Origin of the sequence: Streptomyces oceani (assembly GCF_001751245.1) — a bacterium.
In the GTDB taxonomy this organism is placed as follows: domain Bacteria; phylum Actinomycetota; class Actinomycetes; order Streptomycetales; family Streptomycetaceae; genus Streptomyces; species Streptomyces oceani.
The window spans coordinates 77,498-122,018 of the sequence record NZ_LJGU01000135.1; the positions used below are offsets into that span (position 1 = coordinate 77,498).

Annotated in this window: 42 protein-coding genes and 2 pseudogenes; 10 read left to right on the forward strand and 34 right to left on the reverse strand. The window is 71.2% G+C overall.

The features are described 5' to 3' along the window. Both AN216_RS29755 and AN216_RS18940 read left to right on the forward strand, forming a co-directional pair. Positions 1 to 240 (forward strand): annotated as a pseudogene (locus AN216_RS29755) (serine/threonine protein kinase); the annotation flags it as partial. A gap of 437 nt (positions 241 to 677) precedes the next feature. After that, positions 678 to 2,012, forward strand: a complete 1,335-nt coding sequence (locus AN216_RS18940; protein WP_244502530.1) for a hypothetical protein — start codon at positions 678 to 680, stop codon at positions 2,010 to 2,012. A 248-nt stretch (positions 2,013 to 2,260) separates the two neighbouring features. On the opposite strand, the gene AN216_RS18945 is transcribed toward AN216_RS18940, so the two are convergent. The 9 genes from AN216_RS18945 to AN216_RS18985 form a co-directional block, all read right to left on the reverse strand. Further along, positions 2,261 to 2,953, reverse strand: coding sequence for a maleylpyruvate isomerase family mycothiol-dependent enzyme (locus AN216_RS18945; protein WP_070197891.1), 693 nt, complete (start codon positions 2,951 to 2,953; stop codon positions 2,261 to 2,263). A gap of 73 nt (positions 2,954 to 3,026) precedes the next feature. Beyond that, complete coding sequence (locus tag AN216_RS18950) at positions 3,027 to 3,920, reverse strand: TrmH family RNA methyltransferase (protein WP_070197892.1); 894 nt, start codon at positions 3,918 to 3,920, stop codon at positions 3,027 to 3,029. Positions 3,921 to 4,016: 96 nt separating this feature from the next. Then, on the reverse strand, positions 4,017 to 5,246 hold the full coding sequence (gene cobA / locus AN216_RS18955; RefSeq protein WP_070197893.1) for a uroporphyrinogen-III C-methyltransferase: 1,230 nt from the start codon (positions 5,244 to 5,246) through the stop codon (positions 4,017 to 4,019). A 239-nt stretch (positions 5,247 to 5,485) separates the two neighbouring features. Beyond that, positions 5,486 to 9,229 (reverse strand): nicotinate-nucleotide--dimethylbenzimidazole phosphoribosyltransferase, encoded by a 3,744-nt coding sequence (gene cobT / locus AN216_RS18960; protein WP_070197894.1) that lies wholly within the window; start codon positions 9,227 to 9,229, stop codon positions 5,486 to 5,488. 250 nt (positions 9,230 to 9,479) lie between these two features. Continuing rightward, a complete protein-coding gene (gene cbiE / locus AN216_RS18965; protein WP_070197895.1) occupies positions 9,480 to 10,709 on the reverse strand; it encodes a precorrin-6y C5,15-methyltransferase (decarboxylating) subunit CbiE in 1,230 nt (409 codons plus the stop codon). Between the two features lie 177 nt (positions 10,710 to 10,886). Next, positions 10,887 to 11,525: a GNAT family N-acetyltransferase gene (locus AN216_RS18970; protein WP_070197896.1), complete on the reverse strand. Its 639-nt coding sequence runs from the start codon at positions 11,523 to 11,525 to the stop codon at positions 10,887 to 10,889. Between the two features lie 157 nt (positions 11,526 to 11,682). Then, positions 11,683 to 12,534 carry a MetQ/NlpA family ABC transporter substrate-binding protein gene (locus AN216_RS18975; protein ID WP_070197897.1) on the reverse strand — a complete coding sequence of 284 codons (852 nt, stop codon included), beginning with the start codon at positions 12,532 to 12,534 and terminating at the stop codon, positions 11,683 to 11,685. Positions 12,535 to 12,555: 21 nt separating this feature from the next. Next, positions 12,556 to 13,227 (reverse strand): methionine ABC transporter permease, encoded by a 672-nt coding sequence (locus AN216_RS18980; RefSeq protein WP_070197898.1) that lies wholly within the window; start codon positions 13,225 to 13,227, stop codon positions 12,556 to 12,558. Continuing rightward, positions 13,224 to 14,342 carry a methionine ABC transporter ATP-binding protein gene (locus AN216_RS18985; protein WP_070197899.1) on the reverse strand — a complete coding sequence of 373 codons (1,119 nt, stop codon included), beginning with the start codon at positions 14,340 to 14,342 and terminating at the stop codon, positions 13,224 to 13,226. Before AN216_RS18985 ends, AN216_RS18980 begins: the two co-directional genes overlap by 4 nt. A gap of 663 nt (positions 14,343 to 15,005) precedes the next feature. Here AN216_RS18985 and AN216_RS18990 point away from each other — a divergent pair. After that, positions 15,006 to 15,374 carry a hypothetical protein gene (locus tag AN216_RS18990; RefSeq protein WP_070197900.1) on the forward strand — a complete coding sequence of 123 codons (369 nt, stop codon included), beginning with the start codon at positions 15,006 to 15,008 and terminating at the stop codon, positions 15,372 to 15,374. Between the two features lie 22 nt (positions 15,375 to 15,396). Beyond that, positions 15,397 to 15,831: a hypothetical protein gene (locus AN216_RS18995; protein WP_070197936.1), complete on the forward strand. Its 435-nt coding sequence runs from the start codon at positions 15,397 to 15,399 to the stop codon at positions 15,829 to 15,831. Positions 15,832 to 16,059: 228 nt separating this feature from the next. Here AN216_RS18995 and AN216_RS19000 read toward each other — a convergent pair whose 3' ends face one another. Both AN216_RS19000 and AN216_RS19005 read right to left on the reverse strand, forming a co-directional pair. After that, on the reverse strand, positions 16,060 to 16,566 hold the full coding sequence (locus AN216_RS19000) for a GNAT family N-acetyltransferase (RefSeq protein WP_070197901.1): 507 nt from the start codon (positions 16,564 to 16,566) through the stop codon (positions 16,060 to 16,062). Between the two features lie 360 nt (positions 16,567 to 16,926). After that, complete coding sequence (locus AN216_RS19005) at positions 16,927 to 18,075, reverse strand: glycerophosphodiester phosphodiesterase (RefSeq protein WP_070197902.1); 1,149 nt, start codon at positions 18,073 to 18,075, stop codon at positions 16,927 to 16,929. A 233-nt stretch (positions 18,076 to 18,308) separates the two neighbouring features. On the opposite strand from AN216_RS19005, the gene AN216_RS19010 reads away from it, so the two are divergent. Then, positions 18,309 to 18,989, forward strand: coding sequence for a lysophospholipid acyltransferase family protein (locus tag AN216_RS19010; RefSeq protein WP_070197903.1), 681 nt, complete (start codon positions 18,309 to 18,311; stop codon positions 18,987 to 18,989). A 26-nt stretch (positions 18,990 to 19,015) separates the two neighbouring features. Here AN216_RS19010 and AN216_RS19015 read toward each other — a convergent pair whose 3' ends face one another. From AN216_RS19015 to AN216_RS19075, 13 genes are all read right to left on the reverse strand, one after another. After that, entirely contained in the window at positions 19,016 to 19,279 is a 264-nt protein-coding gene (locus tag AN216_RS19015; RefSeq protein WP_079166749.1) for a DUF4235 domain-containing protein, read from the reverse strand. 2 nt (positions 19,280 to 19,281) lie between these two features. Further along, the gene (locus tag AN216_RS19020) at positions 19,282 to 19,740 is read right to left on the reverse strand and encodes a DUF3618 domain-containing protein (protein ID WP_070197905.1); all 459 of its coding nucleotides are present in this window, start codon (positions 19,738 to 19,740) and stop codon (positions 19,282 to 19,284) included. Further along, positions 19,737 to 20,156 carry a phage holin family protein gene (locus AN216_RS19025; protein WP_070197906.1) on the reverse strand — a complete coding sequence of 140 codons (420 nt, stop codon included), beginning with the start codon at positions 20,154 to 20,156 and terminating at the stop codon, positions 19,737 to 19,739. Before AN216_RS19025 ends, AN216_RS19020 begins: the two co-directional genes overlap by 4 nt. 97 nt (positions 20,157 to 20,253) lie before the next feature. Next, the gene (locus tag AN216_RS19030; protein WP_079166750.1) at positions 20,254 to 21,894 is read right to left on the reverse strand and encodes an MFS transporter; all 1,641 of its coding nucleotides are present in this window, start codon (positions 21,892 to 21,894) and stop codon (positions 20,254 to 20,256) included. Continuing rightward, positions 21,891 to 22,442, reverse strand: coding sequence for a TetR/AcrR family transcriptional regulator (locus AN216_RS19035; protein WP_070197907.1), 552 nt, complete (start codon positions 22,440 to 22,442; stop codon positions 21,891 to 21,893). Before AN216_RS19035 ends, AN216_RS19030 begins: the two co-directional genes overlap by 4 nt. A gap of 69 nt (positions 22,443 to 22,511) precedes the next feature. Beyond that, complete coding sequence (gene argH, locus AN216_RS19040; RefSeq protein ID WP_070197908.1) at positions 22,512 to 23,975, reverse strand: argininosuccinate lyase; 1,464 nt, start codon at positions 23,973 to 23,975, stop codon at positions 22,512 to 22,514. 178 nt (positions 23,976 to 24,153) lie between these two features. Next, positions 24,154 to 25,350, reverse strand: a complete 1,197-nt coding sequence (locus tag AN216_RS19045) for an argininosuccinate synthase (protein ID WP_070197909.1) — start codon at positions 25,348 to 25,350, stop codon at positions 24,154 to 24,156. Between the two features lie 176 nt (positions 25,351 to 25,526). Beyond that, positions 25,527 to 26,054, reverse strand: coding sequence for an arginine repressor (locus tag AN216_RS19050; RefSeq protein WP_070197910.1), 528 nt, complete (start codon positions 26,052 to 26,054; stop codon positions 25,527 to 25,529). Next, entirely contained in the window at positions 26,051 to 27,265 is a 1,215-nt protein-coding gene (locus AN216_RS19055) for an acetylornithine transaminase (RefSeq protein WP_070197911.1), read from the reverse strand. Before AN216_RS19055 ends, AN216_RS19050 begins: the two co-directional genes overlap by 4 nt. Then, on the reverse strand, positions 27,262 to 28,254 hold the full coding sequence (gene argB, locus AN216_RS19060; protein WP_070197912.1) for an acetylglutamate kinase: 993 nt from the start codon (positions 28,252 to 28,254) through the stop codon (positions 27,262 to 27,264). Before argB ends, AN216_RS19055 begins: the two co-directional genes overlap by 4 nt. Further along, entirely contained in the window at positions 28,251 to 29,402 is a 1,152-nt protein-coding gene (gene argJ / locus AN216_RS19065) for a bifunctional glutamate N-acetyltransferase/amino-acid acetyltransferase ArgJ (protein WP_070197913.1), read from the reverse strand. The genes argB and argJ overlap by 4 nt, the downstream gene beginning before the upstream one ends. Next, positions 29,399 to 30,427: an N-acetyl-gamma-glutamyl-phosphate reductase gene (argC, locus tag AN216_RS19070; protein WP_070197914.1), complete on the reverse strand. Its 1,029-nt coding sequence runs from the start codon at positions 30,425 to 30,427 to the stop codon at positions 29,399 to 29,401. Before argC ends, argJ begins: the two co-directional genes overlap by 4 nt. 116 nt (positions 30,428 to 30,543) lie before the next feature. After that, positions 30,544 to 31,623, reverse strand: a complete 1,080-nt coding sequence (locus AN216_RS19075; RefSeq protein ID WP_070197915.1) for a cation diffusion facilitator family transporter — start codon at positions 31,621 to 31,623, stop codon at positions 30,544 to 30,546. Positions 31,624 to 31,704: 81 nt separating this feature from the next. Between AN216_RS19075 and AN216_RS27335 the strand changes: the two genes are divergently transcribed. Both AN216_RS27335 and AN216_RS19085 read left to right on the forward strand, forming a co-directional pair. After that, the gene (locus AN216_RS27335) at positions 31,705 to 32,064 is read left to right on the forward strand and encodes an ArsR/SmtB family transcription factor (protein WP_079166754.1); all 360 of its coding nucleotides are present in this window, start codon (positions 31,705 to 31,707) and stop codon (positions 32,062 to 32,064) included. 65 nt (positions 32,065 to 32,129) lie between these two features. Further along, positions 32,130 to 32,654 (forward strand): AAA family ATPase, encoded by a 525-nt coding sequence (locus AN216_RS19085; RefSeq protein ID WP_070197917.1) that lies wholly within the window; start codon positions 32,130 to 32,132, stop codon positions 32,652 to 32,654. Positions 32,655 to 32,765: 111 nt separating this feature from the next. Here the strand turns inward: AN216_RS19085 and AN216_RS19090 are convergent, their stop codons facing one another. Then, positions 32,766 to 33,332, reverse strand: coding sequence for a histidine phosphatase family protein (locus tag AN216_RS19090; protein ID WP_070197918.1), 567 nt, complete (start codon positions 33,330 to 33,332; stop codon positions 32,766 to 32,768). A 245-nt stretch (positions 33,333 to 33,577) separates the two neighbouring features. Between AN216_RS19090 and AN216_RS19095 the strand changes: the two genes are divergently transcribed. Together AN216_RS19095 and AN216_RS19100 are read left to right on the forward strand one after the other, a co-directional pair. Then, a complete protein-coding gene (locus AN216_RS19095; RefSeq protein WP_070197919.1) occupies positions 33,578 to 33,781 on the forward strand; it encodes a DUF1918 domain-containing protein in 204 nt (67 codons plus the stop codon). A gap of 308 nt (positions 33,782 to 34,089) precedes the next feature. Further along, the gene (locus AN216_RS19100; protein ID WP_070197920.1) at positions 34,090 to 34,950 is read left to right on the forward strand and encodes a 3-hydroxybutyryl-CoA dehydrogenase; all 861 of its coding nucleotides are present in this window, start codon (positions 34,090 to 34,092) and stop codon (positions 34,948 to 34,950) included. A 94-nt stretch (positions 34,951 to 35,044) separates the two neighbouring features. On the opposite strand, the gene pheT is transcribed toward AN216_RS19100, so the two are convergent. From pheT to infC, 7 genes are all read right to left on the reverse strand, one after another. Then, the gene (gene pheT / locus AN216_RS19105) at positions 35,045 to 37,567 is read right to left on the reverse strand and encodes a phenylalanine--tRNA ligase subunit beta (RefSeq protein WP_070197921.1); all 2,523 of its coding nucleotides are present in this window, start codon (positions 37,565 to 37,567) and stop codon (positions 35,045 to 35,047) included. Beyond that, positions 37,567 to 38,775, reverse strand: coding sequence for a phenylalanine--tRNA ligase subunit alpha (pheS, locus tag AN216_RS19110; RefSeq protein ID WP_070197922.1), 1,209 nt, complete (start codon positions 38,773 to 38,775; stop codon positions 37,567 to 37,569). The genes pheT and pheS overlap by 1 nt, the downstream gene beginning before the upstream one ends. Positions 38,776 to 38,982: 207 nt before the next feature. Next, positions 38,983 to 40,086 carry a PAS domain-containing sensor histidine kinase gene (locus AN216_RS19115; RefSeq protein WP_070197923.1) on the reverse strand — a complete coding sequence of 368 codons (1,104 nt, stop codon included), beginning with the start codon at positions 40,084 to 40,086 and terminating at the stop codon, positions 38,983 to 38,985. 51 nt (positions 40,087 to 40,137) lie between these two features. Beyond that, positions 40,138 to 40,983, reverse strand: coding sequence for a TrmH family RNA methyltransferase (locus AN216_RS19120; protein ID WP_070197924.1), 846 nt, complete (start codon positions 40,981 to 40,983; stop codon positions 40,138 to 40,140). 102 nt (positions 40,984 to 41,085) lie between these two features. Then, a complete protein-coding gene (gene rplT / locus AN216_RS19125; RefSeq protein ID WP_070197925.1) occupies positions 41,086 to 41,469 on the reverse strand; it encodes a 50S ribosomal protein L20 in 384 nt (127 codons plus the stop codon). A 68-nt stretch (positions 41,470 to 41,537) separates the two neighbouring features. After that, positions 41,538 to 41,732, reverse strand: coding sequence for a 50S ribosomal protein L35 (rpmI, locus tag AN216_RS19130; RefSeq protein ID WP_070197926.1), 195 nt, complete (start codon positions 41,730 to 41,732; stop codon positions 41,538 to 41,540). A 113-nt stretch (positions 41,733 to 41,845) separates the two neighbouring features. Next, on the reverse strand, positions 41,846 to 42,490 hold the full coding sequence (gene infC, locus AN216_RS19135) for a translation initiation factor IF-3 (RefSeq protein ID WP_212732725.1): 645 nt from the start codon (positions 42,488 to 42,490) through the stop codon (positions 41,846 to 41,848). Between the two features lie 395 nt (positions 42,491 to 42,885). Here infC and AN216_RS19140 point away from each other — a divergent pair, with 395 nt between their 5' ends. Next, complete coding sequence (locus AN216_RS19140; RefSeq protein WP_070197928.1) at positions 42,886 to 43,251, forward strand: DUF1844 domain-containing protein; 366 nt, start codon at positions 42,886 to 42,888, stop codon at positions 43,249 to 43,251. A 91-nt stretch (positions 43,252 to 43,342) separates the two neighbouring features. On the opposite strand, the gene AN216_RS19145 is transcribed toward AN216_RS19140, so the two are convergent. Then, the gene (locus AN216_RS19145; RefSeq protein ID WP_079166751.1) at positions 43,343 to 44,137 is read right to left on the reverse strand and encodes an MIP family channel protein; all 795 of its coding nucleotides are present in this window, start codon (positions 44,135 to 44,137) and stop codon (positions 43,343 to 43,345) included. A gap of 141 nt (positions 44,138 to 44,278) precedes the next feature. Beyond that, positions 44,279 to 44,521 (reverse strand): annotated as a pseudogene (locus tag AN216_RS29350) (SseB family protein); the annotation flags it as partial.

The following is a 44,521-nucleotide window of genomic DNA, read 5'->3' on the forward strand; positions in this document are numbered from 1 at the left end:
GGCTCCCGGCCCGCGGGCGCCGCCCGGCCCAACGGCCGCCGGCCCGGTCCGAACCGGCGGTTGCTGCGGCAACGGGTCGTGGTGTTCGTGGTCGTGACACTGCTCGTCGCGCTCGGCATCGCGGCTGCCCAGGGGTGCGAAAGCAAGGTCCGCGGGGCCGACCGGCCCGACCGGCAGTCTGTGAGCCAGCAAGCGGACGTCCCCGTCAGGGACGGGACGGCGGCCGCCCCCGGCCGGTGACCCGACCCGACCCGAGCCGTCGGCCGGACGGGGCACGTCCTGCGGCGGGCACCTCCCCTCCGTCGATCTCGGGTTCGCCATCGCCCACGGGTTCGGGTGCGAGCGTTGCTGGGTGGGCCTGGGCACCTCGCATGGCACTGGGGGGTGGAGGCCACGATCCAGTGCTGGTCGAACCAGGAGTCACCGTTCCCGGCCAGCTCCCGGGGGTTACCCGCTTGACCAGTGGCGATGCCGCACGCGATCGCTTGTGGTAGCTCGGTCTCCGGGCAGGCACGGAACATGAGCCAGCGGTTCTCGCCGTGGTACCAGGACATGCCCAACCAACGCCCCGAACAGAGGACTTACTCGTCTAGGCTTGCTGCCCCGCACGAGTGCCAGCCGAAGGGGACGTTGTGCCACGGTCCGACGCAGCCGTCAGAGCCAGTACACGCCTGCTGTTGACGTATCACCTCACGCCACAGGTGCGGGTGGCCGACGACATGCTTCGCCCGTTGAGCGAGGCTCTCGACCTCGGCCGGTTCGCCGCCCACGTCGAGGCGTCCGGGCGGCTACTGCCCCGGCTGGTACTGCACGAGCGCGTCCCCGAGATCACGCTCCCGCCGAGCGCGGCCCGGGTCGACGGTGCGGCAGTCATTCTGGCCGTCACGCCTCGCTGGGACCCACTGCTCTTCGTGGACGTCGAAATCCCGGACGGCTCAGACGCGATCGCCGACACCCTCTATGCCACCTGGCAGGACCGCTCCGCCATGCGCGTCGGCGGGGCACCGCTGACCGAGTGGCTCGACGAGCGGCTCCACGCGTACCGCGTCACGGCAGGGCCCGCGGACCAACCGCCGCTCGAGTTCGGCCGGAACGTCCATCAGAGTGTCTTCCCCGGAGCGGCGCACGCACAGCGCCTGCTGGCCGAGCACACGTCTGGCGACGCGGTCAGCCAGGAGGTGGTGGCGATCGTGCTGCGCGGCACGCTGAACGACGGCACCGGGGCAACGCTGGGCATTCGCCGGCCTGAGACGCTGAACAACCCCGGCCAGACCATGGTCGCGCACGGCAGAGGCGTGTCGTTGATAGTCGGCTACGCGCCGCCGGTGGAGAACGCGTTCGCGCTGGCCGCGGCCGGCATCGTCAACGCGGTCGCGGCTGTGCACCGCATCCGGCGGCAGGCGTTCGAGGCGTTGGAGCTCGACCGGACCGCCGTGGTCGAAACGACGGAGGGTGCCCGTGCCCTGGTCACGCAGCTCTCGCGCCGACTTAGCGATCTTCAGCTCGACCTGAGCTTCAGCGTCGAGGCGTACGCCGACACGATCCTCATCCCGGAGCTGTTGATCGAGAGCTTCCACTCGTCGCTGCGCGACGTCTCGGCCTTGGCGGACGCCGTGACCAACACGTCTCGCATCGTCGATCGCGTGAACGCCGTGCTCGCAACGCGGTGCGTCGACCTGGAGACGGCATCCCAGGAGTACGCCGAAGGCCGCGACCGGGTGCTGGCTACCGTGATCGCCGCCGGTTCGGTTATCGCGCTCCCGCCAGCGCTACTGCTCGCGTTCTTCGGCGTCAACAGCAGCGACGTGGACCCGCGCCGGTCGATCCTGGACGTCCAGCACTACGGTGTCGCCTACGCGATCGCCTGGTTACCGTTCGTGCTGCTGATCGCGGTCGGCCTGGTCGCACGCCGCCGCGTATCACTGAGTCTGTCCGCCTCCGAGGCCGTCATTCCCGATCAGCGCCGAACCCGACGTTCCTGGCTCGGACGATCACGGCGAGACGGTCGGTGACGCCGTGTGGGAACCGGGACGCAACTGGGGGGTGCGCCGTACGTGGACCCGGCGGCACACGTGACCAGGATCCTCTCCCGCCTCTCGAATCTCAGGCCTGCAGGCCGATGCCGGCATGGAGAGCCACATCGACCGGGGCCTCGTGAGCGTGAACTCGACTTCCTGTCGCGCTCATCAACGGGCCTACGTGTTCCATGGGTGCGGCCACCCGCGCGGCAATCCGCCGATGGATAGGCGCCTGAACGGCGTCAGGGTGTCAACGTGCCAGCCAGAACGAGGAGTCCGCACTCCTGATCGCCGGTCCAGCTAAAGGCGGCGTCTGAGCTGCACATCCGCCCCCACAGGAGCAGCACGAGTTCTTCCGCTGTCGCGGCGAGTGTGGCCACGGCGGTACCAGGGCCGTACACCCAGGATGTCCCGGTGTCCGTCGCCTGCAGACGCAGGGCGTGCTGCGGATGCTGCGCTCGTCCCCGTGCTATCTGCCGTGGTGCCATCGTGTCGAAGACCTCGGCCACGCCCTCGCCGGCCAGGACCGGGGCGAGTGACCGCGTGACGCCCAGTGCGTTCTCGGCGTCCCAGCGGTGAATGAGCGCCTCCAGTGCACGGCGCCGCTGCCAGAAGCGCACCGTGTGCGGCGGATGGAAAGTCCAGGCGCTCGCACTCGGGTCAGTGTCGAGCGCGTTGAGCAGAATGGTTGAACTTTCCTCAAACCACCGCACCAGCCCTCCAGGATCACGCGGGGACGGCGCGGGCTCGTACTTGCCGTGATGCTCGGTAACTGCGGCTGCCACCCATAGATTTGAGCTGCCCAAGTGCTCAGCCACATCACGGAGCGTCCACTCGCCGCAGTGCTCGATGGATACAGCCAGGTCACCGTCGAGGCACGCGCGAAACGCGTCGAGTTCGTCTCTCAGGTGCTGCAGCAGCGATTCCGAATCCATGACCAGTGAACCTAACTGAACCCACTGACATCGCCCCGGGACCCCACCCATCCATGATCCTCGTCTTCCGGGATCAGCCAGACCTCGGCCGGGTGGCGTAGAAGGCGACAGCTGAGGATGCGGCCACGTTCAACGAGTCGAGACCAGCGTCCATAGGGATGCGTACATGGTTGTCGGCAACCCGTAGCGCTTCAGCCGACAACCCTTCCCCCTCCGTGCCCAGCATCAGGGCGAGTTTCTCGTAGTGGCGATCAGCGAACTCGTCGAGCGTGACGGACCTTGCCGAGGGGCTGAGGGCCGCGAGGACGAAGCCGTGCTTCCGGACGACATCGGCATCGCGCGGCCATGACTCAAACCTGGCGTACGGGACGGCGAACACAGCCCCCATGGACACCTTCACGGCCCGCCTGTAGAGGGGATCGACACAGCGTGGGGTAAGCAGTACGGCGTCCACCCCCAGAGCCGCCGCGTTGCGGAAGGCCGCACCCAGATTGGCGTGATCAACAATATCCTCGAAGATCGCGATCCGACGCTCGCGCGTGTGTGGACCCGAAGTCGACGTCGCGCCGGGGTGGGTGTGGTCGTCCACCGACCCCGTCACCACGCCTCCGCGAGCGTGCGTCAGGAGCGTGTCCGGGCTGGGCAGTGGCGCCCGCCGCATGGAGGCGAGGGCGCCACGGTGCACGTGATAGCCCGTGACGCGTTCGGCCACCTCCGGGCTGACGAGGTACACCGGGGCGGGTGTCTGCGCTATGACGTCCCCCATCACCTCCAGCCACTTGGCGGACAGCAGCATGGACCGCATGCCGTAACCGGCCCGCACGGCCCGGCGGATGACCTTCTCCCCCTCGGCCATGAAGAGCCCCTCGGCGGGCTCCCGGCAACGCCGCAGCGCCACGTCGGTCAGCCCCGAGTAGTCGCCCAACCGTGGGTCGTCCGGGTCCTCCACGGTGATGAGTTCCGCCACCAGACCTTCCTGTCCTGTCCGTGTCTCCCGCCGGCTGCGCGGGGAGGCTCGCGGTTCGACGCTGTCCGCCCGTACGGGCTGTCCGCTCCCTTCGGGCTATCCCCTTCCCAGCGTCACGACCTCGCCCACCACGATCACGGCGGGGGGTCGTAGCGCCTCGGTTCGTACGACCTCCGCGACGCTGTCGAGCGTGGTGTCCACCCGCCGTTCCCCGGCAGTCGTGCCCTCCTGTACGACGGACACCGGGGTGCCCGGGGCTCGGCCGTACCCGATCAGGGTGTGCGCGATCGCCTCGACGTGCTCGACCGCCATCAGCAGCACCAGCGTGCCGCCGAGCCGGGCCACTGCCTCCCAGTCCACGAGCGAGCCGTCCGCGCCCGGCGCGAGGTGCCCGCTGACCACCGTGAACTCGTGCGCGACCCCCCGATGTGTCACTGGAATCCCAGCCGCGCCGGGCACGCTCACCGCGCTCGTGATCCCCGGCACCACCGTCACCGGCACGCCGGCGTCGGCCAGTTGCCGGGCCTCCTCCATGCCGCGTCCGAAGACGAACGGGTCGCCGCCCTTCAGCCGTACGACGGCACGTCCCGCTCTGGCGTGCTCGACGAGTGCCGCGTTGATTCGCTCCTGCGCCATGGCGCGGCCGTACGGGATCTTGGCCGCGTCGATCACCTCGACGTGCGGTGCGAGTTCGTCCAGCAGTTCCCGCGGCCCGAGCCGGTCCGCGACCACGACGTCCGCCTCGGCCAGCAACCGGCGCCCGCGCACGGTGATCAGGTCCGGATCCCCGGGACCGCCGCCGACGAGGGCGACCGTGCCCGTACGCGAGCCGGCGGCGGGCCGGTGACCGCTCGGGCTGCCGCCCAGGGTGCCGTCCCGCAGCCCGGCGACCACCGCGTCCCGTACGCCGGCGGACCGTCGGGGGTCGTGGCCGGTGAGCACCGCGACCGTGACCCCGGCACTGCGCCCGGTCGCCGGGGTCCAGGCCGTGGCCGCCGCGGCGTCGTCGCTGCGTACGGCCCATACACGGCGGGCCTCGGCCTCGTTGGAGGCGGCGGCGTTGGCGGCGGGGTCGTCGGTGGCGATCAGCACGTACCACGCCTCGGCCAGGTCACCCGCGCGGTATCCGCGCCGCTCCCAGGCGAGCTCGCCGGCCGTGGCCATGGCCTCGACGGAGGGCGTCGCCGCCGGGGCCACCAGCGTGACCTCGGCCCCGGCGGCGAGCAGTGCCGGCAGCCGTCGCTGGGCGACCGTACCGCCGCCGAGGACCACGACCCGACGCCCGGTCAGCCGGAGCCCTACGGGGTAGGCGGGGTCTCGGGACATGCGGCGGCTCCTTGTCACGCGGGACCGCTGCGGCGTCGGAGCGGCTGGAGACGGGGCGGTGGCTCCCAGGACACCTTAGGTCGTGTCACGGCGGCCCCGCCCGCGGGGCGGGACCGACCGGCCCGCGGCGTACGGGCGTACGGGCGTACGGCGCGCACCCGGTGGCGTACACACCGCGGAGCGCGCGGAGGGTCCGAGGCGGGCAGACGCCGAACGCCGGTCCTCCTCGAACCCCCGTGTCAGTTCTTCTCGGTGACCCCCGCTGCGTCGAAGGTCGCGACATCGTGCATGGCCCGGGCCGCGCTCTGCACCATCGGCAGAGCCAGCAGCGCCCCGGTGCCCTCCCCCAGACGCAGGTCCAAGTCGATCAACGGACGCAGTCCGAGCTTGGCGAGTGCGGCGAGATGACCCGGTTCGGCGCTGCGGTGCCCGGCGACGCAGGCGGCCAGCGCCTCCGGGGCGATCTGCCGGGCGACCAGCGCCGCGGCGCCCGCGCTGACTCCGTCCAGGATGACCGGTGTACGCAGCGAGGCGGCCCCCAGGATCAGACCGGTCAGCGCGGCGTGCTCCAGGCCGCCGACCGTGGCCAGCAGGGTGACCGGGTCGGCCGGGTCGGGCTGGTGCAGTCGCAACGCACGGCGCACCACGTCGACCTTCCGGTCGTGCGTGTCGTCGCTGATCCCGGCCCCGCGACCGGTGACCTCGGCGGGGTCGCTCTGGGTGCAGACGGCGATCAGGGCGGCCGACGCCGTGGTGTTGGCGATGCCCATCTCCCCGGTGAGCAACGCCTTGTTGCCGGCTGCGACGAGATCACGAGCCGTCTCGATGCCCACTTCGAGCGCGCGCAGCACATCCTCGCGGGAGAGCGCGGGCCCCTCGGTCATGTCGGCCGTACCAGGGCGGATCTTGCGGGGCAGCAGGCCGGGCGTCGCGGGCAGTTCGGCGACCACCCCCACGTCCACGACACACACCTCCGCGCCCACCTGCTGTGCGAAGGCATTGCAGACCGCCCCGCCGGCCAGGAAGTTGGCGACCATCTGGCTGGTCACCTCCTGCGGCCACGGGGTGACGCCCTGCGCGTGCACCCCGTGGTCACCGGCGAACACGGCCACGGCGGCAGGCTCCGGCACCGGCGGCGGGCACTGCCGGGAGAGGCCGCACAGTTGCGCGGAGATGATCTCCAGCATGCCGAGCGCGCCGGCCGGCTTCGTCATCCGCTTCTGCCGCTCCCACGCCTCGCCGAGCGCCTTCGCGTCCAGCGGACGGATGCGTTCCAGCGTCTCGGCCAGCAGGTCGTGCGGCTCGGACCCGGGCAACGCACGCCGGCCGTACGACTCGTCATGCACCACCCAGGACAGCGGACGCCGCTTGGACCAGCCGGCCTGCATCAGCTCGGGATCGGCCGGGAACTCGTCGACGTAGCCGACACAGAGGTAGGCGACGACCTCCAGGTGCTCCGGCAGGTCGAGCGTACGCACCATCTCGCGCTCGTCGAAGAAGCTGACCCAACCGACGCCGAGCCCCTCGGCCCGCGCCGCGAGCCAGAGGTTCTCCACGGCCAACGCCGAGGAGTACGGCGCCATCTGGGGCTGAGTGTGGCGGCCCAGCGTGTGTCGGCCGCCGCGGGTGGGATCGGCGGTGACGACGATGTTCACGGGCGTGTCGAGGATCGCCTCGGTCTTGAGTTCCTTGAACTGCCTCGCCCGAGCCTTCGGCAGGGACTTGGCGTACGCCTCGCGCTGACGCTGGGCCAGTTCCTGCATGCTACGGCGGGTTTCCTCGGAGCGGATGACGACGAAGTCCCACGGCTGCGAGTGGCCCACGCTCGGCGCGGTGTGTGCCGCCTCCAGCACCCGGAGGAGCACCTCGTGCGGCACCGGGTCCGGGCGGAAGCCGTTGCGGATGTCTCGGCGCTCCCGCATGAGCCGGTGTACGGCCGCCCGCTCGGTCTCGTCGAAGCCCGCTGCCGCGGGGCCGTCGGCCGCGGTCCCCGCCTCGGTCCCGGTCCCGTCAGCCACGGTGGCATCGCCGGACTCACCGAACGCACCGGCCTGTTGATCGGCCGGCGTCGCCCCAGCGGGCGTCGGGTCCTGGTCACCCTCCGGTGCGCCCACCATCTCCTCGACCGGCAGCGGCGCCATCGACGGCATGCCCTCGCCGGCCGCCTCGACCGGTTGGTCTGCTCGCTGTCCGGCCGGCTGCGTGCTCCGCTGATCCTCCGGGTCGGCGGTCGACGCTGGGCCGGCCGCTCCCGTGATCTCCTGCGCCACAGCGGGCTCCTCGCGTACGGCATCGGTCCCGACATCCTTCGCTCCCTCGGGAGTCGGGTCCACGGGCTGCGGGCCGGGGCCGGCGCTCGGCTCGGCGCCTGGACCGGCGGCGGCTCCGCCCGGGCCACTCGGTTGCGGCACCGGCTCCGGCACGGCAGACCCGGGATCGTCCGGGCCAGTGCTGGTTCCGGTGTCGGTCGCCACGGCGGACGCCGACCCCGGGCCGTGATCCGGGACGGGCGCGGGCGCGGGTGTCACAGGCGCGGGTGTCACAGGGGCGACAGAGGGGTCTGCGGCCTCGGAGGACTCCGCCGCCACGGCGGTGGGAACCTCTGTGGACGCTGGCACCGCTACCGCCTCACCGGCGGGCACCGCGGACTCGGTCACTGCGGGCACGGGGGTCGGGGAGGTCACCGAGGGTTCCGGCGCGGTCGCCATCTCCCGCTCCGCGACCGGCGCTTCAGCGGCCGGCCCCGCGTCCGGGGCTGCCATGGCGGTGTCGGCGGGGGAACCGTCCGGGCCGCCGGCGCCGTGGTCCGTACCGCTCCGAACGGCGCTGGCCGCCGCGCCTTTCTCGGCGGGCAACGTCGCCGGGCTCGACGCCGCGGCCGATGACGGGCTCTCGGCGGAGTCCGGGACGGGCTGCGCGCCACGGTCCCGCACCTGGGCGTTCGGGTCCTCCGCCGACGCGGGGACGCTGGCCAGATCGGGCCCGGGAAGTGCGGCTTCCGGGAGCTGCTGCCCGGCTGACGGAGCGGTGTGCGGTTGCTCCGCCCGCGAGATCCACCCGTCCTGTTGTGCGGGGATCCCACCGAGTCGCGGGCCACCGAGGGTGTCCGGTCCCTGGTGGGTCACGTCGAGGTACTCCGGATTCGCGGTCGGCGAATCCGCCTGCTGCTGCGGCAGGGTGACGGATGCTTCTGGTACGGGCTGTCCAGCCGGCGGGCCCTGCCCTCCGGCCTCGTTCGAGCGCTGCTCCGGTGCCGGCTGCTGCATGGGGGCCTGCTGCGCCGTCGGCTCCGGCCGCTGCTGCTCTCCGGTCCACGGCTGCTCGGGCTGCTCCGTGAGTTGCTCGGCCGTCCCGGTGCCGGCGGGCGTGCTCGGGCCGCGCTCGGCGAGGGAGCGCACCGTGCCGGACTGTTCGGGTACGGGCGGACCGGGATGCACCGGCCGCCGTACGGCCGGTTTCCCCTGGATCGGCTCGGCAGTGGCGCTGGGGCCACCGCCGGAGCCGGCGGAGTCACCGGGGCCGCCCCCGTCCGCGGCCGGCAAGGCACCGGGGCCCGCGGTCGGTTCGGCCGCCGGCCCGGCATGCCCCCCGCCCGCATGGCGCCCGCCACCCTGGTTCCCGCTCGGCCCGCTGGCGACGGCGGTCTCCGCCACCCGGCTTCGCTGGTCGGTCGAACTCCAGTCGGCGACACCGGCGTCCGACCCGCGCACCGCGCCGTAGTCGATCGAACCGGAGTCGCGTCCGTCCGTCTCGTGCGTGCCCGGCAGCGGGCCCGGCGGCTGCCCGCTCTGCTGCGGTGCCACGGCTGCCTGCGCCTCGCTCCACGCCCCTTGTGTCCCGGGCATCAGCAGGTCCTCTTCCGCTACGGACGTGCCGTGCGCCGCGCCCGGGAAGGTGTACGCGCCGGGTGCGGCCGGAGCCGCCGGCTGTGCGCCTGCGTGAGCCGGCTGTCCCTCACCCGGGATCTGGCCGGTGTCAGTCATGCGTACCCCTCGCCCATCGGTAACTCTCCTTCCAGCCCCGGCGGGTAACCACCGCGTCCCCGGATGGAGAACGAGCGCGCCCGCGTTGCGGCACGTGCCCCCGTCGAACCATCCGGATATTGACCGACGAAGCGACATCCGTCGGGGCGGAACAACAGTCGCTCAGCCTACCGGCAGGAGTACGTCCGACCTGCCACGGCGGAGTGAGAAGTGGCACTTCGTCGGGGTTCGCGCACAGCGGATCGGAAGATCAGTGCCGAACACCCGAAAGGAGGAAAACGACCGCACGTTCGCTTTCCTCCCAGCGATCGGTGTCCAACTCGACCGACTGCAACAGTGAACAACCGACGGAGTAACCGCTCTCCGCCAGCACTCGCCCCGCCGCCTCCGCGCCGTCCCTGGTCGCGGCGTGCGTGACGATCCGTTCGGGCCGCCGGTCGGCCACCGCCTGGAGCGTACGCAGCCCGCTGTAACCGACGCGGACCACGTCCGGCTCCGGGAGGTCCTCGAGGACGTGCGGGGCCGTGCCGGTGAGGGTCTGCAGCTGTGCCCCGAAACGTTGGGCGGCCCGCCCCGCACGGGCGCAGGCGTCCGCGTCCCGGTCCACCGCGATCACCGCCGCGCCGAGTTCGGCGGCCTCCACCGCCAACGCGCCGGAACCGGTGCCGATGTCCCACAGCAGGTCGCCCACGCGGGGACCGAGGCGGGCCAGTTGGGCCGCCCGGAGTTGCTCCGACTCCCCGGCGCGGGGCGGCCCGGCAGGTGCCGCGCCGGCGATGTGGTATTCCGGCAACGGCCGCCCCCAGCCCCGCGGAACGCTCGGCTGGCCCGGTTCCCGGCCGGCGATCCAGGCGCGGTCGTGCGGCGCGCCGCCGCCGGGGCCGCCGATCACCAGCACGACGTTCGGATCGCGCCAGCCGTGGTCGACGACCTTGTCGGGGGTGAGGACCGTGACCTCCTCCCGGTCGGTGCCCAGGGCCTCGCACACGACGAAGGTCCGGGGCAGCCCGGCGAGTAGCAGGGCCAGTTCGGCCGGTCCGGCGCCGGGTGAGGTGAGGACGGCGACCTTGGTGTGCGCGCGGCAGACGTTCACCACCCGGCGCAGCGTACGGCTGTGGGCGACGACGACCTGCGCGTCGTCCCAGGGCATGCCCGCCCTGGCGAAGGCCGCCGAGACGGCGGAGACGGCGGGTGCGACCTCGACCTCCAGCCCGAACTCCGGGGCCCGCAGCGTCCGTACGACCCCGAAGAAACCTGGATCACCGTCCGCCAGGACCACCGCGGTACCACGGTGCGCGGCGATCCGTCGGGCCGCGAGCGCGAGGCTGCCGAGTCGCACGCGCTCCGCGCGCTCCGGCACCTCGGGACGCGACAGGTGGTGGGCGGCACCGGCCACCAGGGTGGCGGCCTCCAGAGCGGCACGGGCGGCGTCGGTCAGGGGTGTGCCATCCCACCCGATCACGGTGACGCGGTCGGCCATCGCAGACTCTCTCCTGGTGGGTCGTCGCAGGTCGGGGCTGTGGAGTACAAGGAGAGTACCGTGACCACGGTGCCGGCCGCCGAACCGAGTGCCCACGCGCCGCGCGCGGCCCGTCCGGGCGCGTCACTCTGGCGTCCGCCCACGGGGTGGGTCCGCTCAGAGCGGAGCGGTTGTGGGTCAGTGCCAGTCGGTGTGCGAGACGAAGTCCCCGGCGTCCGCCATCCGTTCGTGCAGCCCGTCCAGGTCCTCGGGCAGCAGGCTCCAGATGAGCAGGTCGGTGCGGATCTGCGCCCACCCGCCTCCCTCCACCCGGGTGCGGGCGATCCAGGCGTTCCGCAGCACGCCCTCGCTGATGCAGCCCAGCCTCTGGGCGACCTGTTGGGCGGCGGTGTTGTCGGCGGCCGTGCGCAGCTCCGCGCGTTCGAACTTCTGGTCCTGGAAGAGCCACTGCACCGTCGCCAGCACCGCCTCCGAGGCGTAACCCTCGCCGCGGGCCCAGGGGGCGGTGACGTACGACACCTCGGTGGTCAGCAGCTGCCAGTCGGTGTGCTTCAACCGCACGGCGCCCACCAGCCGCTGGGTGAGGAACTCGGTGACCGCGAACACGATTCCCCGGCCCGTCGTCCGCTCGCCCGGGGCACGACGGAGGACCCAGTCGCGTGCGTCGGCCCGGGTGTACGGGACGGGAACCGCCGACCAGACGGTGACCAGGTCGTCGTTCATCATCTCCGTGAGGGAGGGAACGTCCGCCTCCTCGAACGGGCGCAGCACGAGCCGGTCCGTACTGATCGAAACGTCCGGAAAGGTCGATGTCATGCGCCGCTCCATGCAGAAGGCTTGGTGGCCGGGGAGCTTCGAGAACGCTTCCCCGGGAAGGTTGCAGCTGTGCACAGCATGCAGCATGCGCCAGGGGATGTGCAGCGCCGGGCCCGCCGCGAACGCGGGCCCGGCGCGATGAATCAACTTGTCGATATCAGGAGTTGCCAGCGCCGAAGGCGGGCACGATCGCCCCCTCGTACTCCTTCTCGATGTGCTTGCGCACCTTGTCCGAGTGCAGCATGCCGGCGAGCTTCTGCACCCGCGGATCGTCCTGGTTTCCGTCCTTCACGGCGAGGAAGTTGGCGTACGGGTTGTCCTCCGGCTCCTCCAGGGCCAGGGCGTCCTCACGCGGCTCGAGGTCCCCCTCGATCGCGTAGTTGCCGTTGATCACGGCGGCGTCGACGTCGCCGAGGGAGCGGGGCAGGGCCGCGGCCTCCACCTCCTTGAACTTCAGTCCCTTACGGTCCTTGATGTCCGAGAGGGTGGCGTCCTGTCCTGCTCCGGCCTTGAGGTCGATCACCCCGTGGTCCGCGAGCAGTTGCAGTGCCCGACCCTCGTTCGTGGTGTCGTTGGGGACCGCGATGGTCTGGCCGGGCTTCAGCTCGCCCAGCTGGTCGGTGCCCTGGGCGTAGATGCCGAGGGGCTCCAGGTGCACGTTGGCGACCGGCACGATGTGCGTCTGCTGCTTCTCGTTGAAGTCCTCGAGATAGGGCCGGTGCTGGAAGAAGTTCGCGTCGACCTCTCCGCTCTCGGTGGCCCGGTTGGGCGTGACGTAGTCGGTGACCTCGCGGATCTCCAGCTCGAGCCCTTCCTTGGACGCCAGGTGCTTCTCGACGTACTGCAGGATCTCGGCGTGTGGGGTGGGGCTGGCGGCGACGACCAGCGGGCCGTCCGAGTCGGCGGCCTCACCGCCGGAGTCGGGGTCGGAGGCGGTGCCGCAGGCCGACAGGCCCAGGATGAGGGCGGTGCCGGCCGCGGCTGCGGTGATCTTGGTGTGTCTGCGCACGAAAAGTGCCTCCTTCTCTTCTCAGGTGACGGCGCGGTCCCGGCGCGCCAACAGCCGCACGACTCCGTCGCCGAGCAGCTGCACGACTGTGACGAACACGATCAGCACGGCCACGGTGAGCAGCATGAACGTGGTCTCGAAGCGCTGGTATCCGTAGGTCACGGCGATGGAGCCGAGTCCGCCACCGCCTACCGCGCCAGCCATCGCGGAGTAGCCGGTGAGCACGATCACCGTGGTGGTGAGCCCGCCGACGAGGGAGGGCAGCGCCTGCGGCAGCAGCGCCTTGAGCACCACCGTCGGCACCCCGCCGCCCATCGCCTGCACGGCCTCGACCAGTCCGTGGTCGACCTCGCGTACGGCCATCTCCACCAGCCGGGCGAAGAACGGCACGGCGCCGACGACCAGCGGCACGATCATCGCGGTCGGGCCGATGGAGGTGCCGACCAGCAGCCGGGTGAAGGGGATCAGCGCGACCAGGAGCACGATGAACGGCAGTGAGCGTCCGATGTTGACGACTGCCGCCAGGACCCGGTTGATCGGCGCGTTCCGCAGCAGGCCGCCCTGGTCGGTGAGCACCAGCAGCACGCCCAGCGGCAGTCCGCCGACCACCGACCACAGCGAGGACCAGAGCACCATGTAGAGGGTGTCGACGCATCCCTGGGTCAGTAGTGGTTGCATCTCGTTCCAGGTCACTTCGCCACCTCCGGGGCGGGCTCGGATGCACCGGCGGCCGGGGCGAGGCCAGTGGCGGGCGCGGCGGCGGATACGGCTGGTGCGGCGGCGGGTTCGGTCGCGGGCAGCACCTCGATCTGCAGACCCTGTTCGCGCAGGTAGCCGATGGGGACGACGTTGTCCTCGTAGCGTCCCGGCAACTCGATCCGCATCCGGCCGACCTGCTTCCCGGCGGCGGTGTCCATCGCGGCACCGAGGATGGAGACATCGAGGTCGTACGCGCGCGACAGCCTGGAGACCACCGGCTCGGCGGCGGTGTCACCGTGGAAGGTGATGTCCACGGCAGTGCGCTCCGGTCCGCCCACCTCCCCGCCGAGCGGGAAGAGTTCCCGGGCCAGTTCGGAGCCGGGTGTCGCGAGCAGTTCGGGCACGGTACCGGACTCCACGACGCGGCCGTCCCGCATCAGCGCGGCCGAGTCGCACACCGACTTGACCACGTCCATCTCGTGGGTGATCAACAGTACGGTCAGGTCGAGTTGCTGGTTCAGATCGCGCAGCAGGCGCAGTACGGAACGGGTGGTCTCCGGGTCGAGCGCGGACGTCGCCTCGTCCGAGAGCAGCACCTTGGGTTCGCCGGCGAGCGCGCGGGCGATGCCCACACGTTGCTTCTGTCCGCCGGAGAGCCGGGCGGGGTGCACTCCGGCCTTGTCGGCCAGCCCGACCAGGTCGAGCAGTTCGAGCGCCTTGCGGGAGCGCTCGCGCCGGGTCAGACCCAGGATCTCCAGCGGCAGCTCGACGTTGCCCCGGACGGTGCGCGAGGACAGCAGGTTGAAGTGCTGGAAGACCATGCCGATACTGCTGCGCGCCGCCCGCAGTTGAGGTGTGGGGCGCTTGGGACGCCCCCGCGACCCGCGCCGGGCGAGCGCGGTCAACTCCCGGCCGTCCACGGTCACGGAGCCGGAGGTGGGCGTCTCGAGCAGGTTGACGCAGCGGATGAGGGAGGACTTGCCGGCTCCACTCTGGCCGATGACGCCGTACATCTCGCCCTGCGCGACATGCAGGTTCACGCCGTCCAGCGCGGTGATGTCGCGGTCCTTGGTGCGATAGACCTTGCTCAGGTCCGTGGTGGTGATCACTGGCTTTCCATCACTGTCGAGTACCGGGCGCAGGCGTACGGCACCCGGCACGGGAGGTTTCCCATCCGGTGGGGCATGCGGGCAGCGCGGGGCCGCGGTCAGCGGTGCGGCGCTGGGGCGAGCGCGGGGCTCGTCTCAATCAGAGAGACGAAACCGTTCACTTGAGGGCGCTCAGCGGACGCACATTCGGCGACCGCGCAGACAACGAGCGCCGGGCATCACGTCTGCCTCGGTCGACTGGCTGCGGTCGCTCGTTGTGCTCATGGACTCAGTAAAACAGATCTCCCTGCCATTTGTTCGGCATACGAGACAGACGTCCGGATTCTGGAACGCACCACACCGCCACCCGGCTAGCCGGACCCGCCCGGGACGCCACCCGGATACCCCCGAACGACGGCGCTGACCTGCACGGACAACCATCCCGGCACGGTCGGCCGGACCTCCCGGCAGGCGACCGTCCTGTGGCCAACGCCACGACCGACGCCCCGTCGACCAGCCCTGGTCACCCACCATGTCGCCAGGTGCCGTTTCACCGCGTTGAGTCCCGCGACCGGAGTCGCCGTCTCGCCCGGCCCGCGGGCGCCGTCCCCGCCTCGTACACGACCGGGCACGGCATACGGGGTGCCGCGAGCCGACCGTGAGCCCGGTCCTAGAATCGTGGCCATGCTCACCCCGCTGACGGTCACGCTCGCCGTGGCCGCACTCGCGCTGGCCGCCTGGTGCGGCCACGCCGCCTACCGTGACCAGCCGACGAAGGACTGGCACTTCCTCGGGATGGCCGTGGTGACGCTGCTCGCGCTGGTGCAGCTGGTCATCGGGATCGTGCAGTTGGCGCGGGGACAGGAGCCCGCGGACGGCACGCTGCTGTTCGTCTCGTACCAGATCGGCATCGTGTGCTGTGTACCCGTGGTGGCCCTGATGTCCCTGACGGAGCGGACCCGCTGGGGATCGCTGACGGTGGCCGCCGGTGCGCTGGTGCTGGCCGTGCTTCAGGTGCGGTTGTACGACATCTGGGAGGGCGTGGGTGCCTGAGTCGAGCGAGCGCGGGCAGCGACTGGCCGCGCGGTACCAGCAGGGTGGCGACGGTTCGGGGCGTCACAGCGAGATCGCCAGCGGGCCGGGTCGACTGCTGGTGACGCTCTACGGGATCTTCACCGTGGGCGCGTCCTCCCGCTCCCTCTACCAGCTCTCCACCCGGCTCCACGAGGCACCGCTGGCGTACACGCTCTCCGCGGTGGCCGCGGTGGTGTACGCCTTCATCACGCTGGCCCTGGTGCGCGGCGGCGAGGGAGCTCGTAAGGCCGCCGTGGTGTGCTGCTGTCTGGAACTGCTGGGAGTGCTGGGGGTCGGCACCTGGACCCTGCTGGACGCGTCCGCCTTCCCGGACGCGACCGTGTGGTCGCGGTACGGCATGGGCTATCTGTTCCTCCCCCTGGCGCTGCCGGTGACCGGGCTGTGGTGGCTGCGCCGCTCCCGGCGCACCGGCTGACCGGCGCGACCGTACCGCGTGTCCCACAGGTCAGGGCAGCGCGCCGCCGGTACGGGCCGAACGAACCGAAGAGCGCGCCGGTGTCGGTGCTCAAGGTGACGTCATCGATGGGACCTCCCCCAGGTCCCAGGCCGCGGGCCTCAGACCGAGGGGAAGAGCGAGTGCGGTGTCGAGGAGGTCGGCACCGGGCGCGAGCGCCCGGAGGTGAACCGAGCAAAACTCGCGCCCCTACGCGCTGGTGGTGAACGCCGTGGCGCTCGCCTCCTTCTCGAGGGTGACCAACGTGGCCCGCCCGCCGGCCGAGGCGACGGTGTCCACCGGCGTGTAGCCGTTACGGCGGTAGAGGCGCAGCCCGACCTCGTCAGCGTGCCCGGTGGAGAGGCGGTAGCGGGTGGCCGCACGCTCGGTGCGGACGTGCTCCTCGATCCGGGTGAGCAACCGGCTCCCGAGACCGTGCCGGTGCATCCTCGGATGCACGCACAGCATGCTGATTCGAGCGGTGGTGTCCGGCTCCACCGTCGCGCGCACGGAGCCGATGACCTCCGCCCCGAGCCGTGCCACCACGACATATCCCGCGTCGAGTTCCGCGCGCAACTGGTCGAGGGTCTGGACGAGCGGTTCGATGCCGTAGTCGCCGTGTCGCTCGGCCTCCGGTTGGAAACACAGATACTGCAGTTTCAGGATCTGTTCGACGTCATCGTCAGTCGCCGCCGAGATGGTCACGCTCATGGCCATGGGCGTACGCCTCCCCAATTCCCTCGTGTCCGCGCGAGCCGTGCGTGAGGGTGCCGCGCGCGAACTGTCTGCCCTGATGACGCCGGTTGCTTACGGCACCCTTCCCCTCCGCCTGGGCACGGCAACCCCACGTCCCGAGAATTCTGCGTGGCGCGCGCGCCCGTTGGACACGCGACGCGGGTCCGGGGGGTGTGACATTCCCGACCCGGGTCGAACAGGCCGGGACGACCCTCTCGGTACGCACGGCTGGTGACGGACGACGCCGCGCCACCAGCCGCACGTCCCGCGACCCCCCGGGTTGCTTGCCCGCCACCCACCCGGCGGCCGGGAACAACAGCGGGAAGCGACGCCGGAGAGCGCTCAGCGCTCCCGGAAGTCCGCCGCGGCGAGCACCGCCGTGTCCGGGTTGTCGGAGAAGAGACCGTCGATCCCGGTGGCGAAATACGTACGGAAGGCGCCGAACGCGTCCCCGTAGGCGTCCGGTTCGTCCCCCGTCCGGAAGTCGAGCGGCAGGAAGGTGTTCTCGTTGCGCATCGTGTAGGGATGCACGACGAGTCGCTGTGCGTGCGCGTCCCGGACGAGTGTGGTGGGCTCGCCGAGCGCGCCGTCCTCGTCCTTCGGGATGACGATGTCCAGCGTGGGGCCGATCCCCTTCGCGAAGCCGGCGATCCACTTCAGCCCGTCCGGACTGACCAGGTCCGCGACCGTACGGGGATCGCCGGACTCCACGAAGTCCCAGGGGCGGGAGTCGAGTCCGCCGAGGAGCACCACCCCGGGGCAGTCCACCAGGTGCTCCAGCCGCTGGATGCTGCTCGGCTCGAAGGACTGCACGAAGTTCGGCGCGTGCTTGTGGTCGCGCCCGTACTCGCGCAGCAGTCGGGCGAGCGGCTTCTCCAGGGCCAGGCCGATCTCGCGGAAGTAGCTGGGGTGCTTGGTCTCGATGTGCAGCCACACGGGCCGGCCGTCAACCCGGCCCCGTCGGTCGGCCCAGCGCAGGACCTCCTCGAGGGTCGGCACCTGCCAGCGGCCGTCGTAGAGCGTGTTGTGTTGCCGCTCGTCGGGAAGCCGCTCCACCGCGCGCAGGGTCTTGAGTTCGGCGAGCGTGAAGTCCTCGCTGAACCAGCCGGTGAGTTCCTTTCCGTCGATGGACTTGGTGGTCTCGCGGTCGGCGAACTCGGCGTGCTCGGCGACGTCGGTGGTGCCGGTGATGTCGTTCTCGTGCCGGCAGACCAGGTGGCCGTCCTTGGTGGACACCACGTCCTGCTCGATGATGTCCGCGCCCGTGGCGTGCGCCAGTTCGTACGCGCCCATGGTGTGTTCCGGCCGGTAGCCGCTGGCGCCCCGGTGCGCGATCACCGCGGGGACGGGCAGCCTGTGTCGGCCCGAACGGCCGCCTGACTTCCCGTCATCGGCCTGTGCCGCGCCCGCCGGCCCCCAGGCCGCCGCGCCCGCTCCCAGTGCCGCGGCGCCCAGTACGACTCTCCGACCCGGCCCCTGCTGCTGCGCCATGCGCACTCCTCACCTCGTGCTCCGCTGTCCCGTACCTGACACCCGCATCGGACGAATGACGCGCCGATAGTAGGCGTGTGAACCTTTCCTACGGGAGAGACGGGGCGGAACCCGGCACGAACACGCCCGGCCGCGCCGCGCGGCGAGAGCCCCGGTCACGGCGTCACGGCCGCCGCCGGGTAACGTCTTCCAACGCGTAGCCGTGCGCTCGACCACCACCGACGGAGGGCCAGTTGTCCCGTTTCCTGCTGATCAAGGCATCGCTCGGCACGCTGCTGCGCGTGCTGTTCCGGCCCAGGGTCGAGGGTGCGGAGAACATCCCGGGCAGCGGCCCGGTGATCCTGGCCGGCAACCACCTCACGTTCATCGACTCGGTGATCCTGCCGCTGGTCAGCAAGCGCCAGGTGTTCTTCATCGGTAAGGACGAGTACGTCACTGGGAAGGGCCCGAAGGGACGCCTGATGGCCTGGTTCTTCACCGGAGTCGGGATGATCCCGGTGGACCGGGACGGCGGCCGGGGCGGTGTAGCCGCGCTGATGACCGGCCGTCGGGTGCTGGAGGAGGGCCATATCTTCGGCATCTACCCGGAGGGCACCCGCTCCCCCGACGGCCGCCTCTACCGGGGACGTACGGGCATCGCCCGGCTGGCGCTGATGACCGGCGCTCCGGTGGTGCCGTTCGCGATGATCGGCACCGACGAAGTCCAGCCCGACGGCAAGGGCCTGCCGCGCTTCGGCCGCGGGCGCCGCATCACCGTCCGGTTCGGGGAGTCGCTGGACTTCTCCCGCTACGAGGGCATGGACCGGGACCGTTACGTGCTGCGGGCGGTCACGGACGAGGTGATGAGCGAGGTCATGTCGCTGTCCGGGCAGGAGTACGTGGACATGTACGCCACCAAGGCGAAGGCCGCCTGATCCTCACCACCAACAGCGCCCGCCGCTCAGGCGGGCCAACTGCCGGTCGCGCGCCGTACTCCCACGGCCCCGCCCCGGCTCGTCGCCGCCCGCACCAGGCCCGTCACGGCACCCTGGACCGCCGCGGCGAGCAGGATCTCGCGCAGACGGCGCTCCTCGTCGGTAGGAGCCGGAGCGGTGTCGCCACCGACGGGGGCCGCTTTCCAGAGCTTCTTGAACAGCGCCCCGGCCAGCATCCCGCTACCCAGGCTGAGTCCGGTCTGGAACAGCTTGTACATGCGCCCGCTCATGGTCATTCCCCTGCCTGACCGCACCGCTGGGTACGGGAAGCGTGCGGCCTATGGGCGTGCCGGTGCGCCGCGTGCCGGTGCCGGCCCGCGGAGGACCTCGCGGTGTCACCCGAGCGGCGTCGCCGGAGCAGCATGACGACCACACCACCCGCCGCCAGGGCGCCGGCCACCGCCGCGCCCACCTTGGCGAGTTGCGCGGCGCGCTGGTCTCGGGCGGACTTCTCGGACGCGAAGGTCTCCGGGGCGGTTCCGTCACCGGGCGCGCCCTCGGCCGACCGATGGTGGCCGTTGGTGGCCCGGCTTTTGAGCTCGCTGGCCTTGCTGCGGGCCAGCGTCTTCATATCCGCCTTGTGAGCCAGTTCCGAGACGGTGTCCGCGAGTTGCCCACGGGCCTGCTTCACCTCGGCCCGCAACTGCTGTGGCGTGGGGCTCTGACCGTTTCCGCGCTGCGCCTGGGTCATCGCTGCGCCCCTTCCCGGATCGCGTCCATGTCAGCACGTACGCTCCCGATGGTCTCCTGTGGCGTGGCGGGCGTGGCCTGCTTGATCTCCTTCTTGCCCACCAGGGCCAGCACGCCCGCGATCAGCAGCAGGGCCCCGAAGACCACCAGCGCCGCGGCCCAGACGGGGAGTACCAGCGTCACCGCGGCGATCGCGGCGGCCACCAGGGCCTGCAGGGCGAGCAGTCCGGCCAGCGCGGCGCCACCGAACATGCCACCGCCGAGCCCGGCGCGCTTGCCCTTCTCCTTCATCTCCGCCTGTGCCAGCTGTAGCTCACTGCGCACCACCGTGGTGAGCTGTTCGGATGCCTGGGCGACCAGTTCTCCGACGGTGTGTTGGTCCGCTCGCGCCGACTGACGGCTCTCTGTGTCGAGCACGGGATCACCTCACTCCCTGTCACCGACGCCGAGTTCCCCACTCCAGGGGGAGTAACCACCTGGTTCGGCGGACGGCCGGGCTCAGCGGCCGTACGCGTCATGCGCCCGACTGTCCGACACCCCGTTTCCCGCCGTCCAGCGCTCCGCCGCACGGCTCCGCGCCGTCCGGTTCCGCTCCGCCTGGTTCCCCGTCGGCCGACTCCGCGAGTCGCTGACCACGCAACAGCCGCCAGGACAGCGCCGCGGCGGCCAACAGGACGAACGCTCCGCACAACGCCCCGATCCGCAGCCCCTCGGTGAACGTCTGTTGGGCCACGGACAGCAGTTCCGTCCCGAGCGGGTCGGGCAGGCCGCGGGCCGCCTCCACCGCGCCACCCAGCGACTCGCGTGCCTGCTCCACCGCCCGCGGCGGTACGTCCACAGGCGTCACGAAATCCCGGTACGCGCCGGTGACCACCGAGCCCAGCAGGGCGATGCCAAGAGCCGCGCCGAGTTCGTACGCGGTCTCGGAGACCGCCGAGGCGGCGCCGGCCTGCTCCTTCGGGACGCTGGAGAGGATCACGTCAGCGGTCACCGTGAACGCGAGGCCCGCGCCCACGCCCAGCAACAGAAGCATCGGGCCGAGCAACCAGTAGCCGGTGGAGGCTGTCAGCAGCGTGCTCGAGGCCAGCGCGAGGCCGACCGCGGCCAGGCCACCGGAGACCGCCGCGCGTACGGAGGTGCGACGCGCCAGCGTGCCGGCGGCGAGACCGGCGGCCACGGCGCCGAGTGCGGCGGGCAGTTCGGCCAGTCCAGCCTCCAGCGGCGATCTCGTCTGCACGAGCTGGAGGAACTGCGAGAGGAAGAAGATCATCCCCGAGAGACCGAGGATGGTGAGCAGGTCCGCGAGCACGGCCCCGGAGAAGCCCTTGTTCCGGAACAGTCGCATGTCCAGCAACGGCGACGAGATGCGGAGTTGCCGGCGTACGAAGGCGACCAGGGCCAGTGAGCCGATGAGTCCGGCCGCCGAGACGTCCGGGGTCAGACCGTGCACGGTCAGTTGCTTGACGGCGTAGACCACGGCGATCAGCCCCACCATGGAGAACCCGACGCTCGGCAGGTCCCACGGACCGGGCGCGGGATCGCGGGACTCCGGCAGCAGCTTGCCGCCCACGATCACCAGGAGCACCATCACCGGCAGGTTGATGAGGAAGACCGAGCCCCACCAGAAGTGCTCCAGGAGCACTCCACCGATGACCGGCCCCACCGCCGCGCCGGCCGAGGTCATCGCGCCCCAGACCCCCACGGCGAGACTGCGTTCCCGCGGGTCCGGGAAGATGTTGCGGATCAGCGCGAGGGTGGAGGGCATGAGCGTGGCGCCGGCCACCCCGAGCAGCGCGCGCCAGAGGATCATCGCCTCGGCGCTGTGCGCGTACGCCGTCAGCACGGACCCGGCACCGAACGCCACTGATCCGATGAGCAACAGCTTCTTCCGGCCGATTCGGTCGCCGAGCGAGCCCATCGACACCAGCAGCCCGGCGATGACGAAGGAGTAGATGTCGCCGATCCACAGCAGTTCGGTGCTGGAGGGTTCCAGGTCCTCACTGAGGAACGGCGTCGCGAGGCCGAGCACCGTCGCGTCCACCCCGACCAGCAGTACGGCCAGCACCAGCACGGACAGGGCGAGCCAGCGCTGTCGCGCGGTGGTCGGGGCGGATGAGTTGCCGACCTTCCCGCGGACGGGCGTACGGCGGGTCACGGTCGATCCGCCCGTCGGACACCGCCGAGCAGCAGCTCCACCGTCATCCGACCGGCGTCCCGCGCGGCCACCTTGCCGTCCTGCGCGGCCCAGGCGGACGCCGACACGAGGGCGTAGAGCGCCTCCGCCAGCCAGGCCGTGGTCAGGTCCAGGCGAAAGACGCCCTCCTCCTGGCCACGCCGGAACAAAGCCTCGATCCGGGTGTCGAGGCGCCGCCAGCCGTCGTGCATCGCGTCCGGCTCGAAGAGCTGGTTCTCGGTGACGAGGAAGGCCAGGAACCCGGCGAGCGGTCGGGTCTCCTCCACCAGCCGACGCAGTGCCTCGTCCGCCGAGCCCTCCTCCGGGCGGGCCGCGTCCAGGGCCTCGGTGAGCTGCTGGAGGCCGAGCTCCTCCAGCGAGCGTACGAGCGCCGAGCGGCCGGAGAAGTGCCGGTGCAGCGTGGCTCGGCTGACCCCGGCGGCGCGCGCGACATCGTCCATGGCGGACGTGGGTTTCCTGGTCAGCAGATCAGCGGCGGCGTGCAGGAGCTGCTCTCGACGGACTGTCATGAGACGAGCGTAGCGCGTGTGAAACACTCATGTCTCACACGCGTCAGGTGACGCTCATCTCTTGTCGACCTATCGCACCTCCACCGCGGCCCGCTCGGCGGCCCATTCCCGCTGCCGCTCCAGGTCCGTACGGAATTCCGCCAACTGCCGGGCCACCGCGACCGGAGCGGTGCCACCGCGACCGTCCCGGGCGGCCAGCGCGCCGGAGACGGTCAGCACCTCCCGCACCTGAGGAGTCAGCAGCGGGGAGATCGCGGCGAACTGCTCGTCGGAGAGTTCGTCCAGTTCGACCCCGGTGCTCTCACAGACGCGTACGCACTCCCCAGCCAACTCGTGGGCCACCCGGAACGGCACTCCTCGCTTCACCAGCCACTCGGCCACGTCGGTGGCGAGCGAGAAACCGGCGGGGGCCAGCTCCGCCATCCGCTGCCGGTTGACCGTCAGCGTGGCCATCATCCCGGCGAACGCGGACAGAAGCATCTCCAGTTGGTCACAGGAGTCGAAGACCGGCTCCTTGTCCTCCTGGAGGTCCCGGTTGTAGGCGAGCGGGAGGGCCTTGAGGGTGGCGAGCAGTCCGGTGAGGTTGCCGATGAGCCGGCCGGACTTGCCGCGTGCCAGCTCGGCGATGTCCGGGTTCTTCTTCTGCGGCATGATCGAGGAACCGGTGGAGAAGGCGTCGTGCAGCGTGACGAACGAGAACTCCTTGGTGTTCCACAGGATCACCTCCTCGGCGAGCCGGGAGAGGTCGACGCCGATCATGGCGGTGACGAAGGCGAACTCCGCGGCGAAGTCCCGCGCCGCCGTGCCGTCGATGGAGTTCGCCGCGGAACGCCCCTCGAATCCGAGGTCCCGGGCGACCGCCTCCGGGTCCAGCCCCAGCGACGACCCCGCGAGCGCCCCGGAGCCGTACGGCGACACCGCGGTGCGCTCGTCCCACTGCCGCAGCCGCTCGACGTCCCTGGCCAGGGCTTGGGCGTGGGCGAGCACGTGGTGCCCGAAGAGCACGGGTTGCGCGTGCTGGAGGTGTGTACGGCCGGGCATGGCGACGTCCGGATGCGCCTCGGCGAGGTCGGCCAGCGTCGCCTGGAGGTCGGCCAGTAGCCCGCCGATGACGCGGGCGTGTTCCCGCAGGTACATCCGGAAGAGCGTGGCCACCTGGTCGTTACGGGACCGCCCCGCCCGCAGCTTCCCCCCGAGGTCCGGACCGAGCCGCTCCAGTAGTCCGCGCTCCAGTGCGGTGTGCACGTCCTCGTCCGCCACCGTGCCGACGAACGCCCCGGACCGCACGTCCGCCGCCAGCTGGTCCAGGCCCGCCAGCATCCGCTCCAGTTCGTCCCCGGTCAGCAGCCCCGCCGTGTGCAGCACCCGCGCGTGCGCGCGCGATCCGGCGATGTCGTACGGTGCCAGCCGCCAGTCGAAGTGCACGGACGCGGACAGCTGCTCCAGCGCCTCGGACGGTCCGTCCGCGAACCGGCCACCCCAGAGTCGTACGTCACCCCGCGGCTCGTCCTGGTCCTGCGGTCCGTTGCTCATCGCTGCTTTGCTCCTCGGCTCGGTGTCGGTGTCGGGGACGCGGCGCGTACGGCGTCGGCGAGCGGGGCGGACCCGGCCGCGAGCGGCCTCCCGCGCGGGGCTCATCCGGCCGGCGGTACCGCCGCGAACCGCCCCGCACCCCGCCTGGTCACGGGACGCGGGGCGGCGGGACGCAAGGTTACTGCGCCTGATCACGCTTCGCGGCGATCTTCGACGACATGCCGAAGATCTCGATGAACCCCTTGGACATCGACTGGTCGAAGGTGTCGCCGGTGTCGTAGGTCGCCAGGTTGAAGTCGTAGAGCGAGCGGTCCGAGCGCCGGCCGGTGACGACCGCGCGACCGCCGTGCAGGGTCATCCGGACGTCGCCGCTCACCTGCTCGTTCGCCTCGTTGATGAAACCGTCCAGGGCCCGCTTGAGCGGGGAGAACCACAGCCCGTCGTAGACGAGTTCGGTCCACCGCTGCTCCACCTGACGCTTGTAGCGGGCGAGTTCCCGCTCCACGGTGACGCTCTCCAGTTCCTGGTGCGCGGCGATCAGCGCGATGCCGCCGGGCGACTCGTAGACCTCGCGGGACTTGATGCCCACCAGCCGGTCCTCGACCATGTCGATCCGTCCGACGCCCTGGGCCCCCGCCCGCTCGTTGAGCTGCTGGATCGCCTGCAGCACGGTCACCGGCTTGCCGTCGACGGCGACGGGCACGCCCGCCTCGAAGGTGAGGACGACCTCGTCGGCCTCCCGCGGTGTGGCCGGGTTCTCGGTGTAGTCGTAGACGTCCTCGATGGGCGGGTTCCAGATGTCCTCCAGGAAGCCGGTCTCCACGGCCCGCCCGAAGACGTTCTGGTCGATGGAGTAGGGCGACTTCTTGGAGGTGGTGATCGGCAGCCCCTTCTCCTCGCAGTACGCGATGGCCTTGTCCCGGGTCATCGCGTAGTCCCGCACCGGGGCGATGCACTTGAGGTCGGGAGCGAGCGAGGAGATGCCGGCCTCGAACCGCACCTGGTCGTTCCCCTTGCCGGTGCAGCCGTGCGCCACCGTGGAGGCGCCGTGCTTGCGGGCCGCGGCCACCAGGTGCTTGACGATCGCCGGCCGGGAGAGCGCGGAGACCAGCGGGTACCGGTCCATGTAGAGGGCGTTGGCCTTGACGGCCGGGAGGCAGTACTCGTCGGCGAACTCGTCCTTGGCGTCGGCTACCTCGGCCTCCACCGCCCCGCAGGCGAGCGCGCGCTTGCGGATCACGTCCAGGTCCTCGCCGCCCTGACCGACGTCCACGGCGACGGCGACGACCTCGGCCCCGGTCTCCTCGGCGATCCAGCCGATGCAGACGGATGTGTCCAGGCCGCCGGAATAGGCGAGTACGACGCGCTCGGTCACGGGGATCTCCTTACGAAGCATACGCTGATAGGTATAAGTATGCAGCTACTCGCATGCTCCGTCAACCAGCCCCCGGCGCGGCGGTTCGACGTGTCGTTTCAGCAGGTCAGCGAGGCATGGGGCCACCTCATACGCAAGGCGCGGCCATCCCGTCGCCGCTGGCGCGGTGTCCTGGTTCAGCGTGCCTTCTGGGCCAGCTGCAGCAGATGCTCGGCCAGCGCCTGGCCACCCTCCGGTTCCCGGCTGATCAGCAACAGCGTGTCGTCCCCGGCGATGGTGCCGATGATGTCGTGCACGCCCGTCTGGTCGATGGCCGAGGCGAGGAACTGCGCCGCGCCCGGTGGCGTACGCAGCACGACCAGGTTCGCCGACGCCTCGGCGGAGATCAGCAGCTCGCCGGCCAGCCGCGCCATCCGGGCCTCGCTCGCGGACTCGCCGAGCGGCGCCCGGGGCGTGCGGTCGCCGCCCTCGGCCGGTACGGCGTAGATCAGCTCTCCGACCGTGTTGCGGATCTTGACGGCGCCCAGCTCATCCAGGTCCCGGGACAACGTGGCCTGGGTGACGGAGAGTTCGTCGTCGGCGAGCAGCTTGGCGAGTTGGCTCTGCGAACGGATCGGCTGCCGGTTCAGGATGTCGACAATCCTCCGGTGCCGTGCCGTACGTGTCTGCGGTACGGCCTGCCCGCCCTGCTGCTCGTCGGTCATCGTCCCCGTGTCCCCTGTGCTCGTTTACGTACGTCGGCTGTGTCGAGGACGCCCGGGAAGGCACTGGTGAAGGCGTCGGCCTCAGCCGCCGTGAGGATCAGCGGCGGAGCCAGCCGAATGACGTCCGGCGCGACCGCGTTCACCAGGAATCCCGCGTCCTGAGCCGCCTGTTGCACGGTGTGCGCGACGGGCTCGGTGAGCACGATACCGAGCAACAGCCCCGCGCCGCGGACGTGGTCGACCAACGGGTGCCGCGGATCACCGAGTCCACTCCGCAGTCGGTCACCGACCGCCTTCACCCGGGCGAGCAGCCCCTCCGCCTCGATGGTCTCCAGTACGGCCGCACCCGCCGCGCAGGACACCGGGTTGCCGCCGAAGGTGGAACCGTGCTGCCCCGGCGTCAGCAGCTCGGCCGCCGTGCCGAAGGCCAGGGTCGCGCCGATCGGCAGACCCGCGCCCAAGCCCTTGGCCAGCAGGACGACATCGGGCTCGATCCCCTGGTCCGCCTGGTGGGCGAACCAGTGGCCGGTACGCCCGATACCGGTCTGCACCTCGTCCAGCACCAGCAGCGTCCCGGTGGCCCGGGTGATCTCCCGAGCGGCCCGGAGATATCCCTCCGGCGCGGGCACGACGCCCTTCTCCCCCTGTACGGGCTCCAGGATCACCAGCGCGGTGTCCGTGCTGACCGCGGCCCGCAGCGCCTCCGGGTCGCCGTACGGCACATGGCTGACCTCGCCCGGGAGCGGACGGAAGGGCTCCTGCTTCGCCGGTTGGCCGGTCAGTGCCAGGGCTCCCATCGTCCGACCGTGGAAACCACCCTGGGCCGCCACCATGTGCGTACGGCCCGTGAGCCGACCCAACTTGAACGCGGCCTCGGTGGCCTCCGCACCCGAGTTGCAGAAGAAGACCCGGCCGGGGCGGCCGGCCAGCTCCAGCAACCGTTCGGCGAGCTGGACCGGGGGCTCCGTGGCGAACAGGTTGGACGTGTGCCCGAGCGTCGCCACCTGGTCGGAGACCGCCCGTACGACCGCGGGGTGCGCCACACCGAGCGAGTTGACGGCGATTCCCCCGAGCAGGTCGAGGTACTCCTTCCCGTCGGCGTCCCAGAGTCGGGCGCCCTCGCCGTGGGTGATCGGGACACGGGGCGTGCCGTAGGCGTCCATCAGCGCGTGCTGCCAGCGTGCGGTGAGCTGTGCGTTGCCGTGGCTCATGTCGCGGCTTCCCCTTGCTTCCGTAGGTCCGTGGCCGGCCCGGGACGGCCGACCGGCTCGGAGTTGGTGTGTGTGCCGCCGGGCCCGGGCGGTAGGTCCGCGGGGGCGTCCGGCACGACCATGGTGCCGATCCCCTCGTCGGTGAAGATCTCCAGCAGGATGGCGTGCGGGACACGTCCGTCCAGCACCCGCGCGGTGTGCACGCCGCCGCGCACCGCGTGCAGGCAGCCCTCCATCTTGGGCACCATGCCGCTGGCGAGACCGGGCAGCAGCTTCTCCAGTTCGCCGGCGGTGAGTTCGCTGATGACCTCGTCGCTCTCCGGCCAGTTGGCGTACAGGCCCTCGACGTCGGTGAGTACCATCAGCGTCTCCGCCCCCAGGGCGGCGGCGAGCGCGGCGGCGGCCGTGTCGGCGTTGACGTTGTAGACGTGCTCGTCGTCCACGCTGCGCGCGACGGACGAGACGACCGGAATCCGTCCGTCGTCCAACAGTGCCTGGACGGCGCCTGGTTGGACATCGGTGATGTCGCCGACCCGTCCCAGGTCGACACGCTCGCCGTCGATGTCGGCGAAGCGCTTGGTCGCCGTCAGGGTGTGCGCGTCCTCCCCGGTCATGCCGACCGCGAGCGGGCCGTGTCGGTTGAGGAGCCCGACCAGGTCACGCTGGACCTGCCCGGCGAGCACCATCCGTACGACGTCCATCGCCTCCGGCGTGGTCACCCGCAGCCCGGCCCGGAACTCGGACACCATGCCGAGCCGGTCCAGCTGCGCGCTGATCTGCGGGCCACCACCGTGCACGACCACGGGGCGGAGCCCGGCGTGCCGCAGGAAGACGACGTCCTGGGCGAACGCTTTGGTGAGGTGCTCGTCCACCATGGCGTTGCCGCCGAACTTGATGACCACCGTCTTGCCGTGGTGGCGGGTGAGCCAGGGCAGCGCCTCGATGAGCGTCTGTGCCTTGGGCAGCGCGGTGTGCTTGCGGGCGCTCATGAGGAGTAGGCGCTGTTCTCGTGTACGTACTCGGCGGTCAGGTCGTTGGTCCAGACGACGGCGGAGGCCGGGCCCGCCGCCAGGTCGGCGGTGATGTCGATCTGGCGATACCGCATGTCCACCAGCTCCCGGTCCTCGCCGATCGAGCCGTCCCGGCAGACCCATACGCCGTTGATGGCGACGCTCAACCGGTCCGGCTCGAAGGCCGCGTCGGTGGTGCCGATGGCCGCCAACACCCGGCCCCAGTTCGGGTCCTCGCCGTGCAGCGCGCACTTGAGCAGGTTGTTGCGGGCGATCGAGCGGCCCGCCGTCACCGCGTCGTCCTCCGTCGCGGCGCCCACGACCTCGATCCGGATGTCCTTGGAGGCGCCCTCCGCGTCGCCGATCAGCTGCCGGGCGAGACTCTCGCAGACCTCGTGGACGGCCGCGGCGAACTCGGCGTAGCCGGGCGTGCGCTCGGCGGCGCCGGAGGCCAGCAGCAGCACGGTGTCGTTCGTGGACATGCAGCCGTCGGAGTCGACCCGGTCGAAGGTGCTGCGGGTGGCCTCCCGTAGCGCCTTGTCCAGCTCCGGGGCGGCGAGGTCGGCGTCCGTGGTGAGCACGACCAGCATCGTGGCCAGGCCCGGCGCCAGCATGCCCGCGCCCTTGGCCATGCCCCCGACGGTCCAGCCGTCCCGCTCCGCGACCGCCGTCTTGTGCACGCTGTCGGTGGTCTTGATGGCCAGCGCGGCCTTCTCACCGCCATGCCGGGACAACTGCCGGGCGGCCGTGCCGATGCCGCCCAGCAGGGCGTCCATCGGCAGCCGCGTCCCGATCAGGCCGGTGGAGGCGACCGCCACCTCGCCGGCGCTCTGGTTCAGGAGTTGGGCGACCCGCTCGGCGGTGGCGTGCGTGTCCTGGAAGCCCTCCGGGCCGGTACAGGCGTTGGCCCCTCCGGAGTTGAGCACCACGCTGCCGACCCGGCCGCCCTTGACGACCCGCTCGGACCACAGCACGGGCGCCGCCTTGACCCGGTTCGCGGTGAACACGCCGGCAGCCGCGTCGCGCGGCCCCTCGTTCACCACCAGCGCGAGGTCCGGGGTTCCGCTCTGCTTGATACCGGCGGCGATGCCCGTGGCGGTGAAGCCCCGCGCTGCGGTCACGCTCATGGTGCGACTCCGATCGTGGAAAGTCCCAGCTCCTCGGGAAGACCGAGGGCGATGTTCATGCTCTGCACCGCGCCACCGGCGGTGCCCTTGGTGAGGTTGTCGATCGCCGAGACCACCACGATCCGGCCCGCGGCCTCGTCCAGGGTGACCTGGAGCAGCGCGGTGTTGGAGCCGTACACGGTGGCGGTGGACGGCCACCGGCCCTCTGGGAGGAGGCGCACGAAGGGTTCGTCGCACAGGGTCTTCTCGTACGCCGCGCGCAACGCCTCCGGGGTCACGCCGGGGCGGGCACGCGCCGTGCAGGTCGCCAGGATGCCGCGCGGCATGGGGGCGAGCGTCGGTGTGAAGGACACGGTCACCCGCTCACCGGCGGCCGCGGAGAGGTTCTGGATGATCTCCGGGGTGTGCCGGTGGGCGCCCCCCACGCCGTACGGGCTCATGGCGCCCATCACCTCACTGCCCAGCAGGTGCGGCTTCGGCGACTTGCCGGCCCCGGAGGAGCCGGAAGCCGCCACCACCACCGCGTCCGACTCGGCCAGTCCGGCCGCGTACGCCGGGAAGAGCGCGAGCGAGACGGCTGTCGGGTAGCAGCCCGGGACGGCGATCCTGCGGGTGCCGGCCAGTGACGAGCGGGCACCCGGCAGTTCGGGGAGGCCGTACGGCCAGTGGCCGGCGTACGGGGTGTCGTAGAACCGCTCCCAGTCCGCGGCGTCCGTGAGCCGGAAATCCGCTCCGCAGTCGACCAGCAGCACCTCCGTACCCAGCTCCTCGGCGACGGCGGCCGACTGTCCGTGCGGCAGGGCGAGGAAGACCACGTCGTGGCCGCGCAGCCGGTCGGCGCTGGTGGGCTCGAGCACCCGCTCGGCGAGCGGGGTGAGGTGCGGCTGGAGCGCGCCCAGCTGTTGGCCGGCGTTGGAGTTGCCGGTCAGGACGCCGATCTCGACCTCGGGATGGCTGGCGAGCAGGCGCAGGATCTCGCCTCCGGCGTAGCCGCTGGCCCCTGCCACGGCTGCCCGTACAGTCATGCTGACCTCTTCCTCTCGACAGCATGACTATACGTTTGCAAGAAGAGTTATGCAAGATACCCGTGCCTGAGGGCCCTCCCGTGAGAAGCGGGCGGGCGAGGTGTAGTCCACACGGGTCAGGCGGCGGCGTGGTGGGCCAGAAGTTGGTGCGGGTCCGGCTGTTCGTCCGAGGGGACGGTGTCGGTGTGGATGTGGGCGGCGGACAGCTTCGGGAGCGCGTGCAGCAGGGCGTGCTCGGTCTCGACCGCGACGCGGTGCCCCTCGCTCACGGTCATGCGGCCGTCGACGACGATGGCGACCTCGGCCCGCAGACGGTGACCGATCCAGCGCAACCGCACCTCGCCCACGCTCCACACCCCCGGCACCGTACGCGCGGCGGCTCGCACGGTCTCGACCAGGGCGGGATCGACGGCGTCCAGCACCCGACGGAAGACCTCCCGGGCGGCGGCACGCAGGACCAGCAGGATGGCGGCCGTGATCGCCAGGCCCACGATCGGGTCAGCCAGCCGCCAGCCCGCCGCGGCGCCTGCCGCGCTGAGGAGAACCGCGAGGGAGGTGAAGCCGTCCGTGCGGGCATGCAGCCCGTCGGCCACCAGCGCGGCCGAGCCGATCTCCCGTCCGATCCGAATGCGGTAGCGGGCCACCCATTCGTTGCCGGCGAACCCCACGAGCGCCGCGAGGGCCACCACCCACACATGCTCCATGGCGCGCGGATCGAGCAGACGGTCGATGGCCGCCCAGGCGGCGAAGAGCGCGGACACGCCGATGGTGGCCACGATGGCCAGACCCGCCAGGTCCTCCGCACGTCCGTAGCCGTAGGTGAAGCGGCGGGTCGCGGCTCGCCGGCCCAGCACGAAGGCGATACCCAGCGGGATCGCGGTCAGCGCGTCGGCCACGTTGTGGACGGTGTCGCCTAGCAGGGCCACCGAGCCGGATACGAGAACGATCGCTGCCTGCGCCATGGCCGTGGCCCCGAGGACCGCCAGCGAGACCCACAGCGCCCGCATTCCCCTCGCCGAGGACTCCAACGCCGCGTCGACCTTCTCCGCCGTCTCGTGCGAATGCGGCGTGAGAGCGTGTCCGACCCGGTGTCGGAGGCGGGCCAGGAAACCCGGGCGGCCGGAGCGCTCGTGCTGATGCTCGTGGCCGTGACGTCCCGGATCGGTGCCGTGCCGACCGTGTGAATGAGGGGCCATCGTTCCTCCCGGTGAAGGCGTACGGACATGCGGCGGCACGCCGTGCTGGACACGACGGGACACGAGAACCATTATGTGCGTATGAGCGCACACATGCACCTATCAGATGCACAGGATGCGCACCCGCATGACCGCGGCGAGGAACAGTTCGCCCTCGCCGCGGAACTCCTCGCTCTCCTCGGCGACCGCACGCGCCTGCGCATCCTCGACGCCCTCGCCCGATCGGAAGCGGACGTCACCACGCTGACCGAGAGCTGCGGGGCCCAACGACCGGCCGTCAGCCAGCACCTCGCCCGGCTTCGCCTGAGTGGTCTCATCGTTAGCCGCAAAGAGGGGCGGCGGGTCATCTACGCACTCACCGACGGACACCTTCGACGCGTCGTCGACGAAGCCCTCAACCTCGCCGACCACCGCCTCAGCAACCAGCCCGCCCACGACTGAGTCCGTGGACCGCCGGCCGGCCGTACGGGGGACACGGGGAGCCCGGACCGGGCTAGCCTGGGCCCGTGATCGTATGGCTCAACGGCACCCACGGGGTGGGCAAGACCACGACCAGCGCACTCGTGCGGGAACTGATTCCGGACTCGCGAGTGTTCGATCCGGAGAAGGTCGGCGAGACGCTCACGGACATCACACCGGGGCTGCCCGGGACGGACAACTTCCAGCACTGGCCCCCGTGGCGGCAGCTCGTCGTGGAGACCGCACGCCGCGTACTCGACTACACGGGCGGGACCCTGGTGATGCCCATGACCATCCTGGTCGAGCGGTACTGGCGGGAGATCAGCGCGGGCCTCGCCCAACATGCCATCCCGGTGAGACACTTCGTCCTACACGCCGACGAGCACACGCTCCGCGGTCGCATCGCGAATGACACCGTCCTCGGCCCCGACTCTCCGTTCCGCCTCGCCTACGTCGACCCGTACGCCGAGGCGGCCCGTACGTGGCTGCACGGCGAGGCCGAGGTCGTCGACACCACGAGCCGCACGCCCAGCCAGGTCGCCCATCAGATCGCGGAGGCCGCCAGGCGTTGAGGCCCGCGCGCCACGCGAGGACCCGGACGGAAACACCCATGAGGGAACGCCGCCCCCGCGGCGCGCGCCCCACAGCGAGCGCCCCACGGCGACACCCGCGCCGGACGACGGTCACTCGAAGCTCAGGCACCACTGCCCGGGCCGCCCGGTGAACGTGACCGGGCTCAGCGGATGCGCGTCGATACGCCAGTACGAGTGCGGCGGCGACCGCAGCACGTAGCACAGCGCCGCCCGTACGACGGACGGCTCGGTCACCGCGACCACCCAGTCGTCACCGTCCACCGGCCGGGTGTCCAGCCAGCCCCCGACCCGGGAGATGAACGCCAGCAGCGGTTCCCCGCCGTGCGGGGCGGACCACGGATCGGCGAGCCACGCGTCGACGGTGCGCGGTTCGCGTGCGGCGACCTCCTGGAAGGTACGACCCCGCCAGCGGCCCATGTCGCAGTCCCGCAGCGCGGGTTGCGCGATCGGCGACAGGCCCAGCAGGTCACCGGTCTGCCGGCAGCGCGCGGAGGGCGAGCAGTAGCGAAGCTGCGCCGCGGCGAGCGAGGACAGCACCGGCACCACGCGCTGGACCTCCTGCCACCCGGCCGAGTCCAACGGCCGTTCGTCATCGAAGCGAACGTCCAGCACCGAGGAGCTGCGAGCGGCGGGGAGCAGCGTCACACGGAGGTGCATTGGGTGATCGTAAGGGCGCGGAGAGCTTTTGTTCGATGGTGCGACAACAATCTCTCGACGGCACGGTCGCGCCGCCTCCGCCTCATGTTCACATCCGAGCGCGGCCCCGCGCGGCCCCGCCGCCGCCGAGGACCCGGTCAGGGCGGCGGCGCCGTACGAGCCGCCGCCTGCGGAGCAGGGCCGGTAGAATGTGAGCCACGGCACAACCGTCCCGACGAAACGCCCCGGGAACAGGAGGGCTCCGGATGCATGCGAACACGGGCGACCAGTTGCTGGTGCACGGCCGGACCGTCGGTCAGCACGATCGCGTCGCGCAGATCGTCGAGGTGATGGGCTCCGAGGGAGAGCCGCCCTACCGGGTGCGCTTCGAGGACGGCCACGAAGCGGTGATGTCCCCCGGACCCGACTCGGTCGTGCGGGGACACGACGAAGCGCGCCTGGAGCGGTAACCCCCGCCGCGAAACAAGCGACCCGACTGCCCGAGCGGTTCCCGGTAGTGCCGATCGGGCAGTCGTGCGTGCGGCCGCAACGGACTGGGGCCCCGGAATTCGGCACCGCGGACTTTCGGCGCCAGGGGCTATGGCGGTCACGTCCCCGTACGGCTCCCGCTACCCCTCTCCGCAGCCGGTGCCGCTCGGGTTCCGCCCCCGTGGACCCGCGGTGCCCCCGCCGGGGTAACGTCGGGCGGCGGGGCAGCGCGACCCGGGGAACAGCACGGCCGCGATGCCGGGACACGTAGTTCTGCGAAAGGCACGAAGTGACCGACATCCAACGCGTCGGAGTAGTGGGCTGTGGCCAGATGGGCGCCGGTATCGCCGAGGTGTGCGCGCGATCCGGCCTGGAGGTCAAGGTCGCCGAGACCACCGGCGAGGCTCTGGAGCTGGGCCGCTCCCGCCTGGTGAACTCGCTGGACAAGGCGGCGGAGCGGGGCAAGCTCACTGAGGCGGAGAAGGACGCGACCCTGGGGCGGCTCACCTTCACCACCGATCTCGGCGCCTTCGCCGACCGTGACCTGGTGATAGAAGCGGTCGTGGAGAACGAGCAGGTCAAGACGGAGATCTTCCAGGTCCTCGACCAGGTCGTCACCCGTCCGGACGCCATCCTGGCCTCCAACACCTCGTCCATCCCGCTGGTGCGACTGGCCGTCGCCACGAAGCGTCCCGACCAGGTGATCGGCATCCACTTCTTCAACCCGGCGCCCGTACAGCGTCTGGTGGAACTCATCCCCGCGTTGACCACCAGCGAGAGCACCGTGGAGCGGGCCGAGGCGCTGGTCGGCGGGACGCTGGGCAAGCACGCCATCCGCGCGCAGGACCGGTCCGGCTTCGTGGTCAACGCGCTGCTGATTCCCTATCTGCTGTCCGCCGTGCGGATGTTCGAGTCCGGGATCGCGAGCCGTGAGGACATCGACAACGGCATGGAGATGGGCTGTGCCCACCCGATGGGCCCGCTCAAGCTGACGGACCTCATCGGACTCGACACCGTGGCCTCGGTGGCCGATTCGATGTACGCGGAGTTCAAGGAGCCGTTGTACGCCGCTCCCCCGCTGCTTCAGCGGATGGTGGACGCCGGTCGACTCGGCCGTAAGGCGGGCGCCGGCTTCTACTCGTACGCCTAGCGGGACCGAGCCCGGACCGCCGCCGGACCGGCAAGGCCGGGCCGGAGCTCACTGCTCCGGCCCCACCGTCGGTGTCCGCTCTGGCCTCGACGGCCTACGCCCCGCGCAACTCCGCGCCCGTACGTCCCACCGCTGCGGCCACCGCCTGATCCCTGGCGGCTGACGCCTCCTCGGCGGTGAGCGTGCGGTCCGGCGCCCGGAAACGCAGGGCGTACGCCAGCGACTTGCGGCCCGCGCCGACCTGTTCGCCCGTGAAGACGTCGAAAAGGCGGACCGACTCGAGCAGTTCGCCCGCTCCGGCGCGCAGCGCCTCGGCCACGCCGGCCGCGGGCACCGACTCCTCGACGACCAAGGCGACATCCTGGGTCGCCACCGGATAGCCGGAGACCCGCGGGGCGCGCACCGGTCCCGCCGCGGCTTCCGTCAGCGCGTCCAGGTCGAGTTCCATCGCGCTCGTACGCGCGGGCAACCCGAGTGTCTTGAGGACCCCGGGATGCAGCTCGCCGGCGAAGCCGACCAGCTCCTCCCCGACCGTGAGCCGGGCGCAGCGGCCCGGGTGCCAGGGGCCGTACCGTCCCTGGGAGACGGTCAGCGCCACGCCCACCTCGGCGGCGACCGTACGTGCCGCCTCGACGGCGTCCGCCCAGTCCGCCGGCCGCCCCCGGCCCCACCAACCGGCTGGCTCCCGGTCGCCGGACAGCACCACGGCCACGTGCCGAGGCTGCTCGGGCAGCGCCGCGTCCAGCGCGGCGATCGCCTGCTCGGTGGGACGGGCGTTGACCGACAGCGGCTCGATGCCGGGCTCGGTGCCCGTACGACGGAAGACCAGACCGGTCTCGAACAGGGCGAGTCCGCCCTGGCTTTGACTGCCGCGGTTCTCGTTCCGCCTCAGGGCCGCCAGCAGTCCGGGCAACAGCAGGGGGCGGAGGGCTGGTTCCTCGTCGGAGAGGGGGTTGACCAGGGTGACCGTACGTCGACAGGGGTCGTCGCCCGGCAAGCGCAGCTGGTCCAGAACGCTCTCCGCGAGGAACGGGTAGTTGAGCGCCTCGACATATCCCGCACCGGCAAGTGCTCTGCCGACCCTGCGGTGCGTCCGCTGCCGCTCGGTGAGGCCACGCCCCTCCGGGACACGCGGCAGGGTGGCGGGGAGGTTGCCGTACCCTTCCAGCCGGATGACCTCCTCCGCGAGGTCGTTGGGGTCGGTCAGATCCGGTCGCCACGAGGGCACGGTCACGGTCAGCTCGTCCTGTCCGTAGACATCGCAGCCGACCTGCTGGAGACGCCGGACCACGGTGTCCTTGCCGTACGCCACCCCGGCTACCCGGTCCGGGTGGTCGGCCCCGATCCGGATCGTACGCGGGCCGCCGGGCGTCACCACCTCGGTCACCCCGGCTTCCGCCCTGGCCCCCGCGAGCAGCACCAGCAGATCCACCGTGCGCTGTGCGGCTGCAGCGGCGGCGGCCGGGTCGACCCCGCGCTCCCAGCGCTTGGATGCCTCGCTGGACATCCGGTGGCGACGCGCGGAACGGGCGATGGTGACCGCGTCGAAGTGCGCGGCCTCCACGACGATTTCCGTGCTGCCGTGCCACTCGCCGGTCTCCGGGTCCCGCACCGGGTCGACGACCTCGCTGTGCGCGCCGCCCATCACCCCGGCCAGTCCGATAGGGCCGGAAGCGTCCGCGATCACCAGGTCCTCGGCGTGCAGGGTGCGCTCGACGCCCTCGAGGGTCGTCATCCGCTCGCCGGACTCGGCCCGGCGCACGGTGATGGGGCCGACCAGCCGGTGCCGGTCGTAGGCGTGCAGCGGAGCGCCCAGCTCCAGCATGACGTAGTTGGTGATGTCGACGGGCAGCGAGACGGGCCGCATGCCCCCCTTTTGCAGCCGTCGCTGCAACCACAGCGGCGACCGCGCCTCCGGCCGCACTCCGGTGACGGTGCGCGCGGTGAACCGGTCGCAGGCCTTCGGGTCGAGGACCTCGACCGGATAACCGTGCTCGTTCGGGGTCGGGGCGTCGATCAGCGCGGGGTCCCGCAGCGGGAGACCGTACGCGATGGCCGTCTCCCGGGCGATGCCGCGCATCGACAGGCAGTAGCCCCGATCCGGGTTGACGGCGATGTCCAGCACCTCATCGACCAGCTCCAGCAACTCGACGGCGTCCGTGCCCGGCGCGTGCTCCGGGGGCAGCACGATGATGCCGCTGTGGTCCTCGCCCATGCCCAACTCGGCGGCCGAGCAGATCATGCCCTCGGAGACCCGGCCGTAGGTCTTCCGCGCGCTGATCTCGAAGCCTCCGGGCAGTACGGCTCCGGGAAGGACCGCGACGATCTTGTCCCCGACCTCGAAGTTGGTCGCGCCGCAGATGACACGCTGGCGCTCGCCGGTGCCGTTCGCCTCGCCGACGTCCAGCTCGCAGTACCGGATCGGCTTCTTGAAGTCGGTCAGTTCCTCGATGGCCAGCACTTCGCCGACCACCAGTGGGCCACGGAGCCCCTCGCCGAGCTGCTCGACGGTCTCCACCTCGAGTCCGGCGTCGGTCAGCCGCGCCGCGACGTCCCGACCGGTCTCACCAGCCGGCAGGTCGACGTACTCCCGCAGCCAGGAAAGCGGGGCCCGCATCAGATCTCCATTCCGAACGGCCTGGTGAAGCGCACGTCACCCTCGACCATGTCTCGCATGTCCTCGACGTTGTGGCGGAACATCAGCATCCGCTCGATGCCGAACCCGAAGGCGAAGCCGCTGTACCTCTCCGGATCGACGCCACAGGCGACCAGCACCCGTGGGTTGACCATCCCGCAGCCCCCCAGCTCGATCCAGCCCTCGCTGGAGCAGGTACGGCACGGACGCTCCGGATTCCCCACCGAGTCGCCGTGACAGACGTAGCAGACCATGTCCATCTCGGCGGACGGCTCGGTGAACGGGAAGTGGTCCGGCCGCAGTCGCGTACGCATACCGGGCCCGAACAGCGACTGGACCATGTGGTCCAGGGTGCCCTTCAGGTCGGCCATGGTCAGGCCCTCGTCCACCGCGAGAAGTTCGACCTGGGTGAAGACCGGGGTGTGGGTGGCGTCCAACTCGTCGGTACGGAAGACCCGGCCGGGGCAGATGACGTACACCGGGAGCTCACGCGCCAGCAACGAGCGGATCTGCACCGGCGAGGTGTGGGTCCGCAGCACGATGCCGCTGTCGCCGGCCGCGCTGCCCGAACCGGGCTGCGGAGCACCGGCGTCCGGGGCCGTGGCTGCCGGGGTGGCGGCTGCCGCGCCGTCGTGCTCCCGGACGGCGCCGGGAGCCCGTACGAAGAAAGTGTCCTGCGGGCTACGAGCCGGGTGGTCGGCGTGGATGTTGAGGGCGTCGAAGTTGAACCACTCCGCCTCGGCCTCGGGCCCTTCGGCGACTTCGTAGCCCATCGCCACGAACACGTCCTCGATCCGCTCGGAGAGGGTGGTCAGCGGGTGTCGGGCACCGGCCGGGGCCCGGTCGGCGGGCAGTGTGACGTCGACCGTCTCCTCGACCAGCACCCGCTCGTCCCGCTCCGCCTCCAGCTCCTGCTGGCGTGTGGCGAGCGCCTGCTTCACCGCACCGCGGGCCTGGCCCACGCGTTTGCCGGCCTCTGCCTTGGCTTGCGGCGGAAGCGCGCCGATCTCGCGGTTGGCGAGCGCCAGCGGCGAACGGTCTCCGGCGTGCGCGATCTTCACCGCACGCAGCGCCTCCAGATCCGCTGCCGCCGCGACGGCCGTCAGGGCCTCGTCCCGCGCCAGATCGACGTTTTCCGGTTTCAGTGCCTCGACCTCGACGGGGTCGTACGACTTGTTGGGTGCGGACATCTCTTCCCATGTTTCCGGTTGGGTGGCCACGCGTGCAGCCGTGGACCGAGTCTACGGCGTCGGTGAGACAGCGCCGGTGCCCGCCCGAGCCGAGCCGAGGCGACCGGAGCGGACGCCGGCTGACGCGGGGAGCACGGGGCGGCCCCTGCGGCACGAACACGCGACCACACGGTGTGGTCGGTACGCGGAGAAGCCCATGGGGTCGGCTCAGGAGAGTACGGCCGGGGTGCCCACGGGCAGGATAAATCGGAACTCGGCGCCGCCGGAGGCCGCCCGGGAAACGCTGATGCGGCCGTTGTGCGCCTCGACGATCCCCTTGACGATGTACAACCCCAAGCCCGTGCCACCGCGTCTGCTGCCACGCCAGAACCGGGTGAAGACGCGGCTCATCGACTCCTCGGGGATGCCGGGACCCTCGTCGCTCACGATCACTTCCGTACCTTCCTCCGGTGGGCCCCGGGTGGCCGTCACCTCTATGGTGACGGTCCCCGCGCCGTGCCGCACCGCGTTTTCCAGCAGGTTGCCGAGCACCTGATCGACCTTGTCCGGATCGGCCCACAACTCGGGGAGCGCCGGCGCGACACGGATCTCGAAGCGGTCCGACGGCTCGCCGGCCGCCGTGTGCGCGCGCACGTGCCGACGTACGGCGGCGGCGAGGTCCACCGGCTCGCGACGCACCTCCAGGCGCCCGGAGTCGATCCGGGAGATGTCCAGCAACTCGGCGATCAACCGGGTCACCCGGCTCGCGTCGGCGTCGACGGTCTCCAGCATCAGGCGCTTCTGGTCGTCCGTGAACCGCTCCCACTTCGCCAGCAGAGTGGCCGTGAAGCCCTTCACCGAGGTCAGCGGGGAGCGCAACTCGTGTGCGACGGTCGCGATCAACTCCGCGTCGGAGCGCTCCGAGCGCCGGCGCGCCTCCGTGCCGCGCAGGGTCACCACCAAGCGCTGCACCGGCCCCGTGGGGTACGGACGCACGTACCGCGCCGCGGCGAGCACCTCGCGCCCCTCCAACAGCAGGGCACGCTCGGGCTGACCGCGACGCGTGGCGAGTCCGCCGTACGGATCGGTGAGCTGCCACCACCGACCACCGTCCCAGTCCTGCAGCGGCAGCGCGCTCTGGATCGGGCGACCGAGCACCTGGGCGGGAGCCAGCCCGCAGATGCGGGCCGCGGCGGAGTTGAAGCAGACGACCCGGCCGGTGTGGTCCGCGACGACGAGACCGTCCGGCAGGTCGTCCGGATGCAGCTCGACGCCGCCCAGTGTGGGTACGGCGTCCGCGACGGCGGACCACCCGCCCGCCCCCAGGTCCATCCCGCCCCACCCCCTCGTGGACTCCCGACTGCCGGCTGGCGGGTGGCCACCCTACAAGGCGGATGTGACAGAGCGGCACCCTCCGGCAGCACGCTGCGCACGCGCGGAGGAGTAGAGGCAGACGGCCGCCGCGCTGGCCAGGTTCAGACTCTCGGCCCTGCCGTGGATCGGCACCCGTACGACCGTGTCCGCGAGCGCGCGGGTCTCCTCGGGCAGGCCCCACGCCTCGTTGCCGAAGATCCACGCGGTGGGGCCACCCAGGGCCCGATCATCGAGTTCGGCGTCCAGATCCCGCTCCCCCGCGCCGTCCGCGGCCAGCACGCGTACCGTACCCGCCGCGGACAGGCCGGCCGTCGCCTCGTGCACCGGCACGCCGACCGCCAACGGCACATGGAAGAGCGAACCGACGGACGCCCGTACGCACTTCGGGTTGTACACGTCCACCGAGGCGTCGGTCAGCACGACGGCCTCGGCGCCGGCGGCGTCGGCACAGCGCAGCACGGTGCCGGCGTTGCCGGGATCGCGTACGTGGGCGAGCACGGCGGTCAGTCGGGGCCGCCGCGCCACCAGTTCGTCGAACCCGCGATCCACGAAACGACACACCCCCACCAGGCCCTGCGGGGTGACCGTCTGCGCGATGTCCGTGAGGGTCGCCTCGGGGGTCAGATGGACCGGCGCGTCGATCTTCCGCGCGCGCTCGATGACCTCGGGGTGCCGTTCGGCCGCCTCCGCCGTGCTGAACAGCTCGAGCAGTGCTGGTTCCCGGTCCTCCGCGGGAGCGACAGCCTCCCGTACGGCCTGCGGGCCCTCGGCCAGGAAGCGGCGCTCCCGGCTGCGGAAGGTACGACGGGCGAGCCGCTTGGCGGCGGCGACCCGGGCGGCGGACGGGGGGTGCACGTGGCTGGTTCCTCTCGGGCGGGCCGCGGTGGGGGCTGAGACAGCGTCGGACCCGCAGGCTCGGTGGGCCTGCGGGTCCGAGGGTGACGTACGACCGTGGGCTCAGGCGGCCTTCGGAGCGTTGACGTCACCGGGCAGGGCCTTCTGTGCCACCTCGACGAGGGCGGCGAACGCGTTCGCGTCGTTGACCGCGAGCTCGGCCAGCATCTTCCGGTCCACCTCGATCTCAGCGGCCTTCAGGCCCTGGATGAAGCGGTTGTAGGTCATGCCGTTGGCGCGGGCACCGGCGTTGATCCGCTGAATCCACAGCTGACGGAAGTCGCCCTTCCGCTTCTTCCGGTCGTTGTAGTTGTAGACGTAGGAGTGAGTGACCTGCTCCTTCGCCTTCCGGTACAGACGGGAGCGCTGGCCGCGGTAACCGCTGGCCTGCTCCATGATCGCCCGACGCTTCTTGTGCGCGTTCACTGCCCGCTTGACGCGTGCCACTTGATAACTCCTTGTAACAGGGCCGTGGTTGGCTCACACGGCCGCATCGATCGGTCCCGGTCGCGGGCTTACTTGCCGAGAAGCTTCTTCATCTTCTTGGCGTCGGCCGGAGCCGCCTCGACGTCATTGGCCAGGCGCCGCGTCAGGGTGGACGGCTTGCGCTCGAGATAGTGGCGGCGGCCTGCACGCTGGCGCATCACCTTGCCGGAGCCGGTGACCTTGAAACGCTTACGGGCACCGCTGTGCGTCTTGTTCTTCGGCATGTCGCCGTCTCTCCTCGTCGGTGGCGCTCCCGCCGGTGCGCGTGGCACACACCGGCCCCCGGGAGCGTCAGATTGGTTCGGTCAGTGTCCCGGTCACGTGTCCCGGGAGAGGCTCACGCCTCAGCGGGCTCCTCCGCGGGCTCGTCGGCAGCGGACTGCTCCTGCTGTCGGCCGGCCTTACGGGCAGCCTGCGCCTCGCGGGCTTCGGCCATCGCCTCGGTCTTCTTCTTGTGCGGACCGAGAACCATGATCATGTTGCGACCGTCCTGCTTCGGGTTGGACTCCACGAAGCCCAGGTCCTCCACGTCCTCGGCCAGCCGCTGGAGCAGTCGGAAACCCAGCTCCGGACGGGACTGCTCACGGCCGCGGAACATGATCGTGATCTTGACCTTGTCCCCCTGCTTGAGGAACCGGACGACATGACCCTTCTTGGTGTCATAGTCGTGCGGATCGATCTTCGGCCGGAGCTTCATTTCCTTGATGACCGTGTGCGCCTGGTTCTTGCGCGCCTCACGGGCCTTCATGGCGGACTCGTACTTGTACTTTCCGTAGTCCATGAGCTTGCACACCGGCGGACGTGCGTTCGCCGCGACCTCGACCAGGTCAAGATCGTATTCCTGTGCCAGCTCCAGGGCTTTGGCAAGCGGCACGATGCCGACCTGCTCGCCGCTGGGACCGACGAGTCGCACCTCAGGGACGCGAATCCGGTCGTTGATGCGGGGCTCGGCGCTGATGGGGCCTCCTCGGGTGCACCACACGGCAGTCTGGCGGACAGCCGCGCAAGGGATCTGTATACGGTGTGTGACCACCGCGCCGAGACATACGAAACGCCCCGGTCCACAGCACAGGCAGGGCTCCGCACAGACGGGGAGCACCGCCGCGCAAAGGCGGGGCGCAGCCAGACCGTTGACCCGCGACCGAAGGAGATCACTGGGTGGGAGATCGGAGCCTCCACTTGTGGGCTGAGGCGGTAGCTCTGGTAAGCGCCTACGGGAGAGGAGCCCTCCGTCGCTCACGTCTCAGCCGGTCAGTTGTCAAGCATACCAGGCCCGCACGGTGACGGCGCACGCTGCGAACCGGGCCACCGGACCGGTGGAATCGACCGACCGGACCGGGCGCGGGACGGCCCGGCGCACCCTCTAGGGTGGCAGCCATGAGCGACTCCCCCGACAACGAGGCGCCGGCGCCCGACTTCGACAGCCTGACCCGGGACATCGCCGATGTTCCGGCCGTGGAGGTCATCACCACGGTCGCCGTGCACCTGATGAGTTCGGCCGCGGTCAAGTGCGGTCTGTCCGAGGAGGGGAGTCAGGAGAAGGACCTGGACGAGGCGCGGAAGCTCATCCACGCGCTCGCCGGTCTGATCACCGCGAGTGCCACGGAGATCGGCTCCTACCACGCGGCACCGCTGCGGGACGGGCTCAAGTCACTGCAACTGGCCTTCCGGGAGGCTTCCGAGGTGCCGGACGAGCCGGGCCAGGGGCCGGGGGAGAAGTTCACCGGGCCGGTGCTCGGCTGAAGGGGCCGAACGTACCGGGCGGGTCGGGTCCCCTGCGGACCGACCCGTCCGTGGCGTGGCACGAGTGACCTACGGCCGGTCGCGCCGCGCTTCAGCGGGCGCGGTCGGAACCGTGACCCGCCGCCGCCATGTCGTCGGCGCTGACCGTCGACGGGTGTGTGACCCCGTGTGCCAGTGCCGCCAACACCGCCCCCACCAACGGCGCGATGATGAACAGCCACAGCTGCGTGAGCGCCGAACCGCCCGCGAACAGGGCCGGCCCGATGCTGCGTGCCGGATTGACCGACGTACCGGTGAGCGGGATGCCCACGAGGTGCACCATGGCCAGCGCCAAGCCGGCCGCCAGCGGGCCGAAGCCCGTCATCGCCACCCGATGGGTCACCGACAGCCACACGAACACCAGCAGGAAGGTCAGTACGATCTCCGCGACGAACGCCCCGAAGGTGTTGATCTGCACCGACGAACGGTCGCCGAAACCGTTGCTGCCGAACCTTCCCCCGATCTCCACGCCCGGTACCTGCGTCGCCACCAGGAACAGCAGCAAAGCCCCCAGGATGCCGCCGACCACCTGCGCGACCCAGTAGCGCACCGCGACGTTGAGGTCGATCCGCTTGGCCACGAGCATGCCGAGGGTGACGGCGGGATTCACGTGGCAGCCGGACACCGTCCCGAGCGAGTAGGCCAGCGCGAGAAGTACGAGTCCGAAGCTGAGCGCGATTCCGACACTGCCGATGAAGTCCGGAGCGACCACGGCCGCGCCGACGCCGAAGAACACCAACAGCAGCGTGCCCAGGCACTCGGCCACCAGCGGCTCGTTTCCCTCCAGCGTGCGCGGCACCTGCCAGGGCCGCGGTCCGCCCTGCGGGCTCTCCTTGTCAGCCGCCATTACGCCCTCCTCCGGTGGTCGGAGTCCCGTGTCCCACCGAGTGTCGGGCGGGCCGGGGCCGGTCGCACGCGTAGTCCGCCACACGGGTGACGGGCGCCGGGCAAGCCGAGGCTCAACGGCTGCCGTCCAGCGAACTGCCGTTCAGCGACTGAACAGCGGGGTGCCCGGCAGCGCGCCGTCCGGCGGCAACACCGCCAGCTCAAGGCCCCGTACCAGCCGGGTACGCAGCGTCTCGTCCGCCGCCAGCGCGGCGGCGAGGCGTCGTACGGCCTCCGGACCGCCCGGCTCGGTGCCGACCGCGAGCGCCAGGATGCCGTCCGTGTCGCTCCCGCCGGCCACCAGGTGCGCGGCTCGTACGGCCGGCTCGGCGGCCAGCAGCCTGCT

Coding starts and splice junctions, on each gene's coding strand:
- cbiE (WP_070197895.1), bottom strand. CDS start 10,709: ATGGCCGACCGCGTCACCGTGATCGGGTGGGATGGCACACCCCTGACC.
- AN216_RS27335 (WP_079166754.1), top strand. CDS start 31,705: ATGAGCGCACACATGCACCTATCAGATGCACAGGATGCGCACCCGCAT.
- cobA (WP_070197893.1), bottom strand. CDS start 5,246: ATGTCCCGAGACCCCGCCTACCCCGTAGGGCTCCGGCTGACCGGGCGT.
- argJ (WP_070197913.1), bottom strand. CDS start 29,402: ATGAGCGTGACCGCAGCGCGGGGCTTCACCGCCACGGGCATCGCCGCC.
- cobT (WP_070197894.1), bottom strand. CDS start 9,229: ATGACTGACACCGGCCAGATCCCGGGTGAGGGACAGCCGGCTCACGCA.
- pheS (WP_070197922.1), bottom strand. CDS start 38,775: ATGTCCGCACCCAACAAGTCGTACGACCCCGTCGAGGTCGAGGCACTG.
- AN216_RS18970 (WP_070197896.1), bottom strand. CDS start 11,525: ATGACATCGACCTTTCCGGACGTTTCGATCAGTACGGACCGGCTCGTG.
- AN216_RS19095 (WP_070197919.1), top strand. CDS start 33,578: ATGCATGCGAACACGGGCGACCAGTTGCTGGTGCACGGCCGGACCGTC.
- AN216_RS19115 (WP_070197923.1), bottom strand. CDS start 40,086: ATGGACCTGGGGGCGGGCGGGTGGTCCGCCGTCGCGGACGCCGTACCC.
- AN216_RS19090 (WP_070197918.1), bottom strand. CDS start 33,332: ATGCACCTCCGTGTGACGCTGCTCCCCGCCGCTCGCAGCTCCTCGGTG.
- AN216_RS19035 (WP_070197907.1), bottom strand. CDS start 22,442: ATGACAGTCCGTCGAGAGCAGCTCCTGCACGCCGCCGCTGATCTGCTG.
- AN216_RS18945 (WP_070197891.1), bottom strand. CDS start 2,953: ATGGATTCGGAATCGCTGCTGCAGCACCTGAGAGACGAACTCGACGCG.
- AN216_RS19005 (WP_070197902.1), bottom strand. CDS start 18,075: ATGGCGCAGCAGCAGGGGCCGGGTCGGAGAGTCGTACTGGGCGCCGCG.
- argC (WP_070197914.1), bottom strand. CDS start 30,427: ATGACTGTACGGGCAGCCGTGGCAGGGGCCAGCGGCTACGCCGGAGGC.
- AN216_RS19055 (WP_070197911.1), bottom strand. CDS start 27,265: ATGAGCCACGGCAACGCACAGCTCACCGCACGCTGGCAGCACGCGCTG.
- AN216_RS19050 (WP_070197910.1), bottom strand. CDS start 26,054: ATGACCGACGAGCAGCAGGGCGGGCAGGCCGTACCGCAGACACGTACG.
- pheT (WP_070197921.1), bottom strand. CDS start 37,567: ATGCGGGCCCCGCTTTCCTGGCTGCGGGAGTACGTCGACCTGCCGGCT.
- AN216_RS19015 (WP_079166749.1), bottom strand. CDS start 19,279: ATGAGCGGGCGCATGTACAAGCTGTTCCAGACCGGACTCAGCCTGGGT.
- AN216_RS19140 (WP_070197928.1), top strand. CDS start 42,886: ATGAGCGACTCCCCCGACAACGAGGCGCCGGCGCCCGACTTCGACAGC.
- argH (WP_070197908.1), bottom strand. CDS start 23,975: ATGAGCAACGGACCGCAGGACCAGGACGAGCCGCGGGGTGACGTACGA.
- AN216_RS19020 (WP_070197905.1), bottom strand. CDS start 19,740: ATGACCCAGGCGCAGCGCGGAAACGGTCAGAGCCCCACGCCACAGCAG.
- AN216_RS19000 (WP_070197901.1), bottom strand. CDS start 16,566: ATGGCCATGAGCGTGACCATCTCGGCGGCGACTGACGATGACGTCGAA.
- AN216_RS19145 (WP_079166751.1), bottom strand. CDS start 44,137: ATGGCGGCTGACAAGGAGAGCCCGCAGGGCGGACCGCGGCCCTGGCAG.
- AN216_RS18990 (WP_070197900.1), top strand. CDS start 15,006: ATGCTCACCCCGCTGACGGTCACGCTCGCCGTGGCCGCACTCGCGCTG.
- AN216_RS19075 (WP_070197915.1), bottom strand. CDS start 31,623: ATGGCCCCTCATTCACACGGTCGGCACGGCACCGATCCGGGACGTCAC.
- rpmI (WP_070197926.1), bottom strand. CDS start 41,732: ATGCCGAAGAACAAGACGCACAGCGGTGCCCGTAAGCGTTTCAAGGTC.
- argB (WP_070197912.1), bottom strand. CDS start 28,254: ATGAGCGCCCGCAAGCACACCGCGCTGCCCAAGGCACAGACGCTCATC.